Genomic DNA, 55524 nt, shown 5'->3' with positions numbered 1-55524 from the left:
ACACGGGCGCCCAGACGCGTATCGTCGAAACCGGCCGCGTGGAAAAATTCCGCGCCCGTTTCGCCCGCACCGCTGGCACGGTCAAGTCCGCTTCCTGATCCTGTTGCTCCCACGGGAGTCACAGCAAAAAGGCAGCCTCCGGGCTGCTTTTTTTTCCCCTGACCCTGCTTGTCGACCAACCAGGGGCTGGCGCTTCCCGATCTCTCGGTTACATTAACGCCCGTGTCCCCACTTTCCATTTCCACTCCGGCCCGGCTGACGTCCGTGGCCACCGCGAAGCTGCCCAGGCTGATCCTGCTTGGGCTGGCGCTGGCGTACATCGTCGCCGGCCTGTTCATGCGCGACCCGTGGAAAACCGACGACGCGGTCGGCCTGGCGACCATGATCACCGCCATCCGCGAGGGTGGCATCACCTGGCTGCTGCCGCAGGTGGGGCACCTGGCGCATGCCGAGGAAGGCCCGCTGATCACCTGGGTTGGCGCCATCTGCATCTGGCTGTTCGGCCCCTTCATCGGCGACATCACCGCTGGCCGCCTGCCCAACCTGCTCTGGTTCGGCATCACCGCCACCAGCGTCTGGTACGGCACCTATCTGCTGGGCCGCCGCGCCGAAGCGCAGCCACTGGCCCTGCCCTTCGGCGGCGAGCCGGAACCGCGCGACTACGGCCGCATGCTGGCCGACGCCGCGCTGCTGCTGCTGCTGGCCACGGTCGGCATCCTGCAGCGCACCCATGAAACCACGGTCGTGCCCGCCATCATGGCGTGCCAGGCGCTGGCCTTCTATTCGCTGGCGCGTACCGTCGATCGTCCGGTCACCGGCTCGACCACCCTGGGCATCGCGCTGGCCGCCAGCTTTCTCACGCGCGGCTGGATCGGCGCGCTGCCGATCATGGTCGGCGCCCTGCTGGCCTTCTATCCGCGCGGCCCGCTCTGGAAATGCAAGCGCTGGCTGCCCTGGGCGGCCGCGTTGGCCGCCGCGCTGATCCTGGCCTGGTGGATTCCGGCCAGCCAGGCCAGCGAATACTGGATCCGCAACTGGAAGGCCTGGAACCTGGCGTCCTTCGCCGTGCCCGCCTGGCACGACCTCGGCCGCACGCTGCGCGACCTGCCCTGGTATTTGTGGCCCACCTGGCCGCTGGCGCTGCTGGCCATCTGGCGCTGGCGCGCCTGGATCTATGCGCCGCATATCTGGTTGCCGCTGATGCTGCTGATCTGTTCCGCCCTCGTGCTGTTCGGGTTGGACGAGGCCAGCGATTCGGAATACGTACTGCTGGCCGTGCCTTGCGCGGTGCTGGGCGCCTTTTCGCTGCCGACCTTGCGTCGCGGCGTGGTCAACACGCTGGACTGGTTCGCAGTGATGTGCTTTTCACTGACCGCCGCCACCGCGTGGCTCGGCTGGATCGCGTTGCATTTCCACTGGCCGGCGCAGATCGCTCGCAACATCGGCCGCCAGACCACCGGGTATGAGCCCGTCATCTCCTGGGTGGCCTTCGCCCTGGCGGTGGTCTTCACGCTCGGCTGGATCGCGCTGGTGGTCTGGCGCCTGCGCGTCAAGCCGCAAGCGCTGTGGCGCGGCACCGTGCTGTCGGCCGGCGGCCTGACGGTCACCTGGATCCTGCTGGTGCTGCTGTGGCAGCCCGCGGTCGACTACGCCCGCAGCTACCGCACCGTATCGGGCGAGCTGGCGCAGGCCGTGGCGCAGAACCTCCGTCCGGGCGAATGCGTGCGCGGGCTTAGCCTGGGCAGCGGCCAGCGCGCCTCGTTCCTGATCTTCAACAACCTGACGTTCACGTTCGATTCGAAGTGCACGCTGGTGCTGCAGCAGACCACCAACCAGAGCCTGCGCGACAACACCGCCGCCTACAGCGACAGCGCCGACGTGCTGTGGCAGGGCGGCCGCCGCGCCGACCGCCAGGAAGTGTTCCGCCTGCTGCGAGTCGGCCCCACCCGATGACGCCCGCCCAACCGGCGGTGCCCGGTTTCGGCGCCACCCTGCGCAACATCGCGAAACAGGCCTGGCCGGTCCTGGTCAGCCAATGGGCCGGCATCTCGTTTGGCGTGCTGGACACCGCCATGACCGGCCACGCCAGCGCCAACGACCTGGCGGCGATGGCGCTGTCGGCCTCGATCTACATCACCGTTTTCGTGGGTCTGATGGGGGTGGTGCACGCCCTCATCCCGATCCTGGCGCAGCATTTCGGCGCCGGCAACAACCGCGAAGTGGGCCGCAGTTGGGGCCAGGGCGTGTGGCTGGCGCTGGGCCTGTCGGCGGTGGGCGGCATCCTGATGCTGTTCCCGGACTTCTGGCTGTCGATGTCGGGCAACGTCGATCCCGGCGTGCGCGACCGCATCGCTTCGTACCTGCGGGCGCTGATCCTGGCGCTGCCGGCCGCGCTGGTGTTCCGCACCATCTACGCGCTCGGCACCTCCGTGTCGCGGCCCAAGCTGGTGATGGCGATCAACCTCACCGCCATCGGCTTCAAGGCCTTCTTCAACTGGCTGTTCATCTACGGCAGCCTGGGCCTGCCGGCGATGGGCGCCACCGGCGCCGGCCTGGCGACCGCCGTGGTGTCGTGGATGAGCCTGGGGCTGGGCCTGTGGGTCATCACCCACGACCGCTATTACCGTCGCTTCCACCTGCACGTCGGCCGGCCCGACTGGAAGACGCTGAAAGAACTGCTGCGACTGGGCATCCCCATGGGCGGTTCGTATCTGGTGGAAGTCTCGGCCTTCACGTTCATGGCCCTGCTGGTGGCGCGCGAGGGCACCTTCGTGACCGGCGGGCACCAGATCATGTCGAACCTGGCCGCGCTGTGCTACATGATGCCGATGGCGCTGGGCGTGGCCACCGCCGCGCTGACGGCGCAGGCGATCGGCGCGGGCAACCTCGCGCATGCCCACCGCACCGGCATGGCGGGCCTGGCGCTGGGGCTGATGGGCGCCCTGCTGACCGCGGTAGTGCTGCTGGCCGGCCGCCCGCTGATCCTGGCGGCCTACACCGACAATCCCCAGGTGGCCGCGGTGGCGACCACGCTGCTGGCGGTGCTGCCGCTGTTCCACCTGTTCGACTCCATGCAGTGCATCAACTCGTACCTGCTGCGGGCCTATAAAGTCGCGGTGGTGCCGCTGCTGCTGCAGACGGTGGCGCTGGCCGGCGTCGGCCTGGTCGGCGGCTGGTGGTTCGGTTTCGGACCGGGGCGCGGCGGCCTGGACGGGCTGCGCGAGATCCTGGTGCCGGGCTCGCCGCAGGGCGCGGGCAGCATGTGGTTGATGGCAATGGTGGGCCTGGCGCTGTCAGCCACCCTGCTGCACTTCTGGTATCGGCATATCGTGCGGACCGTGGCGCGCCAGGCCTGACGGCACGCCCGGCGGGCAGCGACGGCGCAAAAAAAAGCAGCCTGAGGGCTGCTTTTTTCATGGCGGTGTGGCCGCCCCGCGCCGTTGCCGGCGGCGGGGACGCGCAGCGCGCTCAGCCCTTGGGGCGCTTGTCGATCACACGCCGCGCCTTGCCGGTCAGCGTGCGCTCGACGTGGCCGGCGTCCGACACCTGGATGCGGGCGCTGACGCCGATGTGCGTCTTGACCGCATGCTGCAATTGCTTGCCCAGCGCCGCGCGCTCGGCGTCCGACAGGGTCGCGAACTCGGCGCGGACTTCCGTCAGGATCTCGAGTTCATCCATATTGCCCGTGCGCGACAGCACCAGCTGGTAATGCGGGGCCAGTTGCGCGATCTTGAGCACCAGCTCCTCGACCTGAGTCGGGAACATGTTCACGCCGCGCACGATCAGCATGTCGTCGCTGCGGCCGGTGATCTTGCCGATGCGGCGCATGCTGCGCGCGGTGGGCGGCAACAGGCGGGTCAGGTCGCGGGTGCGGTAGCGGATGATGGGCATCGCTTCCTTGGTCAGCGAGGTGAACACCAGCTCGCCCGGCTCGCCGTCCGCCACGGGCTCGCCCGTGTCCGGATTGATGATCTCGGCGTAGAAGTGGTCTTCCCACACCACCGGACCGTCCTTGGTCTCGACGCACTCGCTGGCCACGCCCGGGCCCATCACTTCGGACAGGCCGTAGATGTCGACCGCGTCGATGCCCGCCTCGGCCTCGATGTCGGCGCGCATCTGCCCGGTCCAGGGCTCGGCGCCGAAGATGCCGATGCGCAGCGAACTTTGACGCGGATCAATCCCCTGGCGGCGCTGCTCCTCCAGAATATTGCAGAAATAGGAGGGCGTGACCATGATGATGTCCGGACGGAAATCGTTGATCAGTTGCACCTGCTTTTCGGTCTGCCCGCCCGACATCGGGATGACGGTGCAACCCAGGCGTTCGGCGCCGTAATGCGCCCCCAGGCCACCCGTGAACAGGCCGTAGCCGTAGGCCACGTGCACCGTGTCGCCGGGCTTGCCGCCGGCCGCGCGGATCGAGCGCGCCACCAGGTTGGCCCAGTTGTCCAGGTCGCGCTGGGTGTATCCCACCACGGTCGGCTTGCCGGTCGTGCCGCTGGACGCGTGGATGCGCGAAATGCGCTCGCGCGGCACCGCGAACATGCCGAACGGATAGTTCTCGCGCAGTTCCTTCTTGGTGGTGAAGGGGAACTTCGAAATGTCGGACAGCTGCTTCAGGTCGTCCGGATGCACGCCGATCTCGTCGAACGCCTTCTTGTAGTGCGGCACGTTCTCGTAGGCGTGCTTGAGCGACCACTTCAGGCGCTCGAGCTGCAACGCGCGCAGCTCATCCTGGCTGGCATGCTCGATGGGGTCCAGCCCCGGCTTGCTCATGGTGTTGGACATGGTTATCTCTCTCCTGGAATGCTCTACCCTCCGTGCCGGGGGACGCGCCGCGCGCCCGCCTCGGCCGGTGGCCTTGTCTCTGATTGGTTGACGCGTTCAAGCCTCGGCCGGCGTGCCGACGATCTGCCCCTTGATGCGATAGGACCGGCCCCGGAACAGGGCGACGTTGCGGCCGTCCTGGTTGGTGACGGTCACGTCGTACACCCCGGTGCGCCCGGCCAGCGAGCGCTCCTGCGCCACCGCGGTCAGCAGGTCGCCCTCGAAGCCGGGGGCCAGGTAATCGATGGTGCAGCCCGACGCCACGGTGCTGACGTTGCGCGAATTGCAGGAAAAGGCAAAGGCGCTGTCGGCCAACGCGAAGATGAAACCGCCATGACAGGTCTTGTGGCCGTTGAGCATATCGGGGCGCACCCGCATGCTCAGGCGCGCATAGCCCGGCGCCATTTCCTCGACCTTCATGTCCAGGCCCTGCGAGGCCGCGTCGCCGGCGTACATCACCGTGCCCACGGCCTGCGCCAGTTCCTGCGGATCCGTCGGCGCCTCGACGGGCGGAACGTGCGTGCTGCTCATCATTGCCCCTTGAACTGCGGTTCGCGTTTGCCCAGGAAGGCCGCCACGCCTTCGGCGTAGTCGGCGCTGCGGCCCAGTTCGCGCATCATGTCGCGCTCCAGGTCCAACTGGGTCGCCAGGTCATTGCCCAGGCTGGCCTGCAAGGCGCGCTTGGTGAAGGCCAGGCCCTTGGTCGGCGCGCGCGAGAAGTGCTGCGCCAGGTTTTCCAGGGTCGTGTCGAACGCGTCGTCGGCCACGCATTGCCAGATCAGGCCCCAGGCCTCGGCCTGGCGCGCGCTGAGCTTGTCGCCCAGCATGGCCAGGCCCATGGCGCGGGCGCGGCCGACCAGGCGCGGCAGCACGAAGGTGCCGCCCGTGTCGGGGATCAGGCCTAGCTTGCAGAACGACTGGATGAAGTTGGCCGATTCCTTGGCGATGACGATGTCGCCGGCGAAGGCCAGGTTGGCGCCCGCCCCCGCCGCCACGCCATTGACCCCGACCACCACCGGCATCGGCAGCGCGTTCAGGCGCCGCACCAGCGGCGCGTAGAACTTGTCGACGGTCTCGCCCAGGTCGGGCGGCGTGCCGTCGGGCGCCGGTTTGCGCTCGCTCAGGTCCTGCCCGGCGCAGAAGCCGCGGCCGGCGCCGGTCAGCACCAGCACGCGCGCGCCCTCGGTTTCGACGCGGGTCAGCGCATCCGCCACTTCAGCGTGCATGTTGGCGGTGAAGCTGTTGAGCTTGTCCGGACGGTTCAGCGTCAGGCGGGCGATGCCGTCGGCCAGTTCGAATTGGATGTCTTGATAGGTCATGTCCCGTTCCACCGTTCAGATATGGCGGCGCGTCTGCACCACGCGGAAGCGGTTGGACACGTAGGCCGAGTCGGACAGCGCCGCATTGGCCGCCGGATTGGCGCCGGTGCCGTGGAAGTCGCTGAATGCCGCGGTCTGGTTGACGAACACAGCGCCGGTCAGGTTCAGCGACAGCGACACGCCGGACTCTTCCGCCGCGTCCTGCACCTGCTCGGCCACTTCGTTGCTGGTGGTGTAGGCCGACAGCGACAGCGCGCCGTGCTCGATCACGCTGTCGCGCGCGATCTGGATGCTGTGGGCGGTGGAATCGGTGGCGACCACGAAGGCGATCGGGCCGAACCATTCCTGGCTGATGGCGGGGTTGCCGGCCTCGGCGCGCAGCAGCAGCGGCGTGCGCACGCGGGCGTTCTCGAACTGCGGGTGCGTCAGCGTCTTGCTGTCGGCCACCACCGGCAGGCCCAACGCGCGGGCCTTCTCGATGCGTTCGACGATGCCTTCGTTCTGGATCGCGCCGGTCAGCTCGACGGCCTTGGCGGCGTCGGCGCCGAGCTTGTCGACCGCGGCGCCCAGGGCGGCGGCGACCTCATCGAAGCTGACGCGGCCTTCCGGCGTCTGGATGCCGTCGCGCGGCACGTAGATGTTCTGCGGCGCCGTGCACATCTGGCCCGAATACAACGCCAGCGAGAACGCCAGGTTGCGCGCCACGCCCTTCAGGTCGGCGGCCGAGTCGATGATGACCTGGTTGACGCCGGCCTTCTCGGTGTAGACCAGCGCCTGGCGGGCGTTGTTCTCCAGCCAGTCGCCGTTGGCGGTGCTGCCGGTGAAGTCGATGATCTTGACGGCGGGGTCCAGCGCCAGCTGGCGCGCGGTGTCTTCCTCGGCGGTATGCGCGGCCAGCAGCACCACGTCCGGATCGAAGCCGGCTTCGTGCAGTACTTCGCGCGCCACCTTGACGGTCAGCGCCAGCGGCAGGATCGCGCCCGGGTGCGGCTTGACGATGACGGTATTGCCGGTGGCCAGGCTGGCGAACAGGCCGGGGTAGCCGTTCCAGGTCGGGAAGGTCGAGCAGCCGATCACCAGCGCCACGCCGCGCGGCACCACGGTGAAGTGCTTTTCCATGCGGATGGGGTCGTTCTTACCCTGCGGCTTTTCCCAGATGGCGACGCCAGGAATGCGCGACATTTCCTGCCAGGCGTAGGCCACGGCCTCGAAGCCGCGGTCCTGCGCATGCGGGCCGCCGGCCTGGAAGGCCATCATGAAGCCCTGGCCGGTGGTGTGCTGCACCGCGTAGGCCATTTCGAAGCTGAGCTTGTTCAGGCGCGCCAGGATTTCCAGCGACACGCCCACCCAGGCCTGCGGGCCGGCGCGGCGCCAGTCCTGCAGCGCGCGCTTGGAGGCGGCCACCAACTTGGCGGCCGGCACGTGCGGATAGGTGATGCCCAGGTCGAAGCCGTAGGGCGACTTTTCGCCGCCGACGGTGCCGTCGGCGTCGTGCAGGTTCAGCGGGAACGGCTTGCCGCGTAGCGCCTCGAAGGCGGCGCGGCCGTCGTCATTGGCGGTCTCGCCATAGTTGCGCGGGCTGGGCGACTCGGCGAACGGGCTCCAGTAGCCGCGCAGCGCGGCGGCGGCCAGGGCTTGTTCCAGCAGGGGCTGATGGCGTTCGAAGAATTTCTGGGACACTGCGTCTCTCCAAATGGAATGGGGGTCTGACTGGCGCGCGCCGGGTCAGGTTTCCTGGTCGAAGTCGATCACCAGGCGGTCGCTGACCGGAAAGCTCTGGCAGCTCAGGATAAAGCCTCGGGCCACTTCGTAGTCTTCCAGGGCGAAATTGGCGTCCATGTCCACTTCGCCCTCGACCACCTTGCAGCGGCAGGTGGAACACACCCCGCCCTTGCACGAATACGGCAGCTCGATGCCTTGCGCCAGCGCCGAATCCAGCACGCTGTCTTTGTTCTTGTCGATCACGAACTTGCGGCTGTGGCCGTCCTGCACCACGGTCACCTCGCACTGGCCCTTGCCGGGCGCCTGGCGGGCGTCCTGCCCCGTGCGCAACGCGCGCGGCCCCTTCGGGGCGCCGAACAGTTCGAACTTGATGTTCGCCTTCGGGATGCCGCGGGCCTGCAGCCGCTCGACCACGCTCTCGGTCATGGTCTGCGGACCGCAGACAAAAGCGTAGTCGATATCCTCGGGACTCATCCAGGCCGACATCAGCTGGTCGACCTTGTCGCCGTCCAGGCGGCCGTTGAACAGCTCGATGTCCTGGGTTTCGCGGCTCATGACGTAGACCAGCGAGAAGCGGTCCATGTACAGGTTCTTCAGGTCCTCGATCTCTTCGCGGAACAGCACGGCCGACGAGGCGCGGTTGCCGAAGAAAAGCGTGAACTTGCTGTTCGGCTCGGTCGACAGCGCGGTCTTGACCAGCGAGAACACCGGCGTGATGCCGCTGCCCACCGCGAATGCCACGTAGTGGCGCTGGTTTTCCGGCGCGAAGTCGACGGTGAAGTTGCCGGCCGGCGCCATCACTTCCAGCGTCTGGCCCGGCTGCAGCTCGTGGTTGGCCCAGCTCGAGAAAACGCCCTCGTCGACCTTCTTGATCGCCACGCGCAGCAGCTTGTCGCGCGGCGCCGAACAGATCGAATAGGAACGGCGCAGTTCCTCGCCGTTGAGCTGCGTGCGCAGCGTCAGGTATTGGCCGGGCTGGAAGGCGAATTCATCGACCAGCGTCTCGGGCAGGTCGAACGTCACGACCACCGCGTCGCGCGTGTTGCGCGCCACCGAGGCCACTTTCAGGGGGTGGAATTGGTTCAGGCTCATTCTCGAAACCACTCTCAGTGAGTCTTGAAGTAATCGAACGGCTCGCGGCAGCTGACGCAGCGGTACAGCGCCTTGCACGAGGTCGATCCGAAGTTGCTGACCAGGCGCGTGTCGCGCGAGCCGCAGCGCGGGCACTCGATGGCGGGCCCGGCACTGCGCCGGCTGATGCCCGAGATGTCGATGGCCTGTTGCGCGGGCGCGGCGATGCCGTAGTCCTTGAGCGCGGCGCGGCCCTTCTCGCTCATCCAGTCGGTGGTCCAGGCGGGCGACAGGCGCGTCTCGACGCGCACCTCGCCAATGCCGTGGCGCGCCAGCACCTGGCGGATGTCTTCGGTGATTTCGCGCATCGCGGGGCAGCCGGAGTAGGTCGGCGTGATGACGACGACACAGGCGTCGCCGTCCCAGGACACGTCCCGCACCACGCCCAGGTCCACCACCGACAGCACGGGGATCTCCGGATCGGGGACCTCCTGCAGCCAGGCGTAGACCTGTTCGATGGACACGGGCGCGACGGCGTTCACCACTTGGCTCCCGGATAGGCGCGCGGCAGGTACTGCATTTCCGCCAGCACGTAGCCCAGTTCCTCGGTGTGCCGGCCCTGGCGGCCGCCACGGTGGGCCGGATGGTTTGCGGCCGCGGAGTCCGGCACGGTCAGCGTGGCTTCCTCCAGCACTTCGCGCACATGCTGTTCCCAGGGCGCGCGCAGCGCGGCCAGCTCACAGCCGATGCCGCGCGCCGCCATGTCCTGGTCGATCGCGTCGTCGGTGAACAGTTCGCCGGTGAAGCGCCAGGCGTCGTCGATCGCCGCCTGCATCCTGGCGTGGCTGGTCTCGGTGCCATCGCCCAGGCGCACCACCATGTCCGACGAACGGCGCACGTGGTAGGTCACTTCCTTGAGCGACTTGGCGGCGATGCCGGCCACGCGCTCGTCCGACGATTGCGCCAGGCGCTGCAAGAGGAAGTAGTGCCACACATCGAACAGGAACTGGCGCGCCATGGTGTCGGCATAGTTGCCGTTGGGCCGTTCGACCAGCAGCGCATTGTGGAACTGATGGGCATCGCGCAGATAGGCCAGCGCGTCTTCGTCGCGGCCGGCGCCTTCGACCTCGCCGGCCAGCGTCAGCCACATGCGGGCCTGGCCCAGCAGGTCGAGCGCGGTGTTGGTCAGCGCCAGGTCCTCTTCCAGGATCGGGCCGTGGCCGGTCCAGGCGCCCAGCCGCTGCGACAGGATCAGCGTGGTATCGCCCAGGCGCAGCAGGTATTCGAAGAAAGTCTTGTCCATGTCTCCCCCGCCGCCTTACATGTGCTTGATTTCTTCAGGCATCGGAAAGAACGTGGGATGCCGGTAGACCTTGCTGTTGGCCGGCTCGAACAAGGGATCCTTGTCGCCCGGGCTGCTGGCGGAAATGTCGGAAGCCCGCACCACCCAGATGCTCAGGCCTTCGTTGCGGCGGGTGTAGACGTCGCGGGCGTGGTTGATCGCCATTTCGGCGTCGGGCGCGTGCAGGCTGCCGACGTGCTTGTGCGCCAGGCCGTGCTGGCTGCGGATGAACACTTCCCACAGAGGCCAGTCTTTGCTCATGATGGATATCCTCGGATGCCGGGCGCGCGTGGCGCCCCGGGTATTGGATGAGTAAGGAGTTGGAAGGCCGGGCGCCGCCCGGCCAGGACTCAGGCCGCCTTGCGCTCGGCCTGCTTGTCGGCGTAGGCGACCAGCGCCTCGCGCACCCAGGCGCCGTCTTCGTGCGCCTTGACGCGCGCCGCCAGGCGTTCGCGGTTGCATGGGCCATTGCCCTTGAGCACGGCGTAGAACTCGCTCCAGTCGATCTCGCCGAAGTCATAGTGGCCGCGCTCGGCGTTCCACTTCAGTTCGGGATCAGGAATGGTCAGGCCCAGGTATTCGGCCTGCGGCACGGTCTGGTCGACCATCTTCTGGCGCAGCTCGTCGTTGGAGAAGAGCTTGATCTTCCAGGCCATCGACTGGGCGCTGTTGGGAGAGTCGGCATCCGACGGGCCGAACATCATGAGGGCCGGCCACCACCAGCGGTTCAGCGAGTCCTGCACCATCGCCTTCTGTTCGGGCGTGCCGTGCAGGCACATCTGCATCAGCAGGTCGTAGCCCTGGCGCTGGTGGAAGGACTCCTCCTTACAGACGCGCACCATGGCGCGGGCGTAGGGGCCGTAGGAGCAACGGCACAGCGGGATCTGGTTGATGATGGCCGAGCCGTCGACCAGCCAGCCGATCATGCCGATGTCGGCCCAGCTGAGCGTGGGGTAATTGAAGATGCTGGAGTACTTGGCGCGGCCGGCGTGCAGGTCGTCGATCAGGTCGTCGCGCGATACGCCCAGGGTTTCGGCGGCGCTGTACAGGTAGAGGCCGTGGCCGGCTTCGTCCTGCACCTTGGCCAGCAGGATGGCCTTGCGCTTGAGCGACGGAGCGCGGGTGATCCAGTTGCCTTCCGGCAGCATGCCGACGATTTCGGAGTGCGCGTGCTGCGAGATCTGGCGCACCAGGGTCTTGCGGTAGGCCTCGGGCATCCAGTCCTTGGCCTCGATCCGCACGCCATCGTCGATGCGGCGCTGGAACGTCTGTTCGCGGCCTTCGAGCTGGTCCGCGGTCTTGACCTGCTTGACGCCGGTTTCGACGAGTTGAGCGTACATGGTTGTCTCCTTGAGACGGTTTGCGATAGCGCAAAGCGAACGCCGCGCAGTGCCGTCATGTCATAGGCGGATTATTTAATACAAAAAAACCATTGTCAAACTCAAATCTGTATCACATTGGATTTATGTATCATATCCAGGATCCCGATATCGGCCCCTTGCGGCCCCCCTTATGGCAAACCCTCATTCGCCCCTGGACCGTTACCTGTCACGCCTCATCAAGAGCGATCCGCCGCGCGCCAAATCGCTCTGCGTCAGCCTGCTGGGCGACGCCCTTGCGCCGCACGGCGGCGCCATCTGGCTCGGCGACCTGATTGAGTTGCTGGCCCCGCTGGGCATCAACGAACGGCTGCTGCGCACCAGCGTGTTCCGGCTGGTGGCGCAGAACTGGCTGCAGTCCGAACGCCACGGCCGGCGCAGCCTCTACCTGATTTCCGAGCAGGGCCTGCGCCACACGGCGCACGCCTCGCAGCGCATCTACGTCGGCGCGCCGCGGGAATGGAACGGGGAATGGACGCTGGTGGCGCTGCCTCGCACCGGCAACGGGCTGGCCGAGCGCGCGGAGCTGCGCCGCGAGCTGGTCTGGGAAGGGTTCGGGATGATCGCGCCGGGGCTGTTCGCCCATCCGCACACCGAGGCCCGCGCGGCCCATGACATCCTGGAAAAGCTGGGCATTCCGGACAAGGCGCTGGTGCTGTCGGCGCGCGATCTGGCCGGCGCCGGCGGCCTGCCGATAGCCAGCCTGGCCTCGCAGTGCTGGAACCTGGACGATGTCGCCGAGCAATACCGCCAGTTCAGCCGCAATTTCGGCCCGCTGGAAAAACTGCTGGAAGCCCCGCCCTCGCCTTCGGACGCCTTCATCGCGCGCGTCATGCTGCTGCACAATTGGCGTCGGATCGTGCTGCACGATCCGCAATTGCCCGGCCCGATGCTGCCCGACAACTGGCCGGGCCACGCGGCCCGCGAGATCTGCGGCCGCATCTACTGGCGGGTGTTCGACGCCTCGGAAGCGCACCTGAACGCCCTGGCCGGCCGCGACAATGAAAGATACCGCCCGCTGGCCGCGGACATCGCGGCGCGCTTCGGCGGCCGGCCAGCCTGAAACCGGCCGTTCAGGCGTCGCCGTCCGCCGCTATTGCCACGCCCAGCGTATCCAGATGTGATTCCCCCACGGCCTGCGCGGCCCCCGGTTGCAGCAGCCCCCGGGCCCGCGCGATGAAGGACAAGGTCCAACGCGCACGGATCGGCCGCCCCAGCGCCGCGCCAATATCGGCGTCGATGCCGCTGGGCACGTCCAGCGCCAGCACCGGCGCCCTCCAGTCGTTGACGGCGTCCACCAGCGCCTGCCAGAAGGCATCCAGCGGCCTATTCAGGCCAATGCCGAACAGGCCGTCGAGCACCAGTTCCGGCACCTCCAGCGAGTCGAGCGCGTCCAGGGACACCCCACCCGCCGCGCTCCAGCCGGCGTAGGCGCGGGCAGCATCGGCCGGCATTCCCCCGGCGCCCTTGGGCAGCACGACTCGCACGTCGTATCCCATTTCACGCAGCCGCGTGGCCGCCTCAAGGGCATCGCCGCCATTGTTGCCGGGACCGGCCAACGCCAGCACCGTGGCGCCGGGCGGCAACCGCGCCGCCACGAAACGCGCGGCGGCCGCGCCCGCCAGCGGCATCAGCCGCCGGCCCTCGGCCAGGGCCTGACGTTCAGCGGCCCGGATCCGGGCAACGGATTGGGAGGACGGCATGACGGCTCGCGGGAATATGGCGCCGCCGGTCGGCGGCGATCCGCTACACCTTCAGGAAGTGCTCGCGGTAGTACTTCAGTTCGTCGATCGATTCATAGATGTCGGCCAGCGCCTCGTGGCGGCTCTTCTTCTCGAACCCCTTGTACACGGCCGGCGCCCAGCGGCGCGCCAGTTCCTTGAGCGTGCTGACGTCCAGGTTGCGGTAATGAAAGAACTGTTCCAGGCGCGGCATGTAAGCAAACATGAACCGGCGGTCCTGGCTGATGGTGTTGCCGCACAGCGGCGACTTGCCGGCCGGCACGTGCTGCGCGAGAAACGCCAACAGCGTATCCTCTGCCTGCGCTTCGGAAATCGTCGAGGCGCGCACCTTGTCGATCAGGCCACTTTTGCCGTGGGTGGATTTGTTCCAGTTGTCCATGGCGTCGAGCAGGCTGTCGGACTGGTGCACCACCAGCACGGGGCCTTCGGCGACCACGGTCAGATCGGCCTCGGTGACCACCACGGCGACCTCGATGATGCGTTCTTTTTCAGGGTCCAGGCCGGTCATTTCCATGTCCAGCCAAACCAGGCGATTTTCGTTCACAGCCATATAATTTGCCTATAAAACACGCGATTTTCCAGTACGCGATTTTCGCACATCCCCACTTGAGCCAGCCGCATCGCCCATGTTCACACTGCTGTTCGTTGCCTTCCTGCTGACCGATATCGCCGTGCGCATGTGGCTGGCCAGCCGCCAGATCCGCCACGTGGCGCGCCATCGCGACCAGGTGCCGCCGGAATTCTCCCACCGGATCGGCCTGGCCAGCCACCAGCGCGCGGCCGACTATACGGTGGCGCGGGTCAGGCTGGGCATGTTCGAACGCACCTATGATGCCATCTTGCTGATCTGCCTGACCTTGATGGGCGGCCTGCAGGTCATCGACCTCTGGGTGGGCCAGCTCACCGACAACGACTTCCTGCGCCAGATGCTGTTGCTGGTGGCGGTGGCGCTGCTGCTGGGCCTGCTGGGCCTGCCCTTCACGCTGTGGCGGCAGTTCAAGCTGGAGGCGCGCTTCGGTTTCAACCGCATGACGCCCGAACTGTTCATCTCGGACGCAGCCAAGGGCCTGCTGGTGGCGGCGGTGCTGGGGCTGCCCCTGGCGGCCGCCGTGCTGTGGCTGATGGGCAGCGCGGGGCAGTATTGGTGGGTCTGGGCCTGGGCGCTATGGACCGCATTCAACCTGGCGCTGCTCATCGTCTATCCGATGTTCATCGCGCCGCTGTTCAACAAATTCACGCCGTTGTCCGATCCGGAACTGGCCGGCCGCATCCAGCGCCTGGCGCAGCGCTGCGGCTTCGCGCTCAACGGCCTGTTCGTGATGGACGGCTCGCGCCGCTCGGCCCACGGCAACGCCTATTTCACCGGTTTCGGCCGTTCGCGCCGCATCGTGTTCTTCGACACGCTGCTGGCGCGCCTGAACGCCGACGAGATCGAAGCCGTGCTGGCGCACGAACTGGGCCACTTCGCCAAGCGCCACATCATCAAGCGCATCGTCTTCAGCTTCGCGGCGGCCCTGGTATTTTTCGCCATCCTGGGCTGGGTCGCGCAGCAACCCTGGTTCTACGTGGGCCTGGGCGTACTGCCCCAGCTGGGCGGTCGCAACGACGCGATGGCCCTGCTGCTGTTCTTCCTGGCCATTCCCGTCTTCACTTTCATCTTCACGCCGCTGGCCAGCTGGTACTCGCGCCGCGACGAGTTCGAGGCCGATCGCTACGCGGCCGAACAGAGCTCGCCGGACCGCCTGGTATCGGCCCTGGTCAAGCTCTACGACGACAACGCCGCCACCCTGACTCCCGATCCCGTGCACTCCGCCTTCTACGACAGCCACCCCCCCGCCGCCGTGCGCATCCGCCACCTGACGGCGCCCGCGGCATGAGCATGAACGATCGCAACAAGGCCGCCTTCCAGGAAGCGCCCAAGACGGGCGCGCATGGTGATGCCGCCAACGAAGGCCGCATCATCGCGGCGCATGGCCGCCACTACACCGTCGAGCTGGCCGACGGCAGCCTGCGCAAGTGCTTCCCGCGCGGCAAGAAGGCCGGCGCCGCCGTCGGCGACCGCGTCCGCATCACGCGCCAGGGCCAGGACGAGGGCGCCATCGATGCAATCCTGCCGCGCCGCAATCTGCTGTACCGCTCCGATGAAATGCGGTCCAAGCAGTTCGCCTCGAACGTCGACCAGTTGCTGATCGTGGTCGCGGTGCAGCCGACCTTCTCCGACGACCTCACCGGCCGCGCGCTGGCAGGCGCCTGGAGCGCCGGTATCGAACCGCTGATCATCCTGAACAAGACGGACATCGTCGACGCGCTACCCGCCGCCCGCGCCCGCCTGGCGCCGATTGCCGCGCTGGGCGTGGACATCATCGAACTGAGCGCGCTCGAACCCGAAAAGGTTCACACCCTGCTGGCGCCGCGCCTGGCCGGCCGCACCAACCTGCTGCTGGGACAAAGCGGCATGGGCAAGTCGACGCTGCTGAACGCGCTGGTGCCGGACGCCGCGGCGCCCACCCGGGAACACTCGACGGCGCTGGACATGGGCAAGCACACCACCACCAGCACCCGCCTCTATCACCTGCCCGCGCCCGGGGGAGACCTGATCGACTCGCCCGGCTTCCAGGCCTTCGGCCTGCAGCACCTGAGCCGCGAAGACATCATCCGCGGCTTCCCGGAATTCACCAAGCCGATCGAGTCGTGCCGTTTCTACAACTGCACCCATCGCCACGAGCCCGGTTGCGGCGTGGTCGCGGCGCTGGACGCGGGCGCGATCGACCCGGCGCGCTACGCGCTGTACCTGCGCATCCTGGACGAGAACCTGGCGGGACAACAACGGTATTGAAGCCGCTGGTTGGCAGGTCCCGGCACGGCTCTCAACGCGGCTCGAAGCCGTTGCGCAACAGGTGATAAAGGTTGCGCAGCATGCCGGCCGTGGCGCCCCAGATGAAGTGCCGGCCATACGGCATGCCGTAATAGTGACGCACCCGGCCGTCCTCCAGCCGCGCCTCGTACAAACGGTGATTGGCCGGATCCATCAGGAACGACAGCGGCACTTCGAACACCTCGGCGACTTCGAACGCATCCGGCGCCAGCTGGAAGCCGGGCGTAACCAAAGACACGACCGGGATGATGGAGAATCCGGTGGCGGTCAGGTACGGGGGCATGCTGCCCAGCACCTCGACGTGGTTGGCCGGCAGTCCGGTTTCCTCCTGCGCCTCGCGCAGCGCCGCGGCGACCGGCGTCGCATCGCTGGTCTCGATACGGCCGCCCGGAAAACTGATCTGGCCGGCATGGTCGTGCAGGTGCGCGGCGCGCTGGGTCAGCATGATGTGCACGCCATCGTCGCGCGTCACCAGCGGAATCAGCACGGCCGCGGGAACCGGCGCGCCTTCGCGGCCGGGATAGCGCAGGTCATTGTCGCGCGACGACTCCAGCGTCCAGGTGGACGGCTGGCTGAGCGTGCCGCGCAGCAGGTCGGGCGTCAGCAGGCCGGCCGGCACCGCCGGCAGGGAATCGTTGGCGACCACCCAGGGTTGCGACGCCGGGTCGAACCCGGGGCGCGCCAGCGGCCGGCGCGGCCGCGCAGAAGACGAGGAATCAGACATTCGGCTTTTCAAAAAGAAAAAGGCACCCTCGCAGGTGCCTTTTTAACCCGGAAACCCGTGCCGAACGAAAACGCTGGATGGCGTGTGCGTCCGACACTGGTAGGGCCGTGTGCCGATAAGCGATCAAGCCGCCGAGGCTTGCTTGCTGACCAGCTTTTCCTTGATACGCGCCGACTTGCCCGAGCGGTTGCGCAGGTAGTACAGCTTGGCGCGGCGCACGTCGCCGCGGCGCTTGACTTCGATGCCGGCGATTTGCGGCGAGTACAGCTGGAACGTACGTTCCACGGCTTCACCCGACGAAATCTTGCGCACGGTGAACGCGGAGTTCAGGCCGCGGTTGCGCTTGGCGATCACGACGCCTTCGAAGGCCTGCACGCGCTTGCGGGTGCCTTCAACGACGTTCACGCTCACGATGACGGTGTCACCAGGAGCAAATTCAGGCTTGGCTTGACCGCCGGTCAGGCGGGCAATCTCTTCCTGTTCCAGGATAGCGATAAGGTTCATTGAGAACTCCTAGATCATCATGCCTTTGCGGACTAAAGCGCTTTGCCGTTCGATGTTGTTCGGGCCGGGGCTGAAAAACCGCGCCTGGCCGTGTACCGCAAGCAGAGGATGAGATTTGGCAAACCAATGATTCTACACCAAAATTTGCCCGGTGCCTCAGGTAACATGACGCCCTGCCCGCGGGTTTGCGGTACCCTAGCGGTTTATGTAACAAACACGTCATAAGACGCTGTTCCCCCCATGTCGTACTCGTCCCTGTTATTGGTCGTCCTGGCGGCGATGGCCCACGCAACGTGGAATCTGCTCGCCAAGCGCGCGGCCATGGTGGGCGCTCCATTCGTCTTCGCCTACGGGCTGTGCGCCTCGGTGCTGTATGCGCCATGGGTGGTATGGGTGCTGTTGCATGACGGCATGACGTGGACCTGGCCGGTAGTCGGCGCGATCCTGACCTCCAGCCTGTTGCATCTGGGCTACAGCCTGTGCCTGCAGCGCGGGTACCAGGTGGCGGACCTGTCGGTGGTCTATCCCATTGCGCGCGGCACCGGCCCCCTGCTTTCGACCACCGGCGCCTTCCTGCTGCTGAGGGAGCCCGCCACCGGCACCGGCATTGCCGGCATGCTGTGCGTGGTGATCGGGGTGTTGCTGATCGCCACCCAGGGGCGGCTGTCGATCTTCCGCAATCCGCAGGCCTGGGTCGGCGTGCGCTGGGGCATGGTGATCGGCCTGTTCATTGCCGCCTATACCGTGGTGGATGCCTATGGCGTAAAGGTGCTGCTGATCAGCCCGGTGCTGTTCGACTGGTTCACCTGTGTCACCCGCACCGCCATGATGACGCCGCACATGCTGAACCGCCGGGCCCAGGCCTGGGAATCGATGCGCGGCCATTGGCGCCTGGCCCTGGCGGTGGGATTGCTGTCACCGCTGGGGTACATCCTGGTGCTCTACGCGCTGCGCAATGGCGCACCGCTGAGCCTGGTGGCGCCGGCCCGCGAAATGTCGATGATGCTGGGCACCTTGGCCGGAATGTTCCTGCTGCGGGAAAAGGTCGGCCCCGGCAGGCTTGCAGGCTGTCTGTCGATCCTGGCGGGCGTGATACTGCTTGGCTCGACCTGAGCCTTCGCCGGCCCCGTGGCGGGCCGGCGGCGAAGGTATCGCCCTGCGCCCGGGTGCCGGCCCGGGCGGCGGCGAGTCCTTCAGAAGCCGCCGGCCACGCCCAGCCACATGAGGGCGGGAATCATCGCGCCCCAGGCCAACACCAGCACCACGTCCAGCACCATGCTCTTCACGCTGACCTGATCCGACACCGGCTCGACCGTGGCATTGCCCAGGCTGCGCTCGCGCGGGCCACGGACGACGGACGCGCCAGCTTCGGCGGCCGGGGGGAACGGCCATTTGCCAGGCAGGGCGCGCTCACGCTTGCGTGGCTCGGTCTCGACGGGCGCCGTCGCGGCAGTGCCGACAGGCAACGCCAGATCCACCGTCGCCGCGCCAGCCGCCCGGCCCGTCGCCGCGCCGGACCAAGGCGTGGCCAGCCCCGAAAAACGGGCGCCAAGGGCCCTGACGCGTTGAGCGGCACGGCGCAGCGGCGTGAGGGAAACGGCGGCGAGATCATCCGGCAGGACGGAAAGTTGAGCGGTGTTCATGGGGAACTCCTTTAACGCGATCAAGAACCGCGGCACGACGCCACGGCGGCAACCCGGGCAAGCCGCGGGTCAGTCGAACAACGACAGCTGGCCGGCGACCATGGCGCGCAACTGGCGCGCACCGCGCCCGTAGGCGCCGGCCGCCGGCGCGGCACTGGCAAAAGGGACCCCTGAAGACGCTTTCGCGCCAGCCGGGGATGGAAAAACGGGGATATCAGCCATATTGGCGCCCGGGCCGAACAAGGCGGCGGATGCGCCAACCGGCGCAGGCGGCTGGAAGCGGTCGCAGTCGAGCGCCAGGCGATGGCGGTTCAGGCCCAGCTTGCGGGTGGCCACGGCAAAGCGCTGGCGCAGCAGGTCGGCCCAGATGCCGGTGCCGCGCATGCGCGAACCGAAGTTGGGATCGTTGCGGCGGCCGTTGCGCAGGTCTTCGATGCGGTGCAGCACGCGCTGGGCGCGGTCGGGGTAATGGGCGTTGAGCCAGTCCTCGAACAGGGTTTTGACTTCCCAGGGCAGGCGGATGACGGTGTAGCTGGCGTAGTGCGCGCCCGCCGCCTTCGATTCCTGCAGGATGTGTTCCATGGCGTCATCGTTGATGAACGGGATCACGGGCGCCACCAGCACGCCGACCGGCACCCCGGCGGCGGTGAGGTTGCGCACGGCCTCCAGGCGGCGCCAGGGGGCCGCGGCGCGCGGCTCCAGCGTGCGGGCCATGCCGGCGTCGAGCGTGGTGATGCTCATGTAGACGACCACCAGGTTCTGTTCGGCCAACGCCGCCAGGAGGTCGAGGTCGCGCGCCACCAGGGCGTTCTTGGTGACGATGGTGACTGGGTGGCGGGTTTCGAGCATCAGCTCGAGCATGCCGCGCGTCAGGCGCCAGTCGCGCTCGATGGGCTGGTAGGCGTCGGTGGCCGACCCGATGTTGATGGGCGACGGCTTGTAACCCGGGCGGCTGATTTCCGCCCGCAGCGCCTCTACCGCGTTGGCCTTGGCCACCAGCCGCGTCTCGAAGTCGAGGCCGGGGGAGTAGCCCAGGTAGGAATGGGTCGGGCGGGCATAGCAATAGACGCAGCCATGCTCGCAGCCACGGTAGGGATTGACGGCGACGTCGAAGGGGATATCGGGCGAATCGTTGCGCGACAGGATCTTGCGAGCCTCTTCGGCCGTGACGGTGGTCTTGGGCGCGGCGGGTGCCCGGCGGTCGTCGGGCAGGATGGGGATGACGGCGGCCGCAGGCGTAACGGCGGCATCGGCCTGGTCTACCAGGCCGAGCGTGTCGGACGCGCCATCGGGAGAATTATTGGGGACAGCGTCGACGAAATCTACCGGGAGGCCCGAAGCGGACCAGCCATCGTCGACCTGCACGCGGTCATCTTTCTGGAAGCGATGCCGAACATTAGTAACCGCACCCCGACCGCGCAAGGCGGCGGGGGCGGCAGCCGGGGACCCAGAACCGGCGGGAAAAGAATGATCGGTGCGTGCCATGAAAACTACTGTACAAAAACACAGTGGTTTTGACAAGCACCAAAAGCCTTTCCGTAAGACAGCCCCACTTTACCGCAAGACGAAGACGGCGTCCGGAGAATTCGATTTCATCTTGCGATATCGCCCGGAAACCCGCGCCAGCTTTGGGTTTGGAATAAAAACAACACCATAGAAACAAGCTCGGCCGAGGCGTTTCCGCCCCGGCTTGCGGTTTACCGCAGCATGCCCGCCGCCGCGGTCTGATGCGTGGCTTCGTCGATCAGGATGAATGCCCCGGTGGCGGGTACATCCGCATATCGATCGATCGCCAACGACTCGCGCGTGGTGAACGTGACGCGGCCGATGTCGTTCATGCGCAGCGTGCCTTCGGTGTTCTCCACTTCCTGCAATTCATGGATGTCGCGATGCGTGAGCACCGCGCGGATCTTCGCCGACGTCAGGCGCGTACCGTGCTTGAGCAAATACTTGCGCGCCGGGTTGAGCGCCTGCGCGTCGAGCCAGCACAGCTCGGCCTCGAACTCGCGCGCCACCTGCGCCGGCGCCGATGCATGCACGATCACGTCGCCACGCGACACGTCGACATCGCGGTCGAGCACCAGCGTGACCGAATCGCCCGCCACCGCTTCATCCAGCGCGCGATCGAACAGCCGCACCTCCTGCACGCGCGCGGTCACGCCCGACGGCTGCACCGCGATCTCGTCACCCGGACGCAGCACGCCGCTGGCAATGCGGCCCGCGTAGCCGCGGAAATCATCCTTGAGGCTGCCGTCGTGGCGCGCCACCCATTGCACCGGAAAGCGCAGCGGCCCGGCGCGGCCATCGGCCGCCAGATCGAGCGATTCCAGCAGCGTCAGCAGCGGCTGGCCCGTGTACCAGGGCGTCTTGTCCGACAACGTCACCACGTTGTCGCCGTTCAGCGCCGACAACGGCAGCGCGTCGAAGTGCGCGATGCCGAGCTTGCCCGCCAGGTCGGCGTAGGCATCGCGGATGCGGTCGAACACGGCGGGGTCCCAGTCCACCAGGTCCATCTTGTTGACCGCCACCACGATGTGGCGGATGCCGAGCAGGCGCGCAATGGTGCTATGGCGCTTGGTCTGCGGCAGCAGCTTGCCGTCGGCCGCGCGCGTGGCGTCGATCAGGATCACCGCCACGTCGGCGGTGGACGCGCCGGTGACCATGTTGCGGGTGTACTGCTCGTGGCCGGGCGCGTCGGCGATGATGAACTTGCGCGCCGGCGTCGAGAAATAGCGGTAGGCCACGTCGATCGTGATGCCCTGCTCACGCTCGGCTTCCAGGCCGTCGGTCAGCAGCGAAAAATCGATGGCGCCCTCGGCCACGCGCTTGTACTTGGCGCGCGAGATGGCGTCGAGCTGGTCGGCGAACACGCCCTTGCTGTCATACAGCAGGCGGCCGATCAGCGTTGATTTGCCGTCGTCGACCGACCCCGCGGTGATCAGGCGCAGCACGCCCGTGTCGGCGCCGGAAAGAAAAGAATCGTTTACTGCGTTCATATGCGTCCCCTGTGGGCCGGGCTGGCGCCGGCCGCTCATGCAATCAGAAATAGCCTTCCTTCTTGCGGCGCTCCATCGAGGCCTCGGAAGTCTGGTCATCCATGCGCGTGGCGCCGCGCTCGGTGATGTCGGTGACCGCGGTCTCGGCGATGATGGCGGCGGTATCGGCCGCCTCCGAGGCCACCGGGCAGGTGCAGGAAATGTCGCCCACCGTGCGGAAACGCACCGACAGGCGCTCGACCGTATCGCCGTCCTGCGGCGGCGTCAGGCGCGTCACCGGCACCAACAGGCCCTTGCGCCGCACCACCTCGCGCTGGTGGCTGAAGTAGATCGACGGCAGCGCCAGCCGTTCGCGCTGGATGTACTGCCAGACGTCCAGCTCGGTCCAGTTGGAGATCGGAAATACCCGCATGTTCTCGCCGCGGTGCACCTTGGTGTTGAACAGGTTCCACAGTTCCGGGCGCTGGGCCTTGGGGTCCCACTGGCCGAACTCGTCGCGGAACGAGAAGATGCGCTCCTTGGCGCGCGCCTTTTCCTCGTCGCGGCGGGCGCCGCCGATGCAGGCGTCGAAGCCGAATTCCTCGATCGCCTCCAGCAGCGTCACGGCCTGCGCCGCGTTGCGCGAATCGGTCTCGCGCCGCAGCACCACGCTGCCGCGCTTGATCGAGTCTTCCACGCTGCGCACGATCAGGGTCTCGCCCAGCTCGGCGGCGCGGGCGTCGCGAAAGGCAATGACCTCGTCGAAGTTGTGGCCGGTGTCGATGTGCATCAGCGGGAACGGAAAGCGTCCCGGGCGGAAGGCCTTTTCGGCCAGGCGCAACAGCACCACCGAGTCCTTGCCGCCCGAAAACAGCAGCACGGGTTTCTCGCTTTCGGCGGCCACCTCGCGCAGGATGAAGATGGCTTCGGATTCCAGCCAGTCCAGGTGGCTGCGTTGGATCACTGCGGACATGAACATTCCCCTAAAACGGATTTCTGATGGGTGGCGGCGTCAGTCGCGGGGAGCCGCGACGATGCCGATGACCCGGTTGCCTGCGTGCAGGCCGCATTCCTTGGAATCCGACGACTCCCACCACCAGCGCCCCGCGCGCAGGTCTTCGCCCGGGCGGATGGCGCGGGTACAGGGTTCGCAGCCGATGGACGGATAGCCCTGGTCGTGTAGCGGGTTGTACGGAATGCCGAGGGCGCGGATCACGCCCCAGACGTCCGCTTCGCTCCATTCGGCCAGCGGGTTGAACTTGTAGAGCCCGAAAGTGGCGTCGTCTTCTTCCAGGTGCAGCTCGCCGCGCGTGGCCGACTGTGCCCGCCGCTGCCCGGTGATCCAGGCGCCGCGCCCGGCCAACGCGCGCTTGAGCGGCTCGACCTTGCGCATTTGGCAACAGGCCTTGCGCAGTTCGACGCTTTCGTAGAAGGCATAGGCGCCATGCTCGGCCACGTGGCGTTCGACCGCGTCGCCGTCGGGCCGGTACACGGTGACCTCGCGCCCATAGCGCTCGCGCACCGCGTCCAGCACACCCAGCGTTTCCGCGTGCAGCCGGCCGGTGTCGAGCGTGAAGACTTCCAGGCTCAGGCCGGCGCTGTAGATGGCGTGCGTCAACACCATGTCCTCGGCCGCCAGCGACGACGCCAGTGCCGCATCGGGATAGCGCCGCTGGATGTCGGCCAGCCGCGCCTGCAGTTCGTCCCAGCGTGCTGCCAGGACCGGCTCCAGGCCGGTATCGAGTGCGGCCGCCGTCATGCTTGCACCGCGAAGATACGGGCGCGGCGCGGGCGGGCCAGCAGCACGTCGCCATCGCGCAGGCCGAGCTCCCGGTACAGGTGCTCGGGCACCTCGGCCTCGATGACGGCGTCGGAATCCTCGCTGGCCAGTTCCAGGTAGGCACTGGGGCCGGCCAGGTAGGCATGGGACAGGCGCACCGGAATGCCGGCGGCGCCGGCCCGATAGCGCTCGATGTCGAATTCGTGCGGCCGCACATAGGCGGTGGCGCGCTGCGCCTCGGCCTGCGCCAGTTCGGGCGCCGGCAACGACAGGCCCACCCCTTCCCAGACGCCGCGGCTGGCCACGCCCTGCAACTGGTTGACGTCGCCCAGAAAGCCATAGACGAAGGGCGTGGCCGGCCCTTCCCAGACTTCGCGCGGCGTGCCGACCTGTTCGATCTTGCCGGCATTCATCAGCACCACGCGGTCGGCCACCTCCAACGCCTCTTCCTGGTCGTGCGTGACGAACACGCTGGCCACGTTCAGCTCGTCGTGCAGGCGGCGCAGCCAGCGCCGCAGTTCCTTGCGCACCTTGGCATCGAGCGCGCCGAAAGGCTCGTCCAGCAACAGCACGCGTGGCTCCACCGCCAACGCGCGCGCCAGGGCGATGCGCTGGCGCTGGCCGCCCGACAGCTGCGCCGGGTAGCGGTCCGCCAGCCAGTCCAGTTGCACCAGATTGAGCAGGTCATGCACCTTGCGCCGGATCTGCTCTTCCGGCGGCCGCTGCGAACGGTGCTTGACGCGCAACCCGAAGGCGACGTTCTCGAACACCGTCATGTGCTTGAACAGCGCGTAGTGCTGGAACACGAAGCCGACCTGGCGCTGGCGCACGTCCACCGCGGTGGCGTCCTCGCCGGCGAACAGCACGCTGCCCGTGTCGGCCGACTCCAGCCCGGCGATGATGCGCAGCAGCGTGGTCTTGCCACAGCCCGAAGGCCCCAGCAGCGCCACCAGCTCGCCCGTCTCGATGTGCAGCGAAACGTCGTTGAGCGCCCGGAACTGGCCGAAGCGCTTGGAAAGATTGCGTACTTCGATACTCATGCTTGTCTCCGTCTGGCCGGCCGCGTCAGGCGACGGCCGGCTTGATGGCCGTCGCGGGCCCGGGATACTCGACCGGCAGCTCCGCCGCCTTCAGGTAGCGCGCGTTGCGCCACTCGATCACGTTCTTGGCCACCAGCGTCACCAACGCCAGCAGCGCCAGCAGCGAGGCCACCGCGAACGCCGCCGAATACTGGTATTCGTTGTAGAGAATCTCCACGTGCAGGGTCATGGTGTTGGTCAGGCCGCGGATCTGGCCCGACACCACCGAGACCGCGCCGAACTCGCCCATGGCGCGCGCATTGCAGAGAATGGCGCCGTACAGCAGGCCCCACTTGATGTTGGGCAGCGTCACGCGCCAGAAGATCTGCCAGCCGCTCGCGCCCAGCGTCAGCGCGGCCTGCTCTTCCTCGCTGCCCTGCGCCTGCATCAGGGGGATCAGCTCGCGCGCGACGAAGGGGAAGGTCACGAACAGCGAGGCCAGGATGATGCCCGGCACGGCATAGACGATCTTCAGGTCGTGCGCCTGCAGCCAGTCGCCGAACCAGCCCTGCGTGCCGAACAGCAGCACGAACACCAGGCCGGCCACCACCGGCGACACCGAGAACGGCAGGTCGATCAGCGTGATCAGGAACTGCTTGCCGCGGAACTGGAACTTGGTGATGGCCCAGGCGGCGGCCACGCCGAACACCAGGTTGACCGGCAGCGCGATCGCCGCCACCACCAGCGTCAGGCGGATCGCGGCCAGCGCATCGGGCTCGACAATGGCCTCCAGGTACAGCTGCCAGCCCTTGCGGAAAGCCTCGTAGAACACCGCGGCCAGCGGCACCAGCAGGAACAGTGCCAGAAAACCCAGCGCCAGGAACAGCAGGATGCCGCGCACCCAGCGCGGCTCGGTCAGGTGGGCGGGACGGTCAACAAAGCTCATGCCTGTCTCCCGAGGCCACGACGGGCCTGCCAGCCCTGCAGCAGATTGATGACGAAAAGCAGCACGAACGACAGCACCAGCATCACGGTGGCGATGGCGGCGGCGCCGGCATAGTCGAACTGCTCCAGCTTGGCGATGATCAGCAGCGGCGTGATCTCGGACACCATCGGCATGTTGCCGGCAATGAAGACCACCGAACCGTACTCGCCCACCGCGCGGGCGAACGCCAGCGCGAAGCCGGTCATCAGCGCCGGCACCAGGCTCGGCAGCAGCACGCGGCGGATCGTCTGCCAGCGGTCCGCGCCGAGGCTGGCGGCGGCCTCCTCGATTTCACGCTCGATGTCTTCCAGCACCGGCTGCACCGTGCGCACCACGAACGGCACGCCGATGAAAATCAGCGCGATCACGATGCCCAGCGGCGTGAACGCGACCTTCAGGCCGAACCAGTTCGCCAGCGGCGCGCCCAGCCAGCCCTTTTCCGCGTACAGCGCGGTCAGGGCGATGCCGGCCACGGCGGTGGGCAGCGCGAACGGCAGGTCCACCAGCGCGTCCAGGATCTTCTTGCCCGGAAAGCGGTAGCGCACCAGCACCCAGGCCACGATGGTGCCGAACACCAGGTTCACCAGCGCCGCCAGCAGCGAGGCGCCGAAGGTGAGCTGATACGACGCCAGCACCCGTGGCGCCGTCACCGCGTCCCAGAAGCCCTGCCAGCCCAGCGAGGCGCTCTTGATCGGCAGCGCCGCCAGGGGAATCAACACGAGCACGCTCAGGTACAGCACCGCGTAGCCCATGGAAATGCCGAAACCGGGCAGCACGCCCGGGCTGTTGCGCCGAACGGCAAAAGGCGCCCGCGCGCCCTTTGCCGTCGGAATCGAGGCTGAAGTCATGGCCGTCGTCCGCTGCTTGTCCGCTTACTTCTTCTGCGGCTGGTAGATCTGGTCGAAGGTGCCGCCGTCGCTGAAGTGGTCCTTCTGCGCCTTGCGCCAGCCGCCGAAGATCTTGTCGTCGATGGTCACCAGCTTGACCTTGGGGAACTTGCTTTCGTACTTGGCGGCCACGGTCTTGTCGATCGGCCGGTAGTAGTTCTTGGCGATGATTTCCTGGGCCGCCGGGGTGTAGAGGAATTCCAGGTAGGCCTGGGCCGCGGCGCGGGTGCCCTTCTTGTCGACGATCTTGTCGACGATGGCCACGGGCGGCTCGGCCAGGATCGACAGCGACGGCACCACGATGTCGAACTTGTCCGGACCCAATTCTTCCAGCGCCAGGAAGGCCTCGTTCTCCCACGCCAGCAGCACGTCGCCGACGCCGCGTTCGACGAAGGTGGTGGTGGCGCCGCGGGCGCCGGTATCCAGCACCGGCACGTGCTTGAGCAGGTCGCCGACGTAGGCGCGCGCCTTGTCTTCGCTGCCGCCGTTCTTTTCCAGCGCGTAGGCCCAGGCAGCCAAGTAGTTCCAGCGGGCGCCGCCCGAGGTCTTGGGGTTGGGCGTGATCACCTGTACGCCGTCCTTGACCAGGTCGTCCCAGTCCTTGATGTGCTTGGGATTGCCCTTGCGCACCAGGAACACGATGGTCGAGGTGTAGGGCGAGCTGTTCTGCGGCAGGCGCGCCTGCCAGTTTTCGGGCAGGAGGCCGCGGTCGGCGATGGCATCGATGTCGTAGGCCAGCGCCAGCGTCACCACGTCGGCTTCCAGGCCGTCGATGACCGAGCGCGCCTGGCGGCCGGAACCGCCGTGCGACTGGCGGATGGTCAGGTCGACGTTGGCCTTTTCCTTGTATTGCTTGATGAAGGCGTCGTCGATGGCGCGGTACAGCTCGCGCGTCGGATCATAGGACACGTTCAACAGCGTCTGCTTCTGCTGCGCCTGCGCCGGCGCGATCGCGGCAAGAGACATCGTCACTGCGGCCAAGGCGGCCAACCATCCGGCTTTCCTGAAAGACATTCCTTGCTCCCTTCGCGTGTTTGGCAATGTGGAAGCAAGTGTGCCGGCGGCCTGTTCTGAACGGAACGAATCATTCTTTGATTGCTCATCGCTTCCAGGCATATAGCGCGCCCGCCGCAAGGCGTGAAAAAGCCGCGCATTCCCAGGGAATACGCGGCTTTGCTGGCGCTTTTTCGGGCGCCGTCCGGACGGGCGGCGCTGGCCGCCCCATAAACGGATTTCTTATTTACTTATTCGGCTGGGGCGTAATGCGCAGGTATGGACGCACCGCCTTGTAGCCCTTGGGGAACTTCTGCTTGATCACGGCTTCGTCCTGCAGCGACGGCACGATGATGACGTCGTCGCCATCTTCCCAGTTGACCGGCGTGGCCACGCTGTGGCTGTCGGTAAGCTGCAGCGAGTCGATGACGCGCAGGATCTCGTTGAAGTTGCGGCCGGTGCTGGCGGGGTACGTGATGATCAGGCGCACCTTCTTGTTCGGGTCGATGATGAAGACCGAGCGCACCGTCAGCGTGGCGTTGGCGTTGGGGTGGATCATGTCGTACAGCTCGGACACCTTGCGGTCCTTGTCGGCCAGGATCGGGAAATTGACCTTGGTCGACTGGGTGTCGTTGATGTCCTCGATCCACTTGGTGTGCGAGTCGGCGCCGTCCACCGACAGCGCCAGCACTTTCACGTTGCGCTTGGCGAATTCGTCGGCCAGCTTGGCGGTGTAGCCCAGTTCGGTGGTGCAGACGGGCGTGAAGTCGGCCGGATGCGAGAACAGCACGCCCCAGCTATTGCCCAGATACTCATGGAAACGGATCGGGCCGGCGGAGGATTCCTGCTCGAAATCGGGCGCGGTGTCGCCCAGGCGTAGATGGCTCATGGTGTCTCCTGCTTGCGGACTCGGGTTGCGGAATCGACCGGCCGCCCTGTCCGGCGGCCGGCTGGAAAAACGTTTCGGCGGCGGCCTGTGCCGCCCTCCAAAACGATTCTTCCATCAAACCTGTTGCAGGGGAAATACGCAAGACATATAACCTTATGCAATATTCGCGGCGGCGCCGCAGGCGTCCGCCACCACGCCGGCGCGCACCGCCGCCGACAGCGCCAGGGCGCGCGGCAGAATGTGGGCGGCGTAGAACAATCCGGTCGCCAGCTTCTCGCGATGGAACGGATCGGTCGATCCCGCCGCCAGGTGCCGGCGGCACGCCAGCACGGCGCGCGCCATCTGCCAGCCGCCATGCACCACGCCGGCCAGCATCAGGTACGGCACGCTGCTGGCGTATACCGCCCGGATATTCGCCGCGGATTGTTCAAGGATGAATTCCACGCCCGACTCATAGGCCTGGATGGCGCTGTCGAGGTTGTCGCGCAGCAGGCGCAGGCCGTCGCGCTCGGACGCCGCGGCGCGCGAGGACTCGGCCTCGACCGCCCGCAAGGTCTCGCGCATGGCCGAGATGGCGGCGTAGGCGGTGGCGCCGCCATCGCGCTGCGTCTTGCGGCTGACCAGGTCATTGGCCTGGATCGCGGTGGTGCCCTCGTAGATCGGCAAGATGCGCGCGTCACGGTAATACTGCGCGGCCCCGGTCTCCTCGATATAGCCCATGCCCCCATGCACCTGGATGCCGAGCGAGGCTACCTCCACCGCCGATTCAGTCGAGAAGCCCTTGACGATGGGCACCATGTATTCGTAGAAGGCGCGGTTGCGGGCGCGCTGCTCGGGATCCGGGTGATGCGTGCCCTTGTCGTGCGCGGCGGCGGTCACGTACGACACGGCGCGCGCCGCCTCCGTGAGCGCCTTCATGGTCAGCAGCATGCGTTGTACGTCCGGATGGCGCGCGATCGCGACCGCCCCGGAGGAACCTTCCACCGCCCTGCCCTGCACCCGTTCGCGCGCATAGGCCAGCGCGTGCTGGTATGCCCGCTCGGACACGCCGATGCCCTGCTGCCCGACCGAATAGCGGGCCGCGTTCATCATGATGAACATGTATTCCAGGCCGCGATTCAACTCGCCCACCAGGTAGCCAACCGCGCCCTCGCCCGCCTCGCCCTTGCCCGAACCGTACAGCAGCACGGCCGTGGGACTGCCATGGATGCCCAGCTTGTGCTCCAGCGACGCGCACCAGACATCGTTGCGCGGCCCCAGGGAGCCATCGGCCTCGACCAGGAACTTCGGCACGATGAACAGCGAGATGCCTTTCACCCCGGGCGGCGCGTCCGGCGTGCGCGCCAGCACCAGGTGGATGATGTTCTCGGCCAGATCGTGCTCGCCGTAGGTAATGAAGATCTTCTGGCCCGACAGGCGGTAGCTGCCGTCTTCCTGGCGCACCGCGCGGGTGGCGACCTGGGCCAGGTCCGAGCCGGCCTGCGGCTCGGTCAGGTTCATGGTGCCGGTCCATTTGCCGCCGATGAGATTGGGCACGAACTTCTTGCGCTGTTCTTCCGAGCCGACGGTGAGGATGGCCTCGATCACGCCGTCGGTCAGCATCGGGCACAGCGAGAACGCCAGGCTGGCTGCCTGGATGTTCTCGCCCGGCGCGGCCGCCACCAGCTTGGGCAGGCCCTGCCCGCCCCAGGCCTGCGGATGCTGCAGCCCCTGCCAGCCGCCAGCCGCGTAGTCCTTGAAGCCCTGCGCGTAGCCCGGCGTGGCGGTGACCTGGCCATCGTTCCAGACCGGCGGGCGCGTATCGCCGGGCACGTTCAGCGGCGCGATTGCCTGCTCGACGAATCGGCCGTTTTCTTCCAGGATGGCGTCCACCAGATCGGGCGTCACCTCTTCGAATCCGGGCAGCTTGAGGACGTCGTCCAGGCCGGCCAGTTCCTTCAGCGCGAAGCGGAAATCCTGCAGCGGGGTAAGGTAGGGCATCTTGTCTCCATGAGCCTGCGCCCGTGACGGCGGGTGCGGCGGGGTGCGATGGGATGCCGCCTTGGGCGACAGGCATGGCGCGGTCGCTGGCGGTCTCGGTAGTTTCCCTAGCCTATGTTAAACCCTCGCTCCGCCTCATGGCGCGACGCGCCCTGCCGGCCTCATCCACCGAGGTGATGCGCCAGCGACACGATGATCGGCCCCAGCACCGGCAGCAGCACGTTGGCGATGGCGTAGGTCACCGTGTAACCCAACAGCGGCACCGCGCTGCCGCTGGCCCCCAGGATGGCGCTGATCGCCGGAGTGCTGACGTGCTGGCCCGCGATGGCGCCGACCAGCAGCGGCCCCTCTATCTTGAGCAGCTTGTGTCCGACCCACAGCGACAGGCAGGCCGGCCCGAGCGATACCAGCAGGCCGATCAGCGGCAGCACCGCGCCATGCTCGCGGATCAGCGCCACCGCCTCCGGCCCGGCCGACAGGCCGACGCAGGCGACGAACACCGCCAGGCCCAGATCCTTGAGCAATTGCACCGCCTGGTCCGGCATGTGCCCCAATGCGGGTCGCTTGGCGTTGATCCAACCGCACACCAGGCCGCTCACCAGAGCGCCGCCGCCGCTGCCCAGCGACACCGGAATGCCCCAGAGGCGTGCCCCCAGCGCGCCGATCATCAGGCCCGCGAGAATGCCGAAGGCCAGGAACACCAGGTCGGTAACGCCGCTGCGCCGCAGTTCGTTGCCCAGCCCCGCGCCTGCCTGCGACAGCTCGGGCTCCGCGCCCACCAGCGTCACCAGGTCGCCATACTGCACCACGGTGGCAGGCGTGAGCGGCAGCATATGGCCGGACCGCTGGATCGACTGCAGGAACACGCCCCGGGCCCGCTGCGCGCGCGGCCCCTTGGCCAATTCACCCAGGGTGCGGCCATTGACCGTCTTCCTGTTGACGATGACCTGCAGCTCGGCCAGCTGCAGGTCATCGGCATGCGCCTCCGGCAACTGGATTTCCGGCCCGACGACCGAGCCGGCCCGCAGCGCAAAGCGGCGCAGACCCAGCACGACGACGATATCGCCGGTGGCCAGCCGGTCCTCAGGCGTGGGCTCGATCGCCTCGCCATTGCGCAGGATGCGGCTGATGGCGGTGCGTCCGCCCAATTCGGCTTCGACCTCGCCCACCGTCCTGCCGTCCGCGTCCTTGACCACGTGCGAGCGGCCCACCAGCCGCGGCAGGGTCGGCAGCAGGTTCTCGTCGGTCTCGCCCGGCCCCCCGCCCAGTTTTTCCTCAAGCGCTTTGGAGGCCTCGCGCAGGTTGATGCGCAACAGGGCGGGCGCCACCTGGCTGGTGAAGAACACGATGCTGATCAGGCCCACCAGGTAGGTCAGCGTGTAGGCGGTGGCGATATTGGCCTCCATGCGCTGCACGTCGGCGTCGGCCAGGCCCAGGTGCTTGAGCGCCTCCGCCGCGGTCCCGACCACGGCCGACTCGGTTGCCGCCCCCGCAGCCAGTCCAGCCGCCGTGCCCGCGTCCAGCCCGAACAGCGGCACCGCCAGCAGCACGATGGTCAGCACCAGCAGCGCCTCGATGATGGGCAGCACGATGTAGCGCAGGCTGGACCGGTTCAGGTTGGCGAAGAACTGCGGTCCGCCCGAATAGCCCATGGCGAAGATGAACAGGGCGAACGCGACCTCCTTCAGATCGCCGCGCATCTGGCAGCCGGTCTGGCCGATCAGCAGGGCAACGATGAGCGTGCCGCACACGCCCCCCAGCTGGATCGGCCCGATCTTGAGCTTGCCGATCAGGTATCCCAACCCCACCGTCAGGAACAGCACCGCGATGGGAACATTATTGAAAAACCCGACTGAGCACGTCATGAGGTCATGTCACCCTGGATCTGGCGGACGATGGCGGCTACTTCGCCCCTTTGGTGGCCGAGCGCTCGGCCTTGGCGGCCTTCTTGACCGCCTGCTTCACCGCCTTCTTGGCGGCTTGCTTGCCGGCGGCCTTGCGCTTGGCGGCGGCGGGCTTGACCTTCTGGCCCTTGCCGGCGGTCGGACCCGAACGCACCAGTTGGCCGGCCTTCCAGGCCTCGACGTATTCCGTGGCGGCGTCGACCATGTGCTTGCCGATCTTGGAATAGTCGCCATCATCCAGGTTGGCCAGCGAAATGCGGATCGACCACGGCGGGCCGCCGAAACCGCCGCCGTCCATCAACACCACGCCGGATTTCTCGGCCAGGCGGAACAGGAAGTCGACCGGTTCGTAGTTCGACGTCATGTATTTGCAGAAGGCATCGCCGTAGGTGTTCTTGGCCCACACCATGAAGTCCAGCTCGACGTAGTACCAGCCGCGCATCGGGTCCTCGGGCGGCAACGGCACGCCCAGCCCGCGCCACAGCGCATCGCGCCGCGCCCGCACGATCTGCATGGTCAGGTGCTTGTACGCGTCCTTCAGGTCCAGCAGGTGCGACAGGGCGAAAAAGCCCATCTGCACCTGTTGCGGCAGCGACAGGCCGGCGGTGTGGTTCAGCGCCACGTTGCGGCTGTCGGCCACCATGCGGTCGATGAACTTGAGCTTCTCGGGCTCCATGGTCATGGCGCCATAGCGCTTGTTCAGGCGGTTCTTCCACGATGCCGGCAGTTCGGCGATGCGGCGGTCCATGGTGTTCTTTTCATGGGTCGCGATCACGCCCAGGCGCCAGCCGGTGCAGCCGAAGTTCTTCGAGAAGGAATACACGCAGATGGTGTTGTGCGGCACTTCGGCCATCAGCGAGCGGAAGTTCGGCACGAAGGTGCCGTACACGTCGTCCGTCACCAGCACCAGGTCCGGATTCTTGCGGATCAGTCCCACGATCTGCTTCATCTCGACCGGGCTGAAGGCCACCGACGGCGGATTGCTGGGGTTGACGGTCACCGCCAGCTTGATCTTCGGATTCTCGAGCTTGGCGATTTCCGAGGCCGGATAGTGCCAGTCGTGGGTGCCGTCGGCGCGCACGCTACTGGCGTTGATGGCGACGATCTTGAACTGGAAGCGCTCCAGGTGCGCGATCTCGATGTAGGGCGTGAAGGTCGGCAGGAACAGCGCGATGGTATCGCCCTGCTTGAGCAGCCCGTTCTGCATGAGCGAATCGAAGATGTAGCACATGGCCGCCGTGCCGCCCTCGACCGGGAACAGGTCGAACTTGCCCTTGGGCGGCCGGCCGTCGCACATTTCCTTGATCAGGTAGTCATGCACCACCTGCTCCAGGTGCACCAGGGCACGCGGCGGCACCGGGTAGTTGTCGCCGATGACGCTGTCGGTCAGCTCATGGATCCATTCGTCGGGCACGAAGTTCTTGATCTTCACGCCGTACTCAAGCACCCCGGCCAGGAAGTCCGCGCCCGCCGCGCCCTTGTTCTTGGACAGGAACTTGCGCAGGCGATCGGCGCAGCCCTTCTTGGGCGGCATGCCCGCCAGGATCACATCGTCGCGCACGCGGCGCGCTTCCTTCATGGCGAACTGGCCCAGCAGGAAGAAGGCGTCGCGCGGTTCGGTGGCAATCCAGTTGGGATTGCCGCGGCCCGCGTTCAACATGGTCAGCGCGGCCGTCTGCTGGGTGTCCTTGGCCAGCGTGATCAGATAATCCTTAAGTTCAAAGGGCGACAGTTGCTCCAGGTCGCGCTGGCGCGAGCGGGTGGTTTTCAGGGCCGAGGCCAGGCTGACGGTGAGAGGCGCGGTGGAAGCCATTGTTCAGTTACTCCTGGTTTGCGATTGACGGACGAGATTGCCTTCGGCGGAAACGGCCCCTAGGTCATGAGCATGACGATGACAATGCCCCAGATGATGAGCAGGGTATTGCCGATGGCGTAGGGCACGGTGTAGCCCAGAGCGGGCACCTGGCTCTTCGCGGTCTCGGTGATCTGGCCGATGGCGGCCGTGGTGGTGCGCGCCCCGGCGCAGACCCCCAGGACGATGGCCGGGTGGAACTTGAAGACGTAGCGGGCGATGTACACCCCCAATATCATCGGCACGCTGGTGGCGATGATGCCCGCAATGAAAAGCTTGGCGCCCAGTTGCTGGAAGCCCTGCACGAACCCGGGGCCCGAACTGATTCCGACCACGGCCACGAAGGCGGTCAGGCCGACCGAAGTGAGGAACCAGTGCACGGGTTCCGGCACCCGGCCAAAAGTCGGATGCACCGATCGCAGATAGCCGAAGATCAGCCCCGCGATCAGCGAGCCGCCCGAAGTCGACAGTGTGATCGGAATGCCGCCCACGGTCAGCACCAGCGTGCCGAACAGCCCGCCCAGCAGGATGCCGAAGCCCACGAACACCATGTCGGTCTGCTCGGTGGCGCGGTCCACGTACCCCACCTTGCCGACCACGCGCTCGACATCGCGCTTGGCGCCAAGGATGAACAGGCGGTCGCCGCGATCGAGCTTGAGCCCCCAATTGATCGGCATCTCATGGCCGCCGCGAACCACTTTGCGCAGGAACACGCCACGCCCCAGTGCGCGCACCTGCTCCATTTCGGCGATTTCCTTGACGGTCTTGCCCGCCAGGTTCTTGTTGGTCAGCACGACCTCGACGATCTCGGCGGGCAGGTTGATCAGGTCACGGTCCTCGACTTCGGCGCCGATGATCCCGGCCGCCTGCAATACCAGCGCGTCATGCCGGCCAGCCACGCCCAGGACGTCGCCGGCCTGCAGCACGGTGGTGGAATCGGTGTCGAGGATCTGGTCGCCGCGGCGGATGCGCTCGATGAAGACGCGCGCCTCGACGAAGCGCGACTCGACATCGCCCACGGTCTTGCCGACCCATTCGGGATGATCGAGCTTGTAGGCGCGAGAGATGAACTTGCGGTAGCCCGACAGCTCCATCGAATCCGCGCCGCCGGACATCTTGGCCTCGTACTCCTTGCACTCCTTGACGATGTCCACGCGCATCAGTTTCGGGCCCAGCGAGGCCAGCAGCCAGGCGCTGCCGACCGTACCGAAGATGTAGCAGACCGCATACGCCACCGGAATGCTGTCGATCCATTTCTTCTTGGTGGCCGCGTCGATGCCCAGGCCGTTAATGGTGTCGGTAGCCACGCCCATCACCGCGGAAATGGTCTGCGCGCCGGACAGCAGGCCCGCCCCCGTTCCGGCATCGAAACCGAAACCGACGGCCGTGCCCCAGGTCACCAGCAGGCAGATGACGCAGATGACCACGGCGAAAATGACCTGCGGCAGGCCATCGCTTTTCATGCCGCGAAAGAATTGCGGCCCGACGCCATAACCCAGGCCGAACAGGAACAGCAGGAAGAAGACTTGTTTGACGATCGGGGCGATCGTGATATTGAGCTGGCCGACCAGCACACCGACCAGCAAGGTGCCGGTCACCGCCCCCAGGTTGAATCCGAATATCTTCTTGGCGCCTATCCAATACCCCAGCCCGAGGGTAAGGAATATTGCCAGTTCAGGGTATTTCCGCAGAGTGTCAAATAACCATTCCATCCCGAATCTCCTTCGTTATGTACCGGCCAAGCACTTGCGCGAATCCTATCTGCGCGCGGCATACATTATCAGAATCTTTCCAAAGATCAAAAGAATTGCACCGCAAATAGCAAATAGTTTCGATTGTCAGGCGGGCAAATAAAAAGCCCGCGGACATAATGTCCGCGGGCCCGGATACAACGATGAAGCGATGGCTTACAGCGCGCCGGTCAGTTCGGGAACCACCTGGAACAGATCGCCCACCAGACCATAATCGGCCACGCCGAAAATCGGCGCTTCGGGATCCTTGTTGATGGCGACGATGACCTTGGAATCCTTCATGCCGGCCAAATGCTGGATGGCGCCCGAGATACCGACGGCCACGTACAACTGCGGCGCGACGATCTTGCCGGTCTGGCCGACCTGCCAATCGTTGGGCGCGTAGCCGGCGTCGACCGCGGCGCGCGAGGCGCCCAGGGCGGCGCCGAGCTTGTCGGCCAGCGGATCCAGGATCTTGAAGTTCTCGGCGCTGCCCAGGCCACGGCCGCCGGACACGACCACGCGGGCGCCGGCCAGCTCCGGACGGTCGCTCTTGGCGACTTCGCGGCCGACAAAGCTCGACAGGCCGGAATCGGCCACGGCGGCAACGTCTTCCACGGCGGCCGAGCCGCCCTGCGCGGCCACGGCGTCAAAGCCGGTGGTACGCACGGTGATGACCTTGACCGGATCGGCCGATTGCACGGTGGCGATGGCGTTGCCGGCGTAGATCGGGCGCTGGAAGGTATCGGCGGATTCCACGCCGATGATGTCGGAGATCTGGGCGACGTCGAGCTTGGCGGCAACGCGCGGCGCGATGTTCTTGCCCGAGGCAGTGGCCGGGAACAGGATGTGGCTGTAGCCCGAGGCCACGGCCAGCACCTGGGCGGCGACGTTCTCGGCCAGGCCGTCGGCCAGCTGCGGCGCGTCGGCCAGCAGCACCTTGGCCACGCCGGCCGCCTGCGCGGCCTGGTCGGCCACGGCGCGGGCATTGGCGCCGGCGACCAGCACGTGGACGTCGCCTCCGATCTTGGCGGCGGCGGCGACGGCGTTCAGGGTTGCGCCCTTGAGCTGGGCGTTATCGTGTTCGGCAATAACCAGCGTCGTCATCTCAAACCACCTTCGCTTCGTTCTTGAGTTTGTCCACCAGGGCCGCGACATCGGCCACCTTGATGCCGGCCTTGCGGGCGGGCGGCTCGCTGACCTTGAGCGTCTTCAGGCGCGGCGCCGGATCGACACCCAGTTCTTCGGGGGTGACGGTGTCCAGCTGCTTCTTCTTGGCCTTCATGATGTTCGGCAGCGTGACGTAGCGCGGCTCGTTCAGGCGCAGGTCGGTGGTGATGATGGCCGGCAGCTTGAGCGTCAGCGTTTCCAGGCCGCCGTCCACTTCACGCGTGACGGTGGCCTTGCCATCGGCCAGCTCGACCTTGCTGGCGAACGTGGCTTGCGGCCAGTCCAGCAGCGCGGCCAGCATCTGGCCGGTCTGGTTGGCGTCGTCGTCGATGGCCTGCTTGCCCAGGATCACCAGCTGCGGCTGTTCCTTGTCGACCAGCGCGCGGAGCAGCTTGGCCACGGCCAGCGGTTGCAGTTCGGCGTCGGTCTGGACCAGCACGCCGCGGTCGGCGCCGATGGCCATGGCGGTGCGCAGGGTTTCCTGGCATTGCGCAACGCCGCAAGAAACCGCCACGACTTCGGCCACGGTGCCCTTTTCCTTCAGGCGGGTGGCTTCCTCGACGGCGATCTCGTCAAAGGGGTTCATCGACATCTTCACATTGGCGATATCCACGCCGGTCTGATCAGACTTGACGCGCACCTTGACGTTGTAGTCAACGACGCGCTTGACAGGTACCAACACCTTCATCCCGCTGCCTCCAAATGGAAATAATTACCCGGGGGGGAGTTAACGATCCGCCGGGATCGCATTGCACAATTTTTTCCTGATTCTACAGCTTCGCCAGCGCCCGTATATGGGCCACGACGCTGCGGCCCAGGGCGGACAGGTTGTAACCGCCTTCGAGCGTGCTGACGATCCGGCCCTGGCAGTGGCGTTCGGCCACGGCCACGAGCTGCTCTGTGATCCATGCATAATCGGCCTCCACCAGCCCCATTTGACCCATGTCGTCCTCGCGATGGGCATCGAAACCCGCCGAAATCAGAATGAGTTCGGGGCGGTGCGCCTCGAGTCGCGGCAGCCAGGTGTCGGTGACGATGGTGCGCACGGCGGCGCCCGCCGTATAGGCCGCCACCGGCACATTGACCATGTTGGCCGCCGGCTGCTCGGTGCCGCTGTTGGGAAAGAACGGGTGCTGGAAAATGCTGCACATCAGCACCCGCTCGTCGCCGGCGAAGACGTCCTCGGTGCCGTTGCCGTGGTGCACGTCGAAGTCGACGATGGCCACCCGCGACAGGCCGTGGAACTCCATGGCGTGGCGGGCCGCGATGGCCACGTTGTTCAGAAAGCAGAAGCCCATGGCCTGCGAACGGCAGGCATGGTGCCCGGGCGGACGCACCGCACAAAAAGCCGTGCGGGCCTCGCCCCCCATCACCGCGTCAACGGCCGCCACGCCCGCGCCCGCCGCGTACAGCGCGGCTTCGTAGGTATGGGGGTTCATCAGGGTGTCCGGATCTATCGGGTAATACCCGTGTTCCGGCGTATGCTCGCGCAGACTGTCCAGGTACTGGACAGTGTGCACCCGCAGCACGTCATGGCGGGACGCCTGCGGCGCCTGCCGGTCATCCAGATAGGGCATCAAGCCGCTGGCAAGCAATTGGTCGGAAATGGCGTCCAGCCTCTGCGGGCTCTCCGGATGCCAACTGCCCATTTCATGCAAGCGGCATGCCGGGTGGGTAAGATACATGGTCTCCATAAGGAAGATTATGTTCATCTGTCGGCGATTACTGCAACTCGGCACGCTTTCGGCCCTGCTGGCCGGGTGCTCCACCACCGCTCCCACCGCCCCCAATCCAGCCGCCGGCCAGCCGCCGGCGGCCACCACCGGCACCACCCCCATCCGCATCGGACCCAGTACGCCGACACTCGGCTCCGAACCCGCCGATGACGGCCCGGCCGCCCTGACGCCCAGCGGCGCCCTGCGGCCGGAGGTGCGCGCTTTCGTCGAAGGCCTGGCCGCCGAACGCGACCTGCCGCTCAAGCCCATGGTCGCGGCGCTCGAAAGCGCGCGCTACAACGCCACCGTGGCGCGGCTGATCGCGCCCTCGCCGCCCGGCAAGAAAATCTGGCGCAGCTGGCTGACCTACCGCTCGCGCTTCGTCGAGCCCAAGCGCATCGGCTGGGGCGTGGAGTTCTACAACGAACATCGCGACCAGCTCAACCAGGCGGCGCAACGCTTCGGCGTGCCGGCCCCGATCATTGCGTCGATCATCGGCGTTGAAACACTGTATGGCCGCAACATGGGCAACTTCCGCGTGCTGGACGCGCTCACCACGCTGGCCTTCGACTATCCGGATCCCGCCAAGCCCGAGCGCGCCACCATGTTCCGCGGCCAATTGGCCGACTTCCTGACGCTGGCGATGAAAGGCAAGCTGGACATGGAAACCCGCGGCTCGTATGCCGGCGCCATCGGCATGCCGCAATTCATGCCCACCAGCATCAAGCACTACGCGGTGGATGGGGACGACAGCGGCCACATCGACCTGACCAACAACACCCGCGACGCCATCATGTCGGTGGGCAGTTTCCTCTCGCAGCACGGCTGGCAACGCGGCCTGCCGGTGTTCGCGCCGGTGACTCTGCCGGCCGATCCCACCGCCCTGGTGGATGGCGGACTGGAACCCAAGCAGACCTGGGGCACGCTGACCGCGGCCGGCGCGCGCCTGCAGCCGGGCGCCTCGGCCAATGGCTGGAGCAGCCAGCCCATGGGCGTCGTCGACCTGGTGGAGGAAGCCCGCGGCACCGCCCAGTACCGCGTCGGCACGCCCAACTTCTTCGCGCTGACGAAATACAACCGCAGCTACTTCTACGCCACCGCGGTGGCCGACCTGGCCAGCGAAATCGAGGCGCGCGTCGGCCGCTGAAGGCGCGGCGCCCGCCGCGCCCACGCCCGGCAGGCCCCGGGCGGCGGGAATGGCATGTCCCGGCCCTGCCCATTCCGGGTTGGCCCGGTCCAGGTCATCCCCTGGCTCAGACCGTGGCCACCGGCGTGGCGGGCGAACCCACCGCGCCCGGCAGATTCAGCGGCGGCGCGGTCAGGAGGAAGCGGCTGCGGCCGTTGGCGGTCAGCCAGCGGGCCAGCGCGCCCAGATACCACATCTCGCCGATCGGCAGGCCGAGCTTGAAAATGCAGTGGTGGTGCAGCGGCAATGCCGCGCAGCACGCGTTCGGCTTCTGCGTCGGGTAGATTTCCAGCGCGTGGTTGTCCGACGCCATGGCGGCCACCTTGGAATCGGTGATCCACTGCAGCAGCTTCTCGTCGCTGCCATCCAGCCCGGCGCAGATCTCATGCAGGGTGTGGTGATCCGGCTGGCGCTGCTTCTCCAGCAGCGCATCGCCGAATTCCGTGTGGAACAGCACGATATCGCCCTGCTCGATTTCGATGCCATCGGCCTCGATGATGCGCATCAGATCGTCGTAGCCCACCGACTTCTGCTCGCGTCCATAGTGGCGCGCCAGGTCGACCATCACGCCGCGGCTCTGCAGACAGGACTCGGCCAGCTGGGTGATGTCCAGTTTCTTGGCATGGGAGGCGCCGCCCTGGCCCAGGTCGGTCTTGGCGAAGCCGTTGTCGACGTCGTAGTCCACCGGGCCGACCACGTGTTCGTTGGGACGGTAGCCGTTGTAGTAGACGCGCTCGGGCAGGCCATCGCCATTGGCGTCGAACAACGCGCCCACGTGCGCCAGCGAATCCCACTGGGTCGAATACTGCAGGCTCATCTCGACAATGTCGTCGCTCAGCACGTCGACGCATCCCGGGCGCAGGCGGCCCAAGGGGAAGTTCAGGTACTGGTCGCCGTCGCGCTCGGTGGGGCGCAGCTTGGGCGGATGGCGGCGCACGTTGACGCCATTGCCGCCGGGATAGTCCAGCGGCAGCGACAGGCAGAAGCTCAAACCTTCGCGAACCTCCTGGATTCCCTTCATCACGTTCGCGGGAGTGATGTAATTCAGGCAGCCCCGTTGGTCATCAGGGCCGAAGTCCCCCCAGTTCGATCCCTCGGGACGGTTCTTCCATCTCATGTGGCGCGGCTCCTTGGCCATGAATTAAGAATTTGACACAAATTTATCACATATAGGATAATAACATCATGGATGTGAAAACAGCCGCACGAGTCTTGGATGTTCTGAACCTCTTCGCCGAGGCGCAGAAGCCATTGCTGTACAGCGAGATCGCCGCGCAGATGGAGATTCCGCTGTCCAGTTGCCATGGTCTGCTCAAGACCATGGTGGCGCGCGGCTATCTCTACGAGATCGGCAAGAAGCACGGCTATTACCCGACGCAGAAGCTGATCCACGTCGCCACCCTGATCTGCCGCAGCGACCCGCTGAACGCGGTGATCGAGCCGGTGCTGGCACGGGTGCGCGACCTGACCGGCGAAACCGCCCTGCTGGCCAAGCTGGCGGACGACAAGGTGGTCTATCTGATCGTCGCCGAATCCAAGCAGACCATCCGCTTCTCCCACCAGGCGGGCGGATTCAAGGCGGTGCACGCCACCAGCTCGGGCAAGGCCCTGCTATCGGTGCTGTCCGAGGACGAGCGCCAGAAGTGGTTCAAGACCTATCCCGGGTTCGCCTCGTACACCGAGACCACCCTCACCAGCCAGGCCGCCTTCGAGCGCGACCTGCAGGCCGGCATCCAGCGCGGCTGGCAACGCTCGCTCGGCGAAAACGTCGAGGACGTGATGTCCATCTCGCTGGGCTTCAAGGCCTATGAACAACCCTTTGCCATCGTGGTGGCCGGCCCCCTGGGGCGCATGCAGAAGAACGAAGCCACCACTGGGCAGCAACTCAAAGAGGTCAAGGCGCTGCTGTACGCGGCCCTGCCCTCGGCCAACCTTACCTTTGTAGGAGAAGACAGCAGATGAACAAGCGCACTTTGCTCGCCGCGGCATGCTCGGCAATCGCCATCGGCGCCCTGCCCCTGGCTGGCGCGCAGGCCCAGGATGCCTATCCCGACAAGCCGATCCGCGTGATCATGCCGTGGGCCGCCGGTGGCCCGACCGACGTGGTGGGCCGCGTGATCGCGGTGCGCATGGGCGAGATCCTGGGCCAGCCGCTGGTGATCGAAAGCCGGCCCGGCGCCAGCGGCACCATCGGCGCCGCCCAGGTGGCGCGCGCGCCGGCCGACGGCTACACCGTGCTGATGAATCCGTCGGTGCAGGGCATCTACCCCGCCCAGTTCAAGAGCCTGACGTTCGACCCGATCAAGGATTTCCGCATGGTCGGCGTGCTGGGCACGGTGCCGATGGTAGCGGTGGTGCCGCCTGATTCGAAGTTCAAGACCTTCGGCGAGCTGATCGCGCAGGCCAAGGCCCAACCGGGCTCGTTGAGCTTCGCCTCGCCCGGCGTGGCCACCCTGCCGCACCTGGCCGGCGAGCTGATCAACACCACCACCAAGGCGTCCATCTCGCACGTCGGCTATCGTGGCAGCAGCCCCGCCCTGACCGACGTCGCCGGCGGCCACGTTGACCTGATGTACGCGCCGCTGGCCCCCGCCCTGCCCCTGATCCAGAGCGGCAAGGTGCGCCCGATCGCCGTCACCACCAAGGCCCGCCTGGCCGAACTGCCCGACGTGCCGACCATCGCCGAAAATGGCCTGCCCGGTTTCGACATCGTCACCTGGTACGGCATGTGGGTGCCCAAGGATACGCCCGAGCCCATCGTCGCCAAGCTCAACAAGGTCATGATCGAGGCCTCGCAATCGCCCAAGGTGGTCGAGGCGCTGAAGTCGCAGGGCACCCTGCCCAGCACCATGACCTACCAGGAAGCCGAAGCCTTCAACCTGGCCGAAAGCGCGCGCTGGATCAAGGTCATGAAGGACGCCAACATTCAGCCCGAATAAGGCCCTGGCGACAGCCCGCGCCGCATGGCCGGGCCTCGCAACGCAAACGCCCCACGCCCCGGACGGTTTCCGGGTCGTGGGGCGTTTTTCCTGGGCGCCGGCAACGGCGCCGGCGCGCGGCCTCAAGCGTTGAAGACGCCCGTGGACAGGTAGCGATCGCCGCGATCGCAGACGATGAACACGATGGTCGCGTCATTGACGCGCTCGGCCACGCGCAAAGCCGCGACCAGCGCGCCGGCCGACGAAATGCCGCCGAAGATGCCCTCTTCGGCCGCCAGGCGGCGCGCCATGACCTCGGCCTCGGCCTGCTCGATCGATTCGTAGGCGTCCACTCGGCTGCGGTCGAAGATCTTGGGCAGGTAGGCCTCGGGCCACTTGCGGATGCCGGGAATCGACGAACCCTCGGCCGGCTGCGCGCCCACCACCTGCACCGCCGGGTTGCGCGACTTCAGGTAGGTGGACACGCCCATGATGGTGCCGGTCGTGCCCATGGCGCTGACAAAGTGCGTGACGCGGCCTTCGGTCTGCGTCCAGATTTCCGGACCGGTGGTCTCGATATGGGCACGCGGATTGTCGGGGTTGGCAAACTGGTCCAGCACCACGCCGCGGCCGTCCGCCTGCATTTCGGTGGCCAGATCGCGGGCGTATTCCATGCCGCCCTTGTCGGCCGGCGTCAGGATCAGTTCGGCGCCATAGGCCGTCATGGCCGCGCGCCGTTCCACCGACAGGTTGTCGGGCATGATCAGGATCATGCGGTAGCCACGCATGGCGGCCGCCATGGCCAGCGCGATGCCGGTGTTGCCGCTGGTCGCCTCGATCAGCGTGTCGCCCGGCTTGATGTCGCCGCGCTCCTCGGCATGCCTGATCATGGACAGCGCCGGCCGATCCTTGACCGAACCGGCGGGGTTATTGCCTTCCAGCTTGGCCAGGATGACGTTGCCTCGGGCCGCACCAGCGGCTCCGGGAATGCGCTGCAGGCGCACCAGCGGCGTATTGCCGACGGTCTGCTCGATAGTGGGATAGGTAGTAGTCATGCTGCCGATCATAACCCCGCCCGGCGCCGGGCGCCGCCAAAAGCCGCGCTCGTGCCAGGGGTTCACGCCACGGGGCGGATCCCCCTGCCCCAAGGCCGGCCAACGCGGGAAGGCCTCCTCGCGCCTATCCGGTGGATGGCGAAGCGCCGGCCTTTGCGGATCAGGGGCGCGGCGGGGATACCGCAGCAGGTCGGCCTGCCGCCGTCGGCTTGGCTGCGGCCGCCTTGGCGGCGGCTACGCCAGCGCCGCCGGGCCTGGCCGTGCCGGCCCCACGCTCCCGTGGTGCGAGGGGCTTGGCGGCGGACTCCGCCTTGGCGGGGGCGCCTGCTGCCGTCGACGCGGCGCCGGACGCGCCCACCGTCAGGCCGGCTGCCCCGAGGGCCTCGGCCTTTTTCTGGCTGATGCCGCGCACCCGCTCGGCCAGGTCTTCCAGCGATTCGAACCGGCCGGCGCGCTCGCGCTCGCTGACGATGGTCTGCGCGGTACGCGGACCGATACCGCGGATGCCCGCGAGTTGCTGCGCGGTGGCGTCATTCAGGTCGAGCGCCTGCGCCGGCGCGTGCGCCACGCCGGCCGCCAGCAGGGCGACGCCCAGCGCCTGGCGCAAGCCGGTCCGCGCACGCGCGGTGGTGGCGATACGCGGGCGGTGCCACGGCAAGGCCGGCAGGCGGCGGGCGACAGTGGAATGCAGGAAGGGATTCATGAACAGGTCTCCGGAAAAAGCGCGGGGCAACGGCTGTTGCGCCACGTCCTGATCATGGCCCGTCCAGGCACACAGGCGGGCAAGCAGTGATCGGTTTCATCCACCCCGGCAATCACGTAGACAAGAAAAAAGCCGCCTGTGGCACGGCGGCTTTGTCACGCTCGAGCAGGCGGCGCTTGCGGGCCGCCATGTGCCGCCTACTTGCGGGCGCGCCAGTAGCGCACGTACTCGGACACGCCGGTCTGCACGTCGCGCATGGGCGCGCTGAAACCGGCGGCGCGCAAGCGGCTCACGTCGGCCTGGGTGTAGCTTTGGTAGCGGCCTTTCAGGTCGTCGGGGAACGGGATGTAGCGGATCAGGTCCAGTTCCACCAGTTGCGCCAGCGTCAGTTGCGCTTCGCCGCGCTCGGCGCGCAGCGTGTTGACCACGGCCGCCGCGACGTCGTTGAACGGCTGGGCGCGGCCGGTGCCGCAGTTGAAGATGCCCGACTGTTCCGGATGGTCGAGGAAGTGCAGGTTCACCGCCACCACGTCCTCCACCGAAATGAAGTCGCGGCTCTGGCCGCCGTCCACATAGCCGTCCCAACCGGCGAACAGACGCACATGGCCGTGTTCCAGGAACTGGTTCATGTTGTGGAAGGCCACCGAGGCCATGCGGCCCTTGTGCTGTTCGTGCGGGCCGTAGACGTTGAAGTAGCGCAGGCCCACGACCTGCGCGGTCAGGCTGTCCATGCGCTGGCGCAATACCTGGTCGAACAGCAGCTTGGAATAGCCGTAGACGTTGAGCGGGCCCTCGTTGGCGGGGTCTTCCACGTAGACCGACGAGCCGCCATAGACCGCGGCCGACGAGGCATACAGGAACGGGATGCGGCGCGCCTGGCAGAACTCGAACAGTTCCAGCGTGACGCGGTAGTTGTTGTCGAGCATGTAGCGGCCGTTGCGCTCGGTGGTGTCCGAGCAGGCGCCCTGGTGCAGCACCGCGCGGATTTCCGGCAGGCTGCCATCGGCGACGCGGCGGCGGAAGTCGTCCTTGTCGAGGTAGTCGGCGATCTTGCAATCGACCAGATTGACGAACTTGTCGCCTTCGGTCAGGTCATCCACCGCGATGATGTCCACGATGCCGCGGCGATTCAGGCCACGCACCAGGTTGCTGCCAATGAAGCCCGCGGCTCCGGTAACGACGATCATGAGAGTTCTCCTGCCAGTTCGGCGGCGGTGACGACGGACGTGCCGAGCTTGCCCACGGCGATGCCGCCAGCCCGGTTGGCCCAGCCCATGGCATCTTTCCACGGCAGGCCGATGGCGCGCGAGACGGCCAGCGTCGCCAGCACGGTATCGCCCGCGCCGGACACGTCGAACACCTCGTGAGCCTGCGCGTCGATGTGCTCGCGGCCCGTGTCGGTAAACAAAGTCATGCCCTGCTCCGAACGCGTCACGAGCAGGGCTTCCAGATCCAGGTCGGCGCGCAGGCGCTGCGCGCGGTCGGTCAGTTCGGATTCGCTATTCCAGCGGCCCACGGCCTGCTGCATTTCCGAGCGGTTGGGCGTGACCAGCGTGGCACCACGGTAACGGGAGTAATCGTCCCCCTTGGGATCGACCAGCACGGGGATCCCCGCGCTGCGGGCCAGGCCGATCAGCGATTCGACCCGTGCCAGCACCCCCTTGGCATAGTCGGACAGCACCACGATATCGTGATTGGCGAGGTGGCGCGCCAATGCGGCGTCGATGCTGTCGAGCGCCTCCTGCTGCGGATGCTGCTCGAAGTCGACTCGCAGCAGTTGCTGCTGGCGACCCAACACCCGCATCTTGAGCGTGGTATGCAGACTGCGGTCGGTGATCAGGTCGGCCTGGACGCCGGCCTCCGCGGCCAGGCGCCGCACGCTGTCACCCGCCTCGTCTTCGCCCAGCACGCCGACCAGGGTGACGTGGCCGCCCAATGCCGCGACGTTGCGCGCCACGTTGGCCGCGCCGCCAAGGCGATCCTCGCGGCGCGCCACGCGCACCACCGGTACCGGCGCTTCAGGCGAAATACGCTCCACCTCGCCGAACCAGTAGCGGTCCAGCATGACGTCGCCCACCACGAGCACCCGGCTATGCGAAATGGATTCGACGGGAAATTGGCTCATTCAAGTTCTTCCAGACGGCGCGGCGCGTAGGTTTCCCAGGCATTGCAGCCAGGGCACTGCCAATAGAAACGGCGCGCTTGAAAACCGCAGCTCCGGCACGCATAGCGGTCCAGTCGTTGCGTATGTTTGTGGATCAGGCTGCGCAGCAGCGTCAGGTCCGCCCCGGGAACGGGGCCCTGTTCGCTGGCGCCTTCGGGATTGGCGAGCTCGGCTTCCAGCAAGCGGTCCAGCCCGAGCAGCGAAGGATGGTTGCGCAAGGCGCCGCGGGCGAAAGCCCAGGCCGTCGCCGACCCCTGCTGCACGCGCAATTCGCGGAACACGACGTTGAACAGGTCGAGCGACGCATGGCGCGTGTACTGGCGCTGCAGCAGTTCCAGGCCGGCCTCGACCTGTCCGGCGGCCCGATAGTTGGCCAGCAACTGTTCGGCCACCAGGCCGACGTATTCGGGGGCGTCGGTCATGACCGACTCCAGATACAGGCGCTCGCGCTTGGGATCCTGCTCGATCAGGGCCAGGCGGGCGCGCAGCATCGCGGTGCGCACCATGGCGCCCTTGCTCGACATGCCGGCATCGGCGGTCGACAAGGCGTGGTCGGCGGCATCCAGGGCGGCATGCGCGGCGTCGATGTTGGGCGGCTTGGCCGCCAGCGCCGTCGCGGCCTGCTCGCAGTAGTAATGGACGATCTGCGGCACCGGCTCGTCGACCAGGCCATGCAGCGTCTTGACGGCCTCGATGGCGCGCGGCCAGTCGTGCTCGGATTCGTAGATGCGGATCAGCGAACGCAGCGCGGGCAAGGCGTAGCGGGTGTCCTTGAGCTGCTCGAAGCCGCTTTCGGCGCGATCGAGCATGCCGGCCTTGAGGAAGTCCTGCGCCAGTTCGTGCTGCGCGTGTTCGCGCTCGGCGGCCGGCAGGTCGGAACGGTTCAGCAGGCTCTGGTGCACCCGGATGGCGCGTTCCATTTCGCCGCGGCGACGGAACAGGCTGCCCAGCGCGAAGTGCAGTTCGGTGGTCTCGGGATCGAGCTTGGCCACTTCGACGAAAGCATCGATGGCGCGATCGGGCTGCTCATTGAGCAGAAAGTTCAGGCCCCGGAAATAGGAATCGGGCAGGCTGCGGGTTTCCCGCAGCATCTGCCGGATGTCGAAGCGCGCGGCCAGCCAGCCGAGCGCGAACAACACCGGCACGAATATCAACCACCAAGGTTCAAAATCCACTGTGCGGGCTCTTGCTTAGATTCAATGCGGAAATGACGGAGTGCGAACGACGCGGCGCCGTCACAGGGGCGACATGGGAGCGACCGCTTCGGGCGGCACGGCCGGCGTGGCGCCGTTGACGGCGGCCTGCACGCGGTCGAGTTCGCGGCGCAGGCGGATGGCCTCGCGGCGGCGGCGCATGGCGGCGGGCACGGTCAGCAGCAGGCCGAACAGCGCGCCGACCACGAACACCACCAGCATGACGACGATCAGCGGCACATCCTGCACCACGTAATCGGCATAGAACTTCACGGCGACGGGATCGGTGTTCTTCAACGCGAACATCAATACCGCCACGAACACGAGCAATCGCAGGGCCCAGACAAGGTAGCGCATGACGCATGCTCCTAAGAATTCGAGAGGGTCAATTGTAAGCGACCTCCACACCTCGTGTACGGCCTTCAACGGGGTTTCCTCGAAGGGCGGCGGCGTGTCCGGAAGGACGCCCAAAAACAAAGCCCCTTGATTTCTCAAGGGGCGTTGCTCGCGGTCCGATCTGCCCGAAGGCAGCTTACTGGCCGGTGCTGTCAATGCATGGCGTGCAAGCCTGCCATGGACGGCATCGGTTCGCTCGATCCAGAGGATTGAGCGTCCTCGTCGTTGCCGCCGACCAAGTCCACCCGCTCGCGCAATTCCTTGCCCGCCTTGAAGTGCGGCACCTGTTTGCCAGGCACCAGCACTTGTTCGCCGGACTTCGGATTGCGGCCGATGCGGGGAGACCGCTGCGACAGCGAGAAGCTGCCAAAACCGCGGATCTCGATGCGCTGGCCCGAGGCCAGGGCCTGGGTCATCGCATCGAGCACGGTCTTGACCGCGTAATCGGTGTCGCGGGCGGCCAGCTGAGGATAGCGGGCCGCCAAGGCGGCGATCAGCTCCGACTTGGTCACGAATTAACCGTCGTTGCGCTGTTGGTCCAGCTTGGCCTTCAGCAGCGCGCCGAGGTTGGTGGTGCCGGACGAAGCGCTGGCGTCGGACATACGCTGGATCGTTTCGGCGGTTTCGGCGTTGTCGCGGGCCTTGATCGACAGCTGGATCGAACGCGTCTTGCGGTCGATGTTGACGATCATGGCTTCGATGTTCTCGCCGGCGGTCAGCACGGTGGTGGCATCTTCGACGCGGCCCGAGGAGATCTCGGAAGCGCGCAGGTAGCCTTCGACGTCCACGGACAGCGTCACGACGGCGCCCTTGGCTTCGACCGACTTGATGGTGCCCGGAACCACGGCGCCCTTGTCGAACGTGGCAACGAAGTTGTTGAAGGGGTCGCCTTCCAGCTGCTTGATGCCCAGCGAGATGCGTTCCTTGTCGGTATCGATGCCCAGGACCACGGCTTCGATCTCGTCGCCCTTCTTGAAGTTGCGCACGGCTTCTTCGCCGGTTTCCGTCCACGACAGGTCGGACAGGTGAACCAGGCCATCGATGCCGCCGGGCAGGCCGACGAACACGCCGAAGTCGGTGATCGACTTGATGGCGCCGCGGACCTTGTCACCACGCTTGAAGTTGGTGGCGAACTCTTCCCACGGGTTCTGGCGGCACTGCTTCATGCCCAGCGAGATGCGACGACGGTCTTCGTCGATTTCCAGGACCATGACTTCGACTTCTTCGCCCAGGGTCACGACCTTGCGCGGATCGACGTTCTTGTTGGTCCAGTCCATTTCGGAGACGTGCACCAGGCCTTCGATGCCGGCTTCGACTTCAACGAACGCGCCGTAGTCGGTCAGGTTGGTGACCTTGCCGAACAGGCGGGTGCCTTGCGGGTAGCGGCGAGCCAGGCCCACCCACGGATCTTCGCCCAGCTGCTTGACGCCCAGCGAGACGCGGCTCTTTTCCTGGTCGAACTTGAGGACCTTGGCTTCGACTTCCTGACCCACTTGCAGGACTTCGGACGGGTGACGCACACGGCGCCAGGCCATGTCGGTGATGTGCAGCAGGCCGTCGATGCCGCCCAGGTCCACGAACGCGCCGTAGTCGGTGATGTTCTTGACCACGCCCTTGACCACCGCACCTTCGTGCAGGGTTTCGAGCAGCTTCTGGCGCTCTTCGCCCATGCTGGCTTCCAGCACCTGGCGACGCGACAGCACGACGTTGTTGCGCTTGCGGTCGAGCTTGATGACCTTGAATTCGAGGGTCTTGCCTTCGTACGGGGTGGTGTCCTTGACCGGACGCAGATCCACCAGCGAACCCGGCAGGAACGCGCGGATGCCGTTGGTCATGACGGTCAGGCCGCCCTTGACCTTGCCGGTGATGGTGCCGGTGACCAGCTCGCCGTTTTCCAGGGCCTTTTCCAGTTGCAGCCAGGCCGACAGGCGCTTGGCGCGGTCACGCGACAGGATGGTGTCGCCGTAGCCGTTTTCCAGGGAATCGATGGCCACCGAGACGAAATCGCCGGGTTGCACTTCGAGCTCGCCCTGGTCGTTCAGGAACTCTTCCAGGGGGATCAGCGCTTCGGACTTCAGGCCGGCGTTGACGACGACGAAGTTATGGTCGACGCGCACGACTTCGGCGCTGATGACCTCGCCGGACTTCATGTCCTGGCTCTTGAGGCTTTGTGCGAAAAGGTCGGCGAAGCTTTCGCCGCCGGTGGCGGTAGTGGAAACGGAAGACATGGGGTTGAAATCCATTGGGCCGAAATGGCCGTTAAAAACACACCGCAGCGGATTGCCCGCCACAGTGGAGTCAAAATACCTGCCTGCCGGTTTGCCCTTGCGGGGTGTCCCGTGGGGGTGTCGCCTGGCCAGGACAGGGCCGATAAAAAAACGACTGGCGAAGGTGCCCGCCCCTCAATGCGTGGGGTTGGCCTGCCAGAAATCCAGTATTGCCTGCACGGTTTCCGCAATCGTCAGATTCGACGAATCCAGCACGTGTGCATCCGCTGCGGGAGCAAGCGGCGCCGTGGCGCGCTGCGTGTCGCGGGCATCCCGCTCGCGCATATCCCGCAAAAGGTCGTCTAGATTAGCAGAAATTCCCTTTTCGATCAACTGCTTACGCCGCCTCTCGGCCCGCGCGACCACATCGGCCACCAGGAAGACTTTCAGGGACGCATCAGGAAACACCACCGTGCCCATGTCGCGGCCATCCGCCACCAGCCCGGGAAGCAGGCGAAACGCGCGCTGGCGTTCGAGCAGCGCCTGCCGCACGCCGGGGAACGCCGCCACGCGCGAGGCGAAATTGCCCACTTCCTCGCGACGGATTTCATGGCCGACGTCGGCGCCCTCCAGGTAGACGTGGGGGCCGTCGAAACGCACATCCAGCGTCTCGGCCACGCGCGCCACGGCGGGCTCGTCGGCCGCATCGACGCCGCGGTTGATCGCCGCCAGGGCCGTCAACCGGTACAGCGCGCCGCTGTCCAGCACCGCCCACCCCAGCGCCTTGGCGACGCGGTGGGCCACGGTGCCCTTGCCCGAGGCGGTGGGGCCGTCGATGGTGATGACGGGAGCGGCGGAAGTCACGGTCGGTTCAGTCGAAGTCATGTAAGGAAATGGGCCGCGCGGCCCGTGGTCGCTATGCCGACACCAGGCCGGCATAGACATCAAAGTAACCCGGGAACGTCTTGCTGACGCAACCCGGATCCAGAATCCGCACCGCCGCCGGGCCGAACGCGGCCAGCGAGAAGCACATTGCCATGCGGTGATCGTCCCAGGTGCCGATATGCGCGTCGCGCCAGGCGCCGTCAGCGGGCGGGGTGACCCGCAACCAGTCCGGCCCCGATTCCACTTGCGCGCCCAGCTTTTCCAGCTCGGTCTGCATGGCGTGGATGCGGTCGGTTTCCTTGACGCGCCAGCTGCCGATGTTGCGCAGCCGGCACGGGCCATCGGCGTACAGCGCCAGCGCGGCGGCCGTCATGGCGGCGTCGGGGATCAGGTTGAAATCGGTATCGAAGGCCTTCAGGCGCCCGCCCTCGGCCACGCGCACGCCGGTCACCTCGATCCAGCCGTCGCCGTATGCCACCGTGGCCCCCATGGCGGCCAGCGTGTCGGCGAATTTCACATCGCCCTGGATGCTGTCGGCGCCCACGCCCGTCACCCGCAGCGGTCCGCCGCCGATGGCGCCGAGCGCCAGGAAATACGAGGCGGTGGAGGCATCGCCCTCGACCGCGATCTGGCCCGGGCTGCGATAGCGGGCGCCGCCGCCGATGGTGAAACGGCTCCAGCCATCGCGTTGCACGGTGACGCCGAAACGCGCCATGAGGTTCAGCGTGATCTCGATGTAAGGCTTGGAGATCAGCTCGCCCAGCACCTCGATCACCACCGGCTGACCACTCTGGCCGGCCAGCAATGGCGCGGCCATCAGCAAGGCGGTCAGGAACTGGCTGGAAACCGAACCCTGCACCTGCGTCACGGCCGGCGTGGCGATTGCGCCGCGGCCGATGTGCAGCGGCGGATAGCCGGGCTGCCCCAGATAGTCGATCCGAGCGCCCAGCGCCTTGAGCGCATCGACCAGGTCGCCGATGGGACGCTCGTGCATGCGCGGCACGCCGGACAGGCGATAGTCGCCGCCCATCAGCGCCAGCGCCGCCGTCAGCGGCCGGATGGCGGTGCCGGCGTTGCCCATGAAGAGGTCGGCGCTGTCGACCGGGAAGCGGCTCACGCCGCGCACGGTGACACGGCCCTCGGCCAGTTCGGACACCGCCACGCCCAGCTGGCGCAAGGCGGCCAGCATGACGCGGGTGTCATCGGAATCCAGCAGTCCGGTGATGGCGGTCTCGCCGTCGGCGATGGCCGCCAGCAGCAGCACGCGGTTGGAAATGCTCTTGGAACCGGGCAAGGCCATGACGCCCTGCGCGCGCCGCACCCGTGGCAGATCCAGGAAAGGCAAAGCGCCCATGTGGGTTTACTCCTTGCGCCAGTTGCGGCGCGCCTGCGCCGCCGTGTCCAGCAGCGCCAGCAAGGCCGCGCCATCGCCGCCGTCGATCGCGCGCTCGGCCCGATCCAGCACGGCGCGCACGGCCGCCAGCTCCGCCAGCATGGCGTCGCGGTTGGATAGAAAGATATCGCGCCACATCTCGGGCGATCCCGCCGCGATGCGGGTGAAATCGCGAAAGCCGCTGCCCGCCAGCGCCAGCCGCGTGGCGGCGTCCTCGGCGGTGGCGACCTGCTCCATGTACACAGACGACAGCAGGTGCGGCAGGTGGCTGACCGACGCCAGCACCCGGTCATGCGCGCCGGCGTCCATGTCGATCACTTGCGCCCCACAAGCCAGCCACGCATCGCGCACCAGGGCAATGGCGGCAGCAGCGTTCTCGGCCAGCGGCGTCAGGATGACGCAACGGCCCTGGTACAGGCCGGCATCGGCGGCCTCGGGTCCGCTGCGCTCGGCGCCGGCGATGGGATGGCCCGGCACGAACTGGCCGATGCGCGCGCCCAGCGCCAGGCGGGCGGCATCGACCACCTCGGCCTTGGTGCTGCCGCCATCGGTCAGCAGCGTGGCATCGCGCAGATGCGGCAGCATGCGCGCCAGCATGTCCTGCAGGCCGCCCACGGGCGTGGCCAGGAACACCAGGTCGGCGCGGGCAGCGGCGTCTTCGGCGCTGACGGCTTCGTCGATCAGGCCCAGTTCCACCGCGCGCGCCAGTGACGCGGCATTGCGGCCCACGCCCAGCACCCGTCCCACCTGCCCCGCCCGGCGCAGCGCCGCGGCAAAGGAACCGCCGATCAGACCCACGCCGACGACGGCCAGCACAGGAATCAGGGGGCCAGCGGCCCCCTGATTCGGCTTGGAGGAAGCGCCGTTCATTCGGACAGGATGGCGGTCAGCGCGTCGATGAAGCGGGCGTTTTCCTGCGGCAGGCCGATGGACACGCGCAGCCACTCGGGCAGGCCGTCGCCGGCCACCGGACGCACGATCACGCCGCGCTTGAGCAGCGCCAGGTTGATGCGCGGCGCGTCGCCCACGTGCACCAGCACGAAGTTGCCGTAGCTGGGCACGTAGCGCAGCTTGAGGCGGTCGAAGGCTTCGCACAGTTGCGCCTTGCCGGCCTTGTTGGACGTGTACGCCTGTTCCAGGTAGGCGGCATCGCCCAGCGCGGCCACGGCGGCGGCCTGCGCCAGCGTGTTGACGTTGAACGGCTGGCGCACGCGGTTGAGCAGGTCGGTCAGGGCCGGTTGGGCCACCGCGAAGCCCACGCGCAGGCCCGCCAGGCCGTAGGCCTTGGAGAAGGTGCGCGAGACGATCAGGTTGGGATAGCGGCGCACCAGCGCGGTGCTGTCGAACCGGAATTGCGGTTCCAGGTATTCGTTGTAGGCCTCGTCCAACACCACCGTGACACGGTCGCCGTGGGCGGCATGGACGCGCTCCAGGAACGCGGCCACCTGATCGCCCGGCACAAAGGTGCCGGTGGGGTTGTTGGGGTTGGCGATGAACAAGAGGCGCGTGTCGTCGGCGATGGCGTCGAACATGGCGTCCAGGTCATGGCCGTAGTCCTTGGCCGGCACCACGATGTGGCGCGCGCCCCGGGCCTGCGTGGCCAGGCGATAGACCGCGAACGAATGCTGCGCGTAGACCGCCGACGTACCCGGCTCCAGCAATGCCAGCGCGGCGATTTCCAGGATGTCGTTGGAGCCATTGCCCAGCGTGATCCAGTTCATCGGCACGTCGTAGCGCGCGGCCAGCGCGGCCTTCAGGTCGAAGCCGTTGGGGTCCGGATAGCGCGCCAGCGACTCGGCGGCGGCCAGCATGGCGGCGCGCGCCGACTGCGGCATGCCCAGCGGGTTCTCGTTGGAGGCCAGCTTGACGATCCCGGCCGGATCCAGCCCGAACTCGCGGGCCAGTTCCTCGATGGGCTTGCCGGCCTGGTAGGGAGCGATGGCGCTGACGTGCGCGGGAGCGGCGAGAGGCTTGGAGGTGTTGGTCATGGAAGGGCTCACGGCGCCGGGTAGGAACCCAGCACTTTCAGGTAGGCGACCTGCGCCCGCAGGGTATCCAGGGCGAGCGCGACATTCGGATCGTTGCGATGTCCCAGGACATCGACGTAGAAATAGTATTCCCACTCGCCGGTGCGGGCCGGGCGGGATTCGAAGCGCGTCATCGACACGCCGTTGGCGGCCAGCGGCGCCAGCATCTCGTAGACGGCGCCGGCGCGGTTGGGGACAGCCAGGATCAGGCTGGTCTTGTCCTTGCCGCTGACCAGCGGCTCGATGTTGCCGATGGCCAGGAAGCGCGTGCGGTTGTGCGGATCGTCCTGGATGCCGGCGCTGACGACCTGCAGGTTCCAGGCCGGCGCGGCCACTTCGCCGGCGATGGCGGCGATGGTCGGATCCGAAGCGG

The 55524-nt window shown here is 66.9% G+C and carries 54 protein-coding genes (2 of these 54 cut by a window edge); 10 read left to right on the top strand and 44 right to left on the bottom strand.

Annotated elements, in window-relative coordinates; all coding sequences use genetic code 11:
* From AC6CR5_RS28170 to AC6CR5_RS28160, 3 genes are all read left to right on the top strand, one after another.
* Positions 1–98, top strand: partial view of a type B 50S ribosomal protein L31 gene (locus tag AC6CR5_RS28170; RefSeq protein ID WP_006388310.1) — the end only. It extends 169 nt beyond the left edge of the window; only the last 98 of its 267 coding nucleotides appear in the window; the start codon falls outside the window, past its left edge; the stop codon is at positions 96–98.
* A gap of 124 nt (positions 99–222) precedes the next feature.
* Positions 223–1953 carry an ArnT family glycosyltransferase gene (locus AC6CR5_RS28165; protein WP_498085106.1) on the top strand — a complete coding sequence of 577 codons (1731 nt, stop codon included), beginning with the start codon at positions 223–225 and terminating at the stop codon, positions 1951–1953.
* On the top strand, positions 1950–3356 hold the full coding sequence (locus AC6CR5_RS28160) for an MATE family efflux transporter (RefSeq protein ID WP_024068198.1): 1407 nt from the start codon (positions 1950–1952) through the stop codon (positions 3354–3356). The genes AC6CR5_RS28165 and AC6CR5_RS28160 overlap by 4 nt, the downstream gene beginning before the upstream one ends.
* Before the next feature lie 112 nt (positions 3357–3468).
* Here AC6CR5_RS28160 and paaK read toward each other — a convergent pair whose 3' ends face one another.
* The 9 genes from paaK to paaA form a co-directional block, all read right to left on the bottom strand.
* Positions 3469–4785: a phenylacetate--CoA ligase PaaK gene (paaK, locus tag AC6CR5_RS28155; RefSeq protein WP_020924561.1), complete on the bottom strand. Its 1317-nt coding sequence runs from the start codon at positions 4783–4785 to the stop codon at positions 3469–3471.
* 96 nt (positions 4786–4881) lie between these two features.
* Complete coding sequence (gene paaI / locus AC6CR5_RS28150) at positions 4882–5355, bottom strand: hydroxyphenylacetyl-CoA thioesterase PaaI (protein WP_026382792.1); 474 nt, start codon at positions 5353–5355, stop codon at positions 4882–4884.
* Positions 5355–6143 carry a 2-(1,2-epoxy-1,2-dihydrophenyl)acetyl-CoA isomerase PaaG gene (gene paaG / locus AC6CR5_RS28145; protein ID WP_054484665.1) on the bottom strand — a complete coding sequence of 263 codons (789 nt, stop codon included), beginning with the start codon at positions 6141–6143 and terminating at the stop codon, positions 5355–5357. The genes paaI and paaG overlap by 1 nt, the downstream gene beginning before the upstream one ends.
* A gap of 15 nt (positions 6144–6158) precedes the next feature.
* Complete coding sequence (gene paaN / locus AC6CR5_RS28140; RefSeq protein ID WP_498085105.1) at positions 6159–7823, bottom strand: phenylacetic acid degradation protein PaaN; 1665 nt, start codon at positions 7821–7823, stop codon at positions 6159–6161.
* Positions 7824–7868: 45 nt separating this feature from the next.
* Positions 7869–8957 carry a 1,2-phenylacetyl-CoA epoxidase subunit PaaE gene (paaE, locus tag AC6CR5_RS28135; protein ID WP_150101569.1) on the bottom strand — a complete coding sequence of 363 codons (1089 nt, stop codon included), beginning with the start codon at positions 8955–8957 and terminating at the stop codon, positions 7869–7871.
* Positions 8958–8971: 14 nt separating this feature from the next.
* A complete protein-coding gene (gene paaD, locus AC6CR5_RS28130; protein ID WP_370445613.1) occupies positions 8972–9481 on the bottom strand; it encodes a 1,2-phenylacetyl-CoA epoxidase subunit PaaD in 510 nt (169 codons plus the stop codon).
* Positions 9475–10239: a 1,2-phenylacetyl-CoA epoxidase subunit PaaC gene (paaC, locus tag AC6CR5_RS28125; RefSeq protein ID WP_020924565.1), complete on the bottom strand. Its 765-nt coding sequence runs from the start codon at positions 10237–10239 to the stop codon at positions 9475–9477. Before paaC ends, paaD begins: the two co-directional genes overlap by 7 nt.
* Before the next feature lie 15 nt (positions 10240–10254).
* Entirely contained in the window at positions 10255–10539 is a 285-nt protein-coding gene (gene paaB, locus AC6CR5_RS28120) for a 1,2-phenylacetyl-CoA epoxidase subunit PaaB (RefSeq protein WP_006388300.1), read from the bottom strand.
* Between the two features lie 89 nt (positions 10540–10628).
* Complete coding sequence (gene paaA / locus AC6CR5_RS28115; protein WP_006388299.1) at positions 10629–11618, bottom strand: 1,2-phenylacetyl-CoA epoxidase subunit PaaA; 990 nt, start codon at positions 11616–11618, stop codon at positions 10629–10631.
* Between the two features lie 172 nt (positions 11619–11790).
* Here paaA and paaX point away from each other — a divergent pair, with 172 nt between their 5' ends.
* Complete coding sequence (paaX, locus tag AC6CR5_RS28110) at positions 11791–12720, top strand: phenylacetic acid degradation operon negative regulatory protein PaaX (protein WP_498085104.1); 930 nt, start codon at positions 11791–11793, stop codon at positions 12718–12720.
* Between the two features lie 10 nt (positions 12721–12730).
* On the opposite strand, the gene AC6CR5_RS28105 is transcribed toward paaX, so the two are convergent.
* Together AC6CR5_RS28105 and orn are read right to left on the bottom strand one after the other, a co-directional pair.
* Positions 12731–13360, bottom strand: a complete 630-nt coding sequence (locus AC6CR5_RS28105; protein WP_498085103.1) for an NAD(P)H-hydrate epimerase — start codon at positions 13358–13360, stop codon at positions 12731–12733.
* Positions 13361–13403: 43 nt separating this feature from the next.
* Positions 13404–13949: an oligoribonuclease gene (orn, locus tag AC6CR5_RS28100; RefSeq protein ID WP_026382789.1), complete on the bottom strand. Its 546-nt coding sequence runs from the start codon at positions 13947–13949 to the stop codon at positions 13404–13406.
* Between the two features lie 76 nt (positions 13950–14025).
* On the opposite strand from orn, the gene AC6CR5_RS28095 reads away from it, so the two are divergent.
* On the top strand, positions 14026–15276 hold the full coding sequence (locus AC6CR5_RS28095) for a M48 family metallopeptidase (RefSeq protein WP_047992271.1): 1251 nt from the start codon (positions 14026–14028) through the stop codon (positions 15274–15276).
* A complete protein-coding gene (gene rsgA, locus AC6CR5_RS28090) occupies positions 15273–16235 on the top strand; it encodes a ribosome small subunit-dependent GTPase A (RefSeq protein ID WP_081322314.1) in 963 nt (320 codons plus the stop codon). Before AC6CR5_RS28095 ends, rsgA begins: the two co-directional genes overlap by 4 nt.
* A 31-nt stretch (positions 16236–16266) precedes the next feature.
* Here the strand turns inward: rsgA and AC6CR5_RS28085 are convergent, their stop codons facing one another.
* Together AC6CR5_RS28085 and rplS are read right to left on the bottom strand one after the other, a co-directional pair.
* Complete coding sequence (locus tag AC6CR5_RS28085; protein WP_498085102.1) at positions 16267–16998, bottom strand: CoA pyrophosphatase; 732 nt, start codon at positions 16996–16998, stop codon at positions 16267–16269.
* 123 nt (positions 16999–17121) lie between these two features.
* Positions 17122–17502 (bottom strand): 50S ribosomal protein L19, encoded by a 381-nt coding sequence (rplS, locus tag AC6CR5_RS28080; RefSeq protein WP_006218237.1) that lies wholly within the window; start codon positions 17500–17502, stop codon positions 17122–17124.
* 240 nt (positions 17503–17742) lie between these two features.
* On the opposite strand from rplS, the gene AC6CR5_RS28075 reads away from it, so the two are divergent.
* On the top strand, positions 17743–18615 hold the full coding sequence (locus tag AC6CR5_RS28075) for an EamA family transporter (protein ID WP_498085101.1): 873 nt from the start codon (positions 17743–17745) through the stop codon (positions 18613–18615).
* An 80-nt stretch (positions 18616–18695) separates the two neighbouring features.
* Here the strand turns inward: AC6CR5_RS28075 and AC6CR5_RS28070 are convergent, their stop codons facing one another.
* The 17 genes from AC6CR5_RS28070 to AC6CR5_RS27990 all read right to left on the bottom strand — a co-directional run bounded on the left by AC6CR5_RS28070 (position 18696) and on the right by AC6CR5_RS27990 (position 39003).
* Positions 18696–19145, bottom strand: a complete 450-nt coding sequence (locus AC6CR5_RS28070; RefSeq protein WP_051429048.1) for a hypothetical protein — start codon at positions 19143–19145, stop codon at positions 18696–18698.
* Positions 19146–19214: 69 nt separating this feature from the next.
* Positions 19215–20630: a PA0069 family radical SAM protein gene (locus AC6CR5_RS28065; RefSeq protein WP_047992269.1), complete on the bottom strand. Its 1416-nt coding sequence runs from the start codon at positions 20628–20630 to the stop codon at positions 19215–19217.
* A 212-nt stretch (positions 20631–20842) separates the two neighbouring features.
* The gene (locus AC6CR5_RS28060; protein ID WP_047992268.1) at positions 20843–22141 is read right to left on the bottom strand and encodes a sulfate adenylyltransferase subunit 1; all 1299 of its coding nucleotides are present in this window, start codon (positions 22139–22141) and stop codon (positions 20843–20845) included.
* Between the two features lie 43 nt (positions 22142–22184).
* Positions 22185–23093, bottom strand: a complete 909-nt coding sequence (gene cysD, locus AC6CR5_RS28055) for a sulfate adenylyltransferase subunit CysD (RefSeq protein ID WP_006388288.1) — start codon at positions 23091–23093, stop codon at positions 22185–22187.
* A gap of 39 nt (positions 23094–23132) precedes the next feature.
* Positions 23133–23879 carry a phosphoadenylyl-sulfate reductase gene (locus tag AC6CR5_RS28050; RefSeq protein ID WP_498085100.1) on the bottom strand — a complete coding sequence of 249 codons (747 nt, stop codon included), beginning with the start codon at positions 23877–23879 and terminating at the stop codon, positions 23133–23135.
* Complete coding sequence (locus tag AC6CR5_RS28045; RefSeq protein ID WP_026382784.1) at positions 23876–24940, bottom strand: sulfate/molybdate ABC transporter ATP-binding protein; 1065 nt, start codon at positions 24938–24940, stop codon at positions 23876–23878. The genes AC6CR5_RS28050 and AC6CR5_RS28045 overlap by 4 nt, the downstream gene beginning before the upstream one ends.
* 25 nt (positions 24941–24965) lie before the next feature.
* The gene (gene cysW, locus AC6CR5_RS28040) at positions 24966–25865 is read right to left on the bottom strand and encodes a sulfate ABC transporter permease subunit CysW (RefSeq protein ID WP_006388285.1); all 900 of its coding nucleotides are present in this window, start codon (positions 25863–25865) and stop codon (positions 24966–24968) included.
* Positions 25862–26752 carry a sulfate ABC transporter permease subunit CysT gene (gene cysT / locus AC6CR5_RS28035; protein WP_047992265.1) on the bottom strand — a complete coding sequence of 297 codons (891 nt, stop codon included), beginning with the start codon at positions 26750–26752 and terminating at the stop codon, positions 25862–25864. Before cysT ends, cysW begins: the two co-directional genes overlap by 4 nt.
* A 24-nt stretch (positions 26753–26776) precedes the next feature.
* A complete protein-coding gene (locus tag AC6CR5_RS28030) occupies positions 26777–27805 on the bottom strand; it encodes a sulfate ABC transporter substrate-binding protein (protein WP_045952804.1) in 1029 nt (342 codons plus the stop codon).
* 226 nt (positions 27806–28031) lie between these two features.
* Positions 28032–28673 carry a peroxiredoxin gene (locus tag AC6CR5_RS28025; RefSeq protein ID WP_020924580.1) on the bottom strand — a complete coding sequence of 214 codons (642 nt, stop codon included), beginning with the start codon at positions 28671–28673 and terminating at the stop codon, positions 28032–28034.
* A gap of 153 nt (positions 28674–28826) precedes the next feature.
* The gene (locus tag AC6CR5_RS28020; RefSeq protein WP_498085099.1) at positions 28827–30653 is read right to left on the bottom strand and encodes an acyl-CoA dehydrogenase; all 1827 of its coding nucleotides are present in this window, start codon (positions 30651–30653) and stop codon (positions 28827–28829) included.
* A 161-nt stretch (positions 30654–30814) separates the two neighbouring features.
* A complete protein-coding gene (gene aspT, locus AC6CR5_RS28015; protein ID WP_020924582.1) occupies positions 30815–32518 on the bottom strand; it encodes an aspartate-alanine antiporter in 1704 nt (567 codons plus the stop codon).
* Between the two features lie 37 nt (positions 32519–32555).
* Positions 32556–34370 (bottom strand): bifunctional aspartate transaminase/aspartate 4-decarboxylase, encoded by a 1815-nt coding sequence (locus tag AC6CR5_RS28010; RefSeq protein ID WP_024068181.1) that lies wholly within the window; start codon positions 34368–34370, stop codon positions 32556–32558.
* 59 nt (positions 34371–34429) lie between these two features.
* Complete coding sequence (gene aspT, locus AC6CR5_RS28005; RefSeq protein WP_020924584.1) at positions 34430–36121, bottom strand: aspartate-alanine antiporter; 1692 nt, start codon at positions 36119–36121, stop codon at positions 34430–34432.
* A gap of 195 nt (positions 36122–36316) precedes the next feature.
* Positions 36317–37246 carry an electron transfer flavoprotein subunit alpha/FixB family protein gene (locus AC6CR5_RS28000; RefSeq protein WP_020924585.1) on the bottom strand — a complete coding sequence of 310 codons (930 nt, stop codon included), beginning with the start codon at positions 37244–37246 and terminating at the stop codon, positions 36317–36319.
* Between the two features lies 1 nt (position 37247).
* On the bottom strand, positions 37248–37997 hold the full coding sequence (locus AC6CR5_RS27995) for an electron transfer flavoprotein subunit beta/FixA family protein (RefSeq protein WP_020924586.1): 750 nt from the start codon (positions 37995–37997) through the stop codon (positions 37248–37250).
* An 82-nt stretch (positions 37998–38079) separates the two neighbouring features.
* On the bottom strand, positions 38080–39003 hold the full coding sequence (locus AC6CR5_RS27990) for a histone deacetylase family protein (protein WP_080944922.1): 924 nt from the start codon (positions 39001–39003) through the stop codon (positions 38080–38082).
* Between the two features lie 10 nt (positions 39004–39013).
* Between AC6CR5_RS27990 and mltB the strand changes: the two genes are divergently transcribed.
* Positions 39014–40171, top strand: coding sequence for a lytic murein transglycosylase B (gene mltB / locus AC6CR5_RS27985; RefSeq protein ID WP_006388272.1), 1158 nt, complete (start codon positions 39014–39016; stop codon positions 40169–40171).
* A gap of 106 nt (positions 40172–40277) precedes the next feature.
* Here mltB and AC6CR5_RS27980 read toward each other — a convergent pair whose 3' ends face one another.
* Entirely contained in the window at positions 40278–41327 is a 1050-nt protein-coding gene (locus AC6CR5_RS27980) for a cyclase family protein (RefSeq protein ID WP_006388271.1), read from the bottom strand.
* Positions 41328–41395: 68 nt separating this feature from the next.
* On the opposite strand from AC6CR5_RS27980, the gene AC6CR5_RS27975 reads away from it, so the two are divergent.
* A complete protein-coding gene (locus AC6CR5_RS27975) occupies positions 41396–42172 on the top strand; it encodes an IclR family transcriptional regulator (RefSeq protein WP_024068178.1) in 777 nt (258 codons plus the stop codon).
* Entirely contained in the window at positions 42169–43149 is a 981-nt protein-coding gene (locus AC6CR5_RS27970) for a Bug family tripartite tricarboxylate transporter substrate binding protein (RefSeq protein ID WP_006388269.1), read from the top strand. Before AC6CR5_RS27975 ends, AC6CR5_RS27970 begins: the two co-directional genes overlap by 4 nt.
* Before the next feature lie 122 nt (positions 43150–43271).
* Here AC6CR5_RS27970 and cysM read toward each other — a convergent pair whose 3' ends face one another.
* The 13 genes from cysM to pheA form a co-directional block, all read right to left on the bottom strand.
* Positions 43272–44183 carry a cysteine synthase CysM gene (gene cysM, locus AC6CR5_RS27965; protein ID WP_026382781.1) on the bottom strand — a complete coding sequence of 304 codons (912 nt, stop codon included), beginning with the start codon at positions 44181–44183 and terminating at the stop codon, positions 43272–43274.
* Between the two features lie 160 nt (positions 44184–44343).
* On the bottom strand, positions 44344–44886 hold the full coding sequence (locus tag AC6CR5_RS27960; protein WP_020924591.1) for a ComEA family DNA-binding protein: 543 nt from the start codon (positions 44884–44886) through the stop codon (positions 44344–44346).
* 197 nt (positions 44887–45083) lie between these two features.
* Positions 45084–46073, bottom strand: a complete 990-nt coding sequence (rfaD, locus tag AC6CR5_RS27955; protein WP_006388267.1) for an ADP-glyceromanno-heptose 6-epimerase — start codon at positions 46071–46073, stop codon at positions 45084–45086.
* Entirely contained in the window at positions 46070–47011 is a 942-nt protein-coding gene (gene rfaE1 / locus AC6CR5_RS27950) for a D-glycero-beta-D-manno-heptose-7-phosphate kinase (RefSeq protein ID WP_006388266.1), read from the bottom strand. Before rfaE1 ends, rfaD begins: the two co-directional genes overlap by 4 nt.
* Complete coding sequence (gene lapB, locus AC6CR5_RS27945) at positions 47008–48225, bottom strand: lipopolysaccharide assembly protein LapB (RefSeq protein WP_006388265.1); 1218 nt, start codon at positions 48223–48225, stop codon at positions 47008–47010. The genes rfaE1 and lapB overlap by 4 nt, the downstream gene beginning before the upstream one ends.
* A 60-nt stretch (positions 48226–48285) precedes the next feature.
* Entirely contained in the window at positions 48286–48600 is a 315-nt protein-coding gene (locus AC6CR5_RS27940) for a lipopolysaccharide assembly protein LapA domain-containing protein (protein ID WP_498085098.1), read from the bottom strand.
* A gap of 191 nt (positions 48601–48791) precedes the next feature.
* Complete coding sequence (locus tag AC6CR5_RS27935; protein WP_006388263.1) at positions 48792–49151, bottom strand: integration host factor subunit beta; 360 nt, start codon at positions 49149–49151, stop codon at positions 48792–48794.
* A gap of 3 nt (positions 49152–49154) precedes the next feature.
* Positions 49155–50867 carry a 30S ribosomal protein S1 gene (rpsA, locus tag AC6CR5_RS27930; RefSeq protein ID WP_026382780.1) on the bottom strand — a complete coding sequence of 571 codons (1713 nt, stop codon included), beginning with the start codon at positions 50865–50867 and terminating at the stop codon, positions 49155–49157.
* A 174-nt stretch (positions 50868–51041) separates the two neighbouring features.
* Positions 51042–51731 carry a (d)CMP kinase gene (gene cmk / locus AC6CR5_RS27925; RefSeq protein ID WP_026382779.1) on the bottom strand — a complete coding sequence of 230 codons (690 nt, stop codon included), beginning with the start codon at positions 51729–51731 and terminating at the stop codon, positions 51042–51044.
* Positions 51732–51762: 31 nt separating this feature from the next.
* A complete protein-coding gene (gene aroA, locus AC6CR5_RS27920) occupies positions 51763–53085 on the bottom strand; it encodes a 3-phosphoshikimate 1-carboxyvinyltransferase (protein WP_498085097.1) in 1323 nt (440 codons plus the stop codon).
* A 6-nt stretch (positions 53086–53091) separates the two neighbouring features.
* A complete protein-coding gene (locus AC6CR5_RS27915; protein ID WP_026382778.1) occupies positions 53092–53994 on the bottom strand; it encodes a prephenate dehydrogenase in 903 nt (300 codons plus the stop codon).
* A complete protein-coding gene (gene hisC, locus AC6CR5_RS27910) occupies positions 53991–55112 on the bottom strand; it encodes a histidinol-phosphate transaminase (RefSeq protein WP_026382777.1) in 1122 nt (373 codons plus the stop codon). The genes AC6CR5_RS27915 and hisC overlap by 4 nt, the downstream gene beginning before the upstream one ends.
* An 8-nt stretch (positions 55113–55120) precedes the next feature.
* Positions 55121–55524, bottom strand: partial view of a prephenate dehydratase gene (pheA, locus tag AC6CR5_RS27905; protein WP_020924595.1) — the final stretch only. It continues 682 nt past the right edge of the window; 404 of the gene's 1086 nt are visible here — the last part of the coding sequence; its start codon lies off the right edge, out of view; it ends in the stop codon at positions 55121–55123.

Source organism: Achromobacter sp. EG18, from assembly GCF_059759395.1.
The sequence above is the reverse complement of the archived record's forward strand: the minus strand, read 5'-3'. Positions and strand labels throughout refer to the sequence as shown.

What these genes read in the sequence shown, in the direction of transcription:
- AC6CR5_RS28160 (WP_024068198.1), top strand. Translation starts at nt 1,950, where the DNA reads ATGACGCCCGCCCAACCGGCGGTGCCCGGTTTCGGCGCCACCCTGCGC.
- paaK (WP_020924561.1), bottom strand. Translation starts at nt 4,785, where the DNA reads ATGTCCAACACCATGAGCAAGCCGGGGCTGGACCCCATCGAGCATGCC.
- paaI (WP_026382792.1), bottom strand. Translation starts at nt 5,355, where the DNA reads ATGAGCAGCACGCACGTTCCGCCCGTCGAGGCGCCGACGGATCCGCAG.
- paaG (WP_054484665.1), bottom strand. Translation starts at nt 6,143, where the DNA reads ATGACCTATCAAGACATCCAATTCGAACTGGCCGACGGCATCGCCCGC.
- paaE (WP_150101569.1), bottom strand. Translation starts at nt 8,957, where the DNA reads ATGAGCCTGAACCAATTCCACCCCCTGAAAGTGGCCTCGGTGGCGCGC.
- paaC (WP_020924565.1), bottom strand. Translation starts at nt 10,239, where the DNA reads ATGGACAAGACTTTCTTCGAATACCTGCTGCGCCTGGGCGATACCACG.
- paaB (WP_006388300.1), bottom strand. Translation starts at nt 10,539, where the DNA reads ATGAGCAAAGACTGGCCTCTGTGGGAAGTGTTCATCCGCAGCCAGCAC.
- paaA (WP_006388299.1), bottom strand. Translation starts at nt 11,618, where the DNA reads ATGTACGCTCAACTCGTCGAAACCGGCGTCAAGCAGGTCAAGACCGCG.
- paaX (WP_498085104.1), top strand. Translation starts at nt 11,791, where the DNA reads ATGGCAAACCCTCATTCGCCCCTGGACCGTTACCTGTCACGCCTCATC.
- AC6CR5_RS28105 (WP_498085103.1), bottom strand. Translation starts at nt 13,360, where the DNA reads ATGCCGTCCTCCCAATCCGTTGCCCGGATCCGGGCCGCTGAACGTCAG.
- orn (WP_026382789.1), bottom strand. Translation starts at nt 13,949, where the DNA reads ATGGCTGTGAACGAAAATCGCCTGGTTTGGCTGGACATGGAAATGACC.
- AC6CR5_RS28095 (WP_047992271.1), top strand. Translation starts at nt 14,026, where the DNA reads ATGTTCACACTGCTGTTCGTTGCCTTCCTGCTGACCGATATCGCCGTG.
- rsgA (WP_081322314.1), top strand. Translation starts at nt 15,273, where the DNA reads ATGAGCATGAACGATCGCAACAAGGCCGCCTTCCAGGAAGCGCCCAAG.
- AC6CR5_RS28085 (WP_498085102.1), bottom strand. Translation starts at nt 16,998, where the DNA reads ATGTCTGATTCCTCGTCTTCTGCGCGGCCGCGCCGGCCGCTGGCGCGC.
- rplS (WP_006218237.1), bottom strand. Translation starts at nt 17,502, where the DNA reads ATGAACCTTATCGCTATCCTGGAACAGGAAGAGATTGCCCGCCTGACC.
- AC6CR5_RS28075 (WP_498085101.1), top strand. Translation starts at nt 17,743, where the DNA reads ATGTCGTACTCGTCCCTGTTATTGGTCGTCCTGGCGGCGATGGCCCAC.
- AC6CR5_RS28070 (WP_051429048.1), bottom strand. Translation starts at nt 19,145, where the DNA reads ATGAACACCGCTCAACTTTCCGTCCTGCCGGATGATCTCGCCGCCGTT.
- AC6CR5_RS28065 (WP_047992269.1), bottom strand. Translation starts at nt 20,630, where the DNA reads ATGGCACGCACCGATCATTCTTTTCCCGCCGGTTCTGGGTCCCCGGCT.
- AC6CR5_RS28060 (WP_047992268.1), bottom strand. Translation starts at nt 22,141, where the DNA reads ATGAACGCAGTAAACGATTCTTTTCTTTCCGGCGCCGACACGGGCGTG.
- cysD (WP_006388288.1), bottom strand. Translation starts at nt 23,093, where the DNA reads ATGTCCGCAGTGATCCAACGCAGCCACCTGGACTGGCTGGAATCCGAA.
- AC6CR5_RS28050 (WP_498085100.1), bottom strand. Translation starts at nt 23,879, where the DNA reads ATGACGGCGGCCGCACTCGATACCGGCCTGGAGCCGGTCCTGGCAGCA.
- AC6CR5_RS28045 (WP_026382784.1), bottom strand. Translation starts at nt 24,940, where the DNA reads ATGAGTATCGAAGTACGCAATCTTTCCAAGCGCTTCGGCCAGTTCCGG.
- cysW (WP_006388285.1), bottom strand. Translation starts at nt 25,865, where the DNA reads ATGAGCTTTGTTGACCGTCCCGCCCACCTGACCGAGCCGCGCTGGGTG.
- cysT (WP_047992265.1), bottom strand. Translation starts at nt 26,752, where the DNA reads ATGACTTCAGCCTCGATTCCGACGGCAAAGGGCGCGCGGGCGCCTTTT.
- AC6CR5_RS28030 (WP_045952804.1), bottom strand. Translation starts at nt 27,805, where the DNA reads ATGTCTTTCAGGAAAGCCGGATGGTTGGCCGCCTTGGCCGCAGTGACG.
- AC6CR5_RS28025 (WP_020924580.1), bottom strand. Translation starts at nt 28,673, where the DNA reads ATGAGCCATCTACGCCTGGGCGACACCGCGCCCGATTTCGAGCAGGAA.
- AC6CR5_RS28020 (WP_498085099.1), bottom strand. Translation starts at nt 30,653, where the DNA reads ATGCCCTACCTTACCCCGCTGCAGGATTTCCGCTTCGCGCTGAAGGAA.
- aspT (WP_020924582.1), bottom strand. Translation starts at nt 32,518, where the DNA reads ATGACGTGCTCAGTCGGGTTTTTCAATAATGTTCCCATCGCGGTGCTG.
- AC6CR5_RS28010 (WP_024068181.1), bottom strand. Translation starts at nt 34,370, where the DNA reads ATGGCTTCCACCGCGCCTCTCACCGTCAGCCTGGCCTCGGCCCTGAAA.
- aspT (WP_020924584.1), bottom strand. Translation starts at nt 36,121, where the DNA reads ATGGAATGGTTATTTGACACTCTGCGGAAATACCCTGAACTGGCAATA.
- AC6CR5_RS28000 (WP_020924585.1), bottom strand. Translation starts at nt 37,246, where the DNA reads ATGACGACGCTGGTTATTGCCGAACACGATAACGCCCAGCTCAAGGGC.
- AC6CR5_RS27995 (WP_020924586.1), bottom strand. Translation starts at nt 37,997, where the DNA reads ATGAAGGTGTTGGTACCTGTCAAGCGCGTCGTTGACTACAACGTCAAG.
- AC6CR5_RS27990 (WP_080944922.1), bottom strand. Translation starts at nt 39,003, where the DNA reads ATGGAGACCATGTATCTTACCCACCCGGCATGCCGCTTGCATGAAATG.
- mltB (WP_006388272.1), top strand. Translation starts at nt 39,014, where the DNA reads ATGTTCATCTGTCGGCGATTACTGCAACTCGGCACGCTTTCGGCCCTG.
- AC6CR5_RS27980 (WP_006388271.1), bottom strand. Translation starts at nt 41,327, where the DNA reads ATGAGATGGAAGAACCGTCCCGAGGGATCGAACTGGGGGGACTTCGGC.
- AC6CR5_RS27975 (WP_024068178.1), top strand. Translation starts at nt 41,396, where the DNA reads ATGGATGTGAAAACAGCCGCACGAGTCTTGGATGTTCTGAACCTCTTC.
- AC6CR5_RS27970 (WP_006388269.1), top strand. Translation starts at nt 42,169, where the DNA reads ATGAACAAGCGCACTTTGCTCGCCGCGGCATGCTCGGCAATCGCCATC.
- cysM (WP_026382781.1), bottom strand. Translation starts at nt 44,183, where the DNA reads ATGACTACTACCTATCCCACTATCGAGCAGACCGTCGGCAATACGCCG.
- AC6CR5_RS27960 (WP_020924591.1), bottom strand. Translation starts at nt 44,886, where the DNA reads ATGAATCCCTTCCTGCATTCCACTGTCGCCCGCCGCCTGCCGGCCTTG.
- rfaD (WP_006388267.1), bottom strand. Translation starts at nt 46,073, where the DNA reads ATGATCGTCGTTACCGGAGCCGCGGGCTTCATTGGCAGCAACCTGGTG.
- rfaE1 (WP_006388266.1), bottom strand. Translation starts at nt 47,011, where the DNA reads ATGAGCCAATTTCCCGTCGAATCCATTTCGCATAGCCGGGTGCTCGTG.
- AC6CR5_RS27940 (WP_498085098.1), bottom strand. Translation starts at nt 48,600, where the DNA reads ATGCGCTACCTTGTCTGGGCCCTGCGATTGCTCGTGTTCGTGGCGGTA.
- rpsA (WP_026382780.1), bottom strand. Translation starts at nt 50,867, where the DNA reads ATGTCTTCCGTTTCCACTACCGCCACCGGCGGCGAAAGCTTCGCCGAC.
- cmk (WP_026382779.1), bottom strand. Translation starts at nt 51,731, where the DNA reads ATGACTTCGACTGAACCGACCGTGACTTCCGCCGCTCCCGTCATCACC.
- aroA (WP_498085097.1), bottom strand. Translation starts at nt 53,085, where the DNA reads ATGGGCGCTTTGCCTTTCCTGGATCTGCCACGGGTGCGGCGCGCGCAG.
- AC6CR5_RS27915 (WP_026382778.1), bottom strand. Translation starts at nt 53,994, where the DNA reads ATGAACGGCGCTTCCTCCAAGCCGAATCAGGGGGCCGCTGGCCCCCTG.
- hisC (WP_026382777.1), bottom strand. Translation starts at nt 55,112, where the DNA reads ATGACCAACACCTCCAAGCCTCTCGCCGCTCCCGCGCACGTCAGCGCC.